Below are 55,321 nucleotides of genomic sequence, written 5' to 3' on the forward strand. Positions count from 1 at the left end.
CCCGGCGGCTCCTAATCGGCGCCCGGTCCGGAATTCGGCACGCCGAAAACCATCCCGTTCAGGGAACATGCAGTAGAGATTGCCGCCGGTGCGGCTCGAGTTGCTGCCCCAGAACCGTAAGGCCCGTGTGGCAACCCGGAGAACATTACTCATGGGCCCCACCCGTGTCAACCGCCCAGGTGTGGGCGCCCGTAGGGCCTCAGTCCAGGTCGGTGAGGCGGCCGTCGGCGTCCGGCTGGGCCGTCTCCACGCGGCGCAGCAGGCGCGTCAGCATCTCGCCCAGCCGACCCCGCTCCTCGCCGGAGAGGTCCTGGAGGAGCTCCTCCTCGAAGACCGAGGCCATGCGCATCGCCTCCAGCCATTTGGCACGGCCCGCCTCGGTGATGCCGACGATGACGCGCACCCGGTTGTTCTCGTCGCGCTCGCGGGTGACGAGACCCTCCGCGACCATGCGGTCGATGCGGTGGGTCATCGCGGCCGGGGTGAGGCCGAGCCGCTTGGCGAGGTCGCCGGGGCCCATGCGGTAGGGGTCGCCGGCCAGGACGAGTGCCTTGAGGACCTCGAACTCCGCGTTGCTCAGTCCGAGCTCTCCGGTCTGCCGCCCGTAAGCGACGTTCATGCGCCGGTTGAGGCGGCTGAGGGCGGAGACGACCTTCTCCACCTGGGGATCGAGGTCCTGGAACTCGCGCTGGTAGGCCGCGATCTGCTCGTCGAGGCTCGGCTCGCGGGTGCCGGGGGTGTCAGCCATGAGCCGCAGTATGGCACGACTGATTGGCACTAAAGCCCTTTGGTGTGTACTCTTTAGCTTCGAAGTTTACAGTTGAAGTCTTCAGGCTTGGACTGTCCGCCTTGTTCCTTCCCCTTCTCTCGACCTAGGTAGGTGAGTGTGACCACCGCGATGGGCGCAGCGCTGCGCCGGATCCAGCTGGGCAACGCGTTGAGCGCGTTCGGCAACGGCTTCACGGTTCCGTTCCTGTTCATTTATGTCTCTCAGGTGCGGAACCTCGGCGCGAGTACGGCAGGCATCGTGCTCGCGACCTTCGCCGTGGCCGCGCTGATCGTGCTGCCCTTCACCGGTCGGGTCATCGACCGGCGGGGCCCGCTGCCTGTCGCCATCGCCGGTACGGTCTCCGCCGCTATCGGCTCCATGGGGCTCGGCCTGGCCGACAGCCAGTCGCTCGTCGTTGCCGCGGCCGCCGCGCTCGGTGCGGGTATCGCGGTGATCCAGCCCTCGCTGGCCACGATGATCGTGTGGTGCTCGACGCCGGCCACGCGCTCGCGCGCCTTCGCGATGCAGTTCTTCCTGAACAACCTCGGTCTCGGTGTCGGCGGGCTGCTGGGCGGGCAGCTCGTGGACACGTCGGACGCGTCGAGCTTCGTGCGGCTGTTCGCGATCGAGTCCGTGATGTTCCTGGTGCTGGGCGCGGCCATCGCGACCGTGCGCCTGCCGAAGGTGCCCAAGGTCGAGGACGCCGTGCCGACGGACGAGTCGGCCAAGGGCGGCTGGCGATCCCTGGTCGCGGACCGGGCCATGGTGCAGCTGTGTGTGCTGGGCTTCGTGATGTTCTTCGCCTGCTACGGGCAGTTCGAGTCGGGGCTCGCGGCCTTCGCCGTCGAGGTGACCCGGATCTCGCCCGCGACGCTCGGTATCGCGCTCGCGGCGAACACGGCTGCCATCGTTCTGGCGCAGTTCGTGGTGCTGAAGCTGGTCGAGCGGCGGCGCCGGAGCCGGGTGATCGCGCTGGTCGGGCTGATATGGACCGTGGCGTGGGTCGCGGCGGGCGTCTCGGGGCTCGTGCCGGGGGCGCACGGTGTGGCGACCGCGCTGTTGATCTCGACGTACGCGCTCTTCGGCATCGGTGAGTCGATGCTGTCGCCGACGATGGCCCCGCTGGTGGCGGACCTGGCCCCGGCGCGGCTGGTCGGTCAGTACAACTCGGCCTTCGCCCTGGTGAAGCAGCTGGCGCTGGCGGTCGGCCCCGCGGTGGGCGGTCTGATGGCCGGTGGCGGGATGTACGTCGCGTACATCGTGATGCTGGTCGTGTGCTCGCTCGGCATCAGTGCGCTGGCGCTGCGGATGGGACGCCGGCTGACCCTCGCGCAGGAAGTCCCCCTGCGGGTGTCCGCTCCGCGTACCGAGGTCGTGGATGCGGCAGTGGTCGTCGGGGAGACCGATCGGATGCCCGTCTCTGTGTGACGCCTCACCCAGGCAAGCAGCCGCTGTGCATAAATTCGCGGCGCATATATATGGAAGAGCGCCTGTGGTCCGGAAACGTTTCCGGACCACAGGCGCTCTTGTCATGGGTGCCCTGCCGGGAGGGCGAATTCGCACCAGACGGCCTTGCCACCGCCCGGGGTGCGCCGGGAGCCCCAGGACGAGGCGATGGTCGCGATGATCGAGATGCCGCGCCCGGCCTCGTCGGCGGGCTCGGCGCGGCGGCGGCGCGGCAGGTGGTCGTCCCCGTCGGTGACCTCGATGATCAGCCGTCGGTCGGTGCGGCGCAGGCGCAGCCGCATGGGCGGGGTGCCGTGCTGGAGGGAATTGGCGACGAGCTCGCTGGCGGCCAGGACGCCCAGGTCGCGCAGCTCGGTCGGGAAGCGCCAGCTGACCAGGACGCCGGAGGCGAAGGCACGCGCGCGTGGTGCCGCTTCGACGCCGCCGAGCAGTTCGAGGGCGGCGTTGTGGAAGAGCTCGGCGTCGTGGCCGGTGCGGGCGGGGTGCTGGAGGACGAGCATGGCGACGTCGTCGTCGTGCTCGTCGGTCACGCCGAGGGCGCGCATCAGCCGGTCGCACATCACCTGGGGTGAGCCGGTGGCTCCGGCGAAGGCACGCTCCAGGGCCTCGACGCCTTCGTAGATGTCCTCGTTGCGCCGCTCGACGAGGCCGTCCGTATAGAGGACGGCGCTGGCGCCGGGGCCCAGCGGCACCGTGCCGGAGGTGTGCACCCAGCCGCCGGTGCCGAGCGGGGGCCCGGTGGGCTCGGCCGCGCGGCGGACCGTGCCGTCGGGGTCACGCACGAGGATGGGGAGGTGGCCCGCCGAGGCGTAGACGAGGCGGCCCTCGTTGGGGTCGTGGACGGCGTAGACGCAGGTGGCGATCTGTGTCGCGTCGATCTCGGTGGCGAGGCCGTCGAGCAGCTGGAGCACTTCGTGCGGTGGCAGGTCGAGGCGGGCGTAGGCCCGGACGGCCGTGCGGAGCTGGCCCATGACGGCCGCCGCGCGCACGCCGCGGCCCATGACGTCGCCGATGACGAGCGCCGTACGGCCGGCGCCGAGGGTGATGACGTCGTACCAGTCGCCGCCGACCGCGGTGTCCTTGCCGCCGGGCTGATAGGTCGCGGCGACGCGCAGGTCGTCGGGCTGTTCGAGCTCCTGCGGGAGGAGGCTGCGCTGGAGGGTGACCGCGGCTTCGCGCTGTCGGCGCTCGCTCGCGCGCAGCCGCTCGGCCGCCTCGACCTGGTCCGTGACATCGGCGGCGAAGACGAGCACTCCGGGCTGGGTGGCGTCGTGGGGGCCGACCTCGATCGGGGAGCAGGTGAAGGTGTAGTACCCGTGGCGCGCGTCGGTCTCCGTGGCCGTCGGCGTGTCGGCGCCGGTGCCGGCGGGCCGCGCTTCGGCTGTGACACGGCGGGACTTGACCGTACGGGGCCGGCCGCTGCGCAGGACCTGGTCCATCAGCGGGAGCAGGCCGAGCTCGGTCAGTTCGGGGAGGGCCTCGCGGGCGGGCGTGCCGGGGGTGCGGGGGCCGAAGAGGGTGGCGTAGGCGTCGTTGACGTAGGCGAGGCGGTGGTCCGGGCCGTAGACGACGGCGGCGAGGGCGGGGACCTGGCCGAGGATGTCGTGGACGGAGAGACCCGCGAGGCTGGGGACGGGGTCGTCGGGGCCGGGCGGGGCGGACGGTGTGGCCTCGGCGCGGGCGGCCGGCACCGAGCCTGTGGCCGTCGCCGCGGGCACGGGCTGGGGCGCGGCGGCGCGGTCGGCGCGCTCCATGCGTTCGGCGCGTGCGGCGGCCCGGCGTTGCGTTCCTGGGAGTCGGGCGCTCCAGCGGGTGAAGTTCACGGACGGTTACCTCGCGGAGTCGTTCCGGGCCAGCTCGGCGACGTGTCGTGGCTGAGCCGCGCGCCCGGCGCGGGGCCGCGGTTGGCGGTACGGGGGCCTGTCCCCGGGGGAATGCTGCAAACGTCCGAATCCTCGCCGTCGTTACTCTTCGCAGATACGAGCCCACCCATGGTCACACGACCAGTGTGGCCGACGGGACTGACATTCGTCAGACGTCGGCCACCTGTCGGGGAGTTCCCGGCTCCGCCGGGGCGTCGGAAACGGTCTCAACTCGCTTCCGGGTGGCGGCCGGTGTCCGCTGCGAGTTCGAACTCGGCACGCGGGTTCTCCAGCGAGCCGAGCGAGACGATCTCACGCTTGAAGAGACCCGTAAGGGTCCATTCGGCGAGCACGCGCGCCTTCCTGTTGAAGGTCGGGATCCTGCTGAGGTGGTAGGCGCGGTGCATGAACCACGCGGGGTAGCCCTTGAGCTTCTGGCCGTACACCTGCGCGACGCCCTTGTGCAGGCCGAGCGAGGCGACGGAGCCGACGTACTTGTGGGCGTAGTCCTTCAGCGGCTGGTCGCGCAGGGAGGCGAGGACATTCCCGGCGAGCACCTTGGCCTGGCGGACGGCGTGCTGGGCGTTGGGGGCGCACTCCTTGCCGGGCTCCTCGGCCGTGACGTCGGGGACGGCCGCCGCGTCGCCCGCGGCCCACGCGTGTTCGACGCCCGCCACGGTGAGGGCGGCGGTGCACTTGAGGCGGCCGCGTTCGTCGAGCGGGAGGTCCGTGGAGGCGAGGATCGGGTGCGGCTTGACGCCGGCGGTCCAGACGACCGTCCGGGTGGGGAAGCGGGAGCCGTCGCTGAGGACGGCGATCCGGTCCACGCAGGAGTCCAGACGGGTGTCGAGCCGTACGTCGATGTTGCGGCCGCGCAGCTCGCGGAGTGCGTAGCGGCCCATCTCCTCGCCGACCTCGGGGAGGATGCGGCCGGAGGCCTCGACGAGGATGAACTTCAGGTCGTCGGGACGCAGGTTGTGGTAATAGCGGGCGGCGTAGCGGGCCATGTCCTCCAGCTCGGCGAGCGCTTCCACGCCCGCGTAGCCGCCGCCGACGAAGACGAAGGTGAGGGCGGCGTCGCGGACGTCGGGGTCGCGGGTGGAGGAGGCGATGTCCATCTGTTCGAGCACGTGGTTGCGGAGGCCGATGGCCTCCTCGACCGTCTTGAAGCCGATGCCGTGCTCGGCCAGGCCCGGGACCGGGAGGGTGCGGGAGATGGAGCCGGGCGCGAGGACCAGCTCGTCGTAGTGCACCTCGATGGCGCCGGTGGCGTCCTGACGGGTGGCCAGGGTGCTGACGGTCGCGGTCCGCTTGGAGTGGTCGATGGAGGTGGCCTCGCCGATGACGACCTGGCACTTGGGCAGGATGCGACGCAGTGGGACCACGACATGGCGGGGCGAGATGGAGCCGGCCGCGGCCTCGGGGAGGAAGGGCTGGTAGGTCATGTACGGCTCGGGGTCGATCACGATCACGTGCGCCTCGTCCCGCTTGAGCTTTCGCTGGAGCCGGAGAGCTGTGTACATCCCGACGTAGCCACCGCCGACGATCAGAATGCGCGCCGGTTCCTTCACCAGGGCCCCTCCTCGCGATGTCGCCCGGCCCGAGGGGTCCGCGGCCGGGGTGCCGGGTCGTCCCGGCAGGGCACAGCTTCTTCCCATGACGCATCGTCGAAGAGCGTTTGTCCACAGGGCCCCATGAAATGTACGACTGTCGGCGGAGCTGATCCCTCCATGGCCGGGGCCCGTGTCCGGGGAATAAAGGGGCAGGTCAGGGCGAGTGTCGTGGGGTTGTGGGGTGGTGCGGAAACAGGGCGGGTGGGACTCGTACTCCAATCGGGGGCGGCCTGTGCGGAACTACCCCTTCTTTCTTGACCTGGGCTCAACTATGTTCGTACTTCGTCGGGGTGTCAGAGACGTGCTCCGACAGTCAGGGCGGGGAGTCTCCGGGGGGAGACGTCATAACCGGGGGATCACATATGCACATTCAGGGCTCTCATTGGTCGACCGCTGTCGCGTCCGCTGACGCCAACGGCGGCCGGAGCACTCCGCTGCGCGTGGACGCGCAGCGCAACCTCGAACATGTCCTGCGGGCGGCTCGCGAGGTCTTCGGCGAGCTGGGGTACGGGGCGCCGATGGAGGACGTGGCGCGCCGGGCCCGGGTCGGTGTCGGGACGGTCTACCGCCGCTTCCCGAGCAAGGACGTACTGGTACGGCGCATAGCCGAGGAGGAGACGGCCCGGCTGACCGAGCAGGCGCGGACCGCGCTGGGCCAGGAGGACGAGCCGTGGTCGGCCCTCTCCCGGTTCCTGCGCACGTCGGTGGCCTCGGGCGCGGGGCGGCTGCTGCCGCCGCAGGTGCTGCGCGTCGGCGTCGTGGACGGCGAGGAGCAGGTCGAGGCCCGCGTGCCGCAGCAGCGGCAGCCGGGGGCCACCGGGGGCCAGCTGCATGAACTGCGGCTGGTCGAGCAGCGGTCGGCGCCGGTCGTCGAGCGTGAGGACTCGGGCGCTGCGGCGCTGCTGGAGGTCGTCGGGCGGCTGGTGGACCGGGCGCGGGCCGCGGGTCAGCTGCGCGCCGATGTGACGGTGGCCGATGTGCTGCTGGTGATAGCGACGGCCGCGCCCTCGCTGCCGGACGCGGTGCAGCAGGCGGCCGCTTCCTCGCGGCTCCTGGACATCCTCCTGGAGGGGCTCCGGTCCCGGCCGTCGGAGTGATGCCCGCCTGGTCGGCGCGCGGCCGGCGGGTGAGCGTTTTCGTGACGGGCGCGCCCAATGCTCATTGGGCGCGTTCGGAAAATCCTTCCCCGTTCGGGTGGTGGCCACTGCTCCAGGTGTTCCAGGGCGCCCCGGATGAGTGGTTGATGCGTCTGTCGCGGTGGTGACGGCCGACACTGTGCCACGCTTCTACGGTGTTCGGGTGCGCTGGCGTGTACAGGAGCCGCCGCTATGGGCGTTGACGGCCGGGATGAACCACGCGGGAGTGAGGAAGCGGGCTCGCCGCTCTCTCGCCGGATGTCCGGTCGCGGCTCCCCTGACAGCCCGAGCGTGCCTCAGCAGCGTGAGGGCGGTCAGGGCGCCCACACCGATTCCTCGTCGCAGGCGGCGCGGTCCGGCTCGCTGGCCGGGCGGGCGCGGCCGTCGCACGCGCGGCGGTCCGGGTCCCGGGCGTCGCGGGCGCGATCGACCGGCACAGCGCCGGCCGATGCTCAGCCCTCCGGCCTATGGGGTTCCGGGGCGCCCGGACCGGGTGTCCCGGAAGCTCGCGGCGTGGGCTCGGACGCCTCTCTCGGCGAGCGGATCGCCGACGGGGAGCCGATCGAGGAGCCGGTCGCCGACGTGCCGCCGTCCGACATCGAGCTGGTCGCCCGGATGCGGTCCGGCGAGAGCGTGGCGTACGAGGAGCTCTATCGCCGGCACGCGGCGGCGGTGCGGCGGTACGCCCGTAGTTGCTGCCGGGACGACCACACCGCCGAGGACCTCACCAACGAGGTCTTCGCGAGCACCCTGCAGGCCGTGCGGGGCGGCGCGGGGCCCAACTCTGCGGTGCGGGCGTATCTGCTGACGACGGTGCGGCGGGTCGCTGCGGCATGGGCGAGGACCACGCGCCGGGAGCAGCTGATCGAGGACTTCGCGGTCTTCGCCGCGTCTGCGGGGCGGGGGTCCCTGGCGTCGGACGACGACACGCTCGATCTGGGCGCGGACGTGCTGGCGATGCGGGAGGCCGAGCAGTCGCTGGCCGTGCAGGCGTTCCGCAGCCTGCCGGAGCGGTGGCAGACGGTGCTGTGGCACACCACCGTCGAGGACGAGTCGCCCAGCGAGGTCGCGCCGCTGCTCGGGTTGACGGCCAATGCCACGGCGGTGCTCGCGCACCGGGCGCGTGAGGGGCTGAAGCAGGCGTATCTGCAAGCGCATGTGAGTACGTCGCTGACGTCCGGCGGGGCGTGCGCGCGCTATGCGGACCGGCTCGGCGCGTACGCCCGGGGCGGGCTGCGGATGCGGGCCGAGCGGGGGCTGCGCAAGCATCTGGAGGACTGCGCCCGGTGCCGCACGGCGGCGCTGGAGGTCGCCGACGTCAACGCCCGGCTGCGGGCGCTGCTTCCGGTGGCGGTGATCGGGTGGTTCGCCGCCGGGTTCTCCGTCAAGGTGGCCGCGGGGCTGGCCGCCGGGGCGGCCGGTGCCGGTACGGCGGCGGGCGCGGGGGTCGCGGCCGCGGCGGGCTCCGGCGGGAGCGGAAGTGCGGGCGGAGGGGCGGGGAGCGCCGCGGCCGGTGAGGGGCTGGGGGCTCCGGCGAAGGTCGGGATCGCGGCGGGCGCGGTGATCGTGGCCGGTGCCGTTACGGCGTACGCCCTGATGGGCGCTTCCCCCGCGCATCATCACGCGCCGCGGGCCAAGGCTCCGGCCGGGCCAGTGGCCACCGTTCCGCCGGTCGCGCCGGAGCCGGAGCCCGTACGCACGCCGCCGCCCTCCGCCCCCACGTCCGCGACTCCCGTGGTTTCTGCGGCTCCCGTGACTTCTGTGAAGCACACGGCCCCGCCACCGACACCCGAACCGGTGCCGCCGCCCCGGCCCTCGCCACGTCCGACGCCTTCCGCGCCGGAATCCCCCACGCCCTCCCCCGACCCCACGCCGCCACCGGCCCCGCCCGTCACCGAATTCCCGCTCAGCGAGCTGGCGTACGGCGGGGTCGGGGACGGCACGGAACCGGAGGTGCGGCTGTTCGGGAGCAGCTGGCTGTGGCAGCGGTACGGGCTGCGGGCCGGCGGGGTGGAGTATCGCGACGGGGTGAGCATGCGCGCGTCGTCGTCCGTGACCGTCGACCTGAATCGGTCGTGCACGGCGTTCGACGCGCTGGTGGGGGTCGACGACTTGACGCTCGGCTTCGGGGCGGCGCGGTTCTCCGTCTACGGCGACGGCGCGCGGTTGTGGGAGTCGGATGTGGTGCGGGCGGGCGAGGCGGCGGTGCCTGTGCATGTGCCGTTGTCCGGCTACCGGACAGTCCGGCTGGAGGTCGCGCCGGTGGGGGTCATGGATTCGGTGACGGTGGCCGATTGGGCGCGGGCGCGGGTCGCTTGCCGCTAGGGGGTGGCGGGGGTTTTTCCCACCGCCCGCCCTTTCCCTCACCTGGGGTGCGTGCCCCGGGCTCCCGGCTACGGCCCGATTCGCGCCTGCGGCGTGCTTTGTTCCCCTACCCCGCCCCTTCCCGAAACTGGGGCTCCGCCCCAGACCCCGATGTGCGGGCCAGTTGGCCGCCTGCGGCGGGGGCGGCCTGCGGCCGCGTCCTCAAACGCCGGCCGGGCTAAAAGAAAAGAACGCCGCACCCCGAAACCGCACGGAACTCACCTCACAGACTAGGTCGCGGAACCACTCCGGCGACCGCCTGTTGGCGAGGGGCCGCGGCGCCCGTCCAGCAGGTGCCGCGGCGGGCCAGCAGGCGGCGTAGCCAGACCTCGGTGGAGACGAGTTCCGCTAGGCCGTCGAGTGGCAGGGCCCGGCCGTCCGCCGCCGCGTGCAGGGCGGCTCGTACGACCCTGGCCTCGACGAGGCCGGCGTCGGCGAGCAGGGGTGCGTCGAAGAGGTCCAGCAGCTGTCCCGCGGACGCGCGGAGGCCGGCGCGTGCGGCCGCCGCGTGCGAGGCGTGCGAGGTGGCGCCCCAGCCCGGGGGGAGTTCGCGGACGCCGGAGCCCGCCAGGACGGCGCGCAGCACGGACGCGCGCGCCCCCGGCTGCACCCGGAGCGCCTCGGGGAGGGCCCGGCAGGCGCGTACGACCTGGTTGTCGAGGAAGGGGGCGTGGAGGCGCTGGCTGCGGACCTCGGCGGCCTGCTCGAAGATGCGGTGGTCCGCCGCGTGGCGGGCGAGGGCGGCGGCGGCGCGCCGTTCGCCGGGGCGCTGGAGGAGTCCTCTGGGGCGGACGGCGGCGGCCTGGAGGCGAACCGATACTTCGGCGAGGGCCTCGCCCGTGAGCCAGCGCGCGGCGGGGCCGGGTCTGCACCAGGTGAGGGCGGCGAGCGAGGCGTCGACCGCACCGCCGGGCCCGGGCGGCGGCGTGTCCACGGGGTCGCTCAGCGCCGGGAAGTCGAGCGCCAGGAGCTGCCCTGCGGCTGCTTCCAGGCCCTCCCGGTAGGACGTACGGGCCAGTCGGCGCGCGGCGCGGTAGACGGTGAAGGGGACGAACAGGGACTGCTTGGCCGGCCCGTCGGCGCGCGCGAGGGCGGAGACGGGCCGCATCAGATGGCGGCGCCGGCGGTCCATCAACAGGTCGGCCAGGCGCGCCGGATGGGCGTCCAGGACCTGGCGGGCGCCGTACCCGACGAGGTGGTCGGCGCTGCCCGCGGACAGCCACCGGCGGTGCCGTCCGGCGGTGACGAGGGAGGGCCCGGGTTCGTCGGTGAGCGGGCCGCCGCCCAGATCGGCGTACGGGAGGGCCTCCTCGCCCCCGGCGACGACGACGTGACGCAGCCGGGGGTCGGCGGCGAGGGCGCGGGCGCGGTCGAGTTCGGCCTCGTGGGCCCGGCTGCCGCCCGCGGCGAGGTCGTTGAAGGTGACGGCGAGGAGGCGTTCGCCCGCGCCGTTGCCGGAGTGCATGCCGGCGACGCCCGGGAGACCGGCGGCGAGCAGCGCGAGGGTGGCGGAGGCGCTGCCTCCGGAGAGGTCGGCGCCGATGCCGGGCGCCGGTCCGCCGCGTGCGGCGCGGCGCTGCGCGGGCCCCATGCCGGGCACGGGGCCGGGGTCGAGGTGACCGTAGCCGCCCTCCGGCGCGTGGCGGGGTGCCGCGAGCCGGGCCCGTACGGCTTCGACCAGGGCGTCCCGTACGCCCTCGACGGCTTCCTCCACGGCGAGTTGGGGCGCGGCGACGGCGAGCGAGGCGGTGGGTTCGTAGCCCGTGATCTCGCGGGCGCCGTCGCGCAGCACCAGCGCGTGTCCGGGCGGCACGCGCCGTACGCCCATATAGGGCGTGCCGTCGCCGATGGCCTCCGGGGAGTCGGGGCAGGCGAGCAGGGCGGCGAGGTGGCCGACGTCGAGCTGGGCCTCGATGAGGTCGGCGAGGGGCAGCGCGGCGGTGGCGTAGGCGGTGCCCCCGGCCCAGGAGGTGTGGAAGACGGGCCGGGCACCGGCCAGGTCGCCCGCGACGGTGATGCGCCGGCCCACCTGGGCGACGGCGGTGTAGCTGCCGGACCAGGCCGTCAGGTGGCGCAGGGCGCCGCCGCGGGCCGCGATCAGCCCGGTCCGCAGCTCGCCGTCGGTGGCGCCGCAGCGGCCGAACACGGCGAGCCGGGTGACGGCGTCGGCCTGGACGACGCGGACCTCGTCCGGGCGCCAGTCGCCGACGGCCCACAGGGGCGCGGGGTCGCCCCACAGCAGCTGGGCGCCGACCGGGTGGACGGTGGGGGCGTCGAGGTGGTCCGGGCCGCTGTCGTCGTAGTCCGGCGCGGCGCGCGGACCGGTCCCTGAGGCGGTGCTGCTCCACCCCACCAACCAGCGCATTGCCGCCTCCACAGGCTGTGGACAACCAACGGGTGCCGTCTTCGTGCACAGCGGGCCGACGACGACAACGAAGAAGGCGACACACCGGTCACGCCTGCGGGCCTCAACTCGCCTTGCGGCAGCGTGAGGTGTCGGGTCGTCATGCCCATTGCAGTGACCATGCTGTCACGACTGGGGGCAGAGGAACCCGACGTGTACGCGCGTGGCGCGTTGCGGGGAGATGACGGCAGCGTGGCCCGGCGATCCGGGCGGCGAGAACCGGCCAATCTCCGGGCGCCCGCGGGAAGGGGCGCGTTCGCGTAATGCTTCGACCGGCAAGTGCCGGACGCCCGGCCGGAGTTCGCGGGACGCTCCGGTGGACATGCGCATGTCCGGGAGGCGTTCGACCGCCTCCCGGACCGCTCCGCCGCCCGCGGGGAATGAGGCGGCGGCTCCCCCAGCCCACTGGATCCAGTGCAGCGGGCCAACCCACGCGCCTTCCATGGAAGCGCTCCCCGGATGGCCCGGACAGAGCGCACAGTGGGCGCACAGCCACACACAACCGGAGCACGTGCCCCTCGATGCACGCGCGCACGGACCTGAATCCCGCCATCCGGGACAGCACCTCTTAACGGTCGGGATGCGGGGAACTACGCTGGGTTTACGAATGCCTCGTGCCTATGCCGGGGCGGGCGTCGCTGTTGCCGAGGGGTGCGCATGTCCAGGGAGCCACGCGGGCCGAACGAGAAGCTCGGCACTGTCCTCGTCCTCGCCGGTATCAGCAACGCCGGTCTCGCGCGAAGGGTCAACGACCTCGGTGCGCAGCGCGGATTGACACTTCGCTACGACAAGACGTCCGTGGCCCGCTGGGTCTCCAAGGGCATGGTCCCGCAGGGTGCGGCCCCCCATCTGATCGCCGCGGCGATCGCCGGGAAGCTCGGCCGGCCGGTGCCGCTGCACGAGATCGGCCTCGCCGACGCCGACCCCGCGCCCGAGGTGGGGCTCGCCTTTCCGCGCGATGTCGGCCAGGCGGTGCGCTCCGCGACGGAGCTCTACCGGCTGGATTTCGCCGGTCGCCGCGGGGGCGGCGGCATCTGGCAGAGCCTGGCCGGATCCTTCTCCGTCAGCGCCTATGCCACGCCCGCGTCACGATGGCTGATAACCCCCGCCGACGGCTCGGTCGCCCGCGAGGCCCACCAGGCGGCCCGGGAGACCGAGAACGGCGGCTCCGAGGGCGGTCCGGTGCAGCGCGTGGGCCACAGCGACGTGACCAAGCTGCGGGAGGCGGCGGACGACGCCCGGCGATGGGACTCCAAATACGGCGGGGGCGACTGGCGTTCGTCGATGGTCCCCGAGTGCCTGCGGGTCGACGCGGCGCCCCTGCTGCTCGGTTCGTACACCGACGAGGTCGGCCGGTCGCTGTTCGGCGCCACGGCCGAACTGACCCGGCTCGCCGGGTGGATGGCCTTCGACACCGGCCAGCAGGAGGCCGCGCAGCGCTACTACATCCAGGCGCTGCGGCTGGCCCGCGCGGCCGCCGACGTGCCGCTCGGCGGCTATGTGCTGGCCTCGATGAGCCTCCAGGCGACCTACCGCGGCTTCGCCGACGAGGGCGTGGACCTCGCGCAGGCCGCGCTGGAGCGCAATCGCGGCCTGGCCACCGCCCGCACGATGAGCTTCTTCCGCCTCGTCGAGGCACGGGCCCAGGCCAAGGCCGGCGACGCTCCCGCCTGCGGCGCCGCGCTCAAGGCCGCCGAGGGCTGGCTGGAGCGGGCGCGCACGGGCGACCCCGACCCCTCCTGGCTGGACTTCTACACCCAGGAGCGGTTCGCGGCCGACGCCGCCGAGTGCTACCGCGACCTGCGGATGCCACGGCAGGTGCAGCGCTTCACGGAGCAGGCGCTGTCGCGTCCGACGGAGGAGTTCGTCCGGTCGCACGGCCTGCGGCTGGTGGTGTCGGCGGTCGCCGAGCTGGAGTCGGGCAATCTGGACGCGGCGTGCGCGGCAGGCACGCGCGCGGTGGAGGTCGCGGGGCGGATCTCCTCGGCGCGCACGACGGAGTACGTACGTGATCTGCTGCACCGCCTGGAGCCGTACGGGGACGAGCCGCGGGTGGTCGAGCTCCGGGAGCGGGCGCGGCCGCTGCTGGTGGCGCATGGGTGAGCCGCGGGCGTAGATAGCGAAAGGAGGGCGCCGGAAGCGGACCCTCCACTTCCCTTCCGGACTTCTGTCCTTTCCGCCCAACTCGGCACGTTTTCCCCACCTGTGATCATCTCGGCCGGGTCCCCGGGCTGACCTCGGGTTTCGACCCGTTGTCAGTGGCGCAGGTCATGATGGGGGCGTGGGTGAGGCGCTGAAGGTTGCCGGGTGCTCGGTCGCGGGTGTCCGGTCGGCGCGGGGAGGTGACGTGGTGAGGGCGTACGACTGCGATGTGCTGGTGGTCGGGGGCGGGATCGTGGGCCTGTCGACGGCGTATGCGATCACGCGCGCCGCACCGGGCACGCGCGTCATGGTGCTGGAGAAGGAACCGGGGCCCGCGCTCCATCAGACCGGGCACAACAGCGGCGTGATCCACAGCGGGATCTACTACCGCCCCGGCTCGCTCAAGGCGCGGTTCGCGGTGCGGGGCGCGGCGGAGATGGTGAAGTTCTGCGCGGAGTACGACCTGCCGTGCGAGGTCACCGGCAAGCTGATCGTCGCCACGGAGCGCGCGGAGCTGCCCCGGCTGCACGCCCTGGTCCAGCGCGGCCGGGAGAACGGCATCCCGGTGCGGGAGCTGGGCCCCGCCCAGATCACGGAGTACGAGCCGCATGTGCGGGGCCTGGGCGCCATCCACGTCGGCACGACGGGCGTCTGCGACTACGGCGCGGTGGCCCGCCGCCTGGCCGGCCTCGCGGAGGACGCCGGCGCCCGCGTGCGGTACGGCGCCCGCGTCGAGGCCATCGGGCGGCGGGGCCCGGCGGTCGCGGTCCGTACGGCGCTGGGCGAGGTGCTGCGCGCCCGCGCGCTGGTCAACTGCGCCGGGCTGCACAGCGACGCGGTCGCCCGGCTGGCGGGCGACGACCCGGGCATGCGGATCATCCCCTTCCGCGGGGAGTTCTGGGAGCTGGCCCCGGCCCGCGCCGGCCTGGTGCGCGGCCTCGTCTATCCGGTGCCGGACCCGGCGTTCCCCTTCCTGGGCGTCCATCTCACCCGGGGCATCGACGGCGGCGTCCACGTCGGACCGAACGCGGTGCCCGCCCTCGCCCGCGAGGGCTACGGCCGCGCGACCGTACGGCCCGGCGAGCTGGCCGCGACCGTCGCGTACCCCGGCTCCTGGCACCTGGCCCGCCGCCACTGGCGCTACGGCGCGGGCGAGGTGCGCCGCTCCCTCTCCAAGCGCGCCTTCACCGAAGCGGTGCGCCGCCTGCTCCCCGACGTGACCGCGGACGACCTGATACCGGCCCCCGCGGGCGTACGGGCCCAGGCGATCCTGCGGGACGGCACGCTGGTCGACGACTTCCTCATCACGGAGTCACCCGGCATGATCCACGTCCTGAACGCCCCGTCCCCGGCGGCGACGGCGTCTCTCCCGATCGGGAGAGAGGTGGCACGGAGGGTATTGGCGGGGTTGGGGTGAGGGTCGTGGGGCCCGGGGTACGCATCCAGCCCGTCGGGCGCTTTTCCGGGTTCGCGTTCAGCCCGTCCGGCGCTTGAGGACAACGCGGCGAAGCCGTGTTGCGTGGTCGGGGGGCGAAGCCCCGGTTTCGGGGTACGCAAATCCAGCCCGTCCGGCGCTTGAGGACGCGGCCGCAGGCCGCTCCCGCCGCAGGCGGCGAACCGACCCGCACATCGGGGTCTGGGGCAGTGCCCCAGTTTCGGGAAGGGGCGGGGTAGGGGAACAAGCCCGCCGCAGGCGCAACGTACCCGCACCCCAAGCCCCACTCCGTGGCCCGGGACCACCCCGGGGCCACGCCCGTGGCCCGGGACCACCCCAGGGCCACGCCCGTACTATGGAAGAACTGTGTCTGAGAACTTCGCCCAAACCCCAGCCCCCACCGGGAACCCCGCCCCCACCGCGGAGCGGCCCGCGGCGGCCGCCAAGCGCGAGCCGAAGTTCCCGGCCGGACCCGCCGCGGATCCGGCCGGCTCGCACCACGAGCGCCGGATCCGTTCCTTCCAGCCGCGCCGCAGCCGCGTCACCACCGGCCAGGGCGAGGCCCTGCGCCGCCTGTGGCCGAAGTGGGGCCTGGACATCGACGGCCTGAGCCGCCTCGACCTGGGCGAGCTGTTCGGCGACCCGGAGCTGCCCGTCGTCCTGGAGATCGGCTTCGGCATGGGCGAGGCCACGGCGCAGATGGCGGCCGCCGACCCCGGCACCGGCATCCTGGCCTGTGACGTGCACACCCCCGGCCAGGGCAATCTGCTCGCCCTCGCCGAGCGGAACGGCCTGAGCAACGTCCGCGTCGCCAACGGCGACGCGATCATCCTGCTCCGCGAGATGCTCGCCCCCGACTCCCTCGCGGGCCTGCGCGTCTATTTCCCGGACCCGTGGCCCAAGAAGCGGCACCACAAGCGCCGGCTGATCCAGCCGGAGTTCCTGGCGCTGGCGGCCACCCGGCTCGCGCCCGGCGCCGTGCTGCACTGCGCGACGGACTGGGAGCCGTACGCCGAGCAGATGCTCGAGGTGCTCTCCGCCGCCCCGGACTTCGAGAACACCCAGCCCGACGGCGGCTACGCACCCCGTCCGGACTTCCGCCCGCTGACGCGGTTCGAGGGCCAGGGACTGGACAAGGGGCACGTGGTGCACGACCTGATGTTCCGGCGGCGCGCGGTCTGATCCGCCGGCGGAGGTCCCGGCGGTGACGCGTCTCATGGCCGCCGGGCCGTAACCGTGGTCAGAACCGCCGGTTACCCGCACCGGCCCTTCGTTAGGGTCATCAAGTGCATGAGTCCCCGTCCCACCAGCAGCCGATCGCCGGGCCCGCGCCCGCCCACGGCCAGCAGCCGAGCTTCACCGCGATGCCGTCGCCGGAGGGCTGGCGCTACAAGCCGCGCCGCGCCCTGTGGGACAACAAGGCGGTGCGCGCGGGCGCGCTGATCCTGCTGCTGGCCCTCAGCGGCCTGGTCATCCTCGCGCTCGTCCGCGAACAGACCGGCACCGAGGGCTTCCTGGTGGGCCTGGGCCTCGCGGTGCTGCCCGTACCGCTGCTCATAGCGGCGTTCCGGTGGCTGGACCGGGTCGAGCCGAAGCCCTGGCGGAACCTCGTCTTCGCCTTCGCCTGGGGCGCCTGCGCGGCCACCCTCGTGGCGATCATGGCCAACGGTTACGCCACGAAGTGGCTGCTGAACACCGTCGACGTCGCGCAGCGGGCCGACGCCGACAAGTGGGGTGCCACCTTCGTCGCCCCCGTGGTCGAGGAGAGCGCCAAGGCGGCCGCCGTGCTGCTGCTGTTCCTCTTCCGCCGCCGCGACTTCAACGGCATCGTCGACGGCGTGGTCTTCGCCGGCGTCACGGCCACCGGCTTCGCCTTCACCGAGAACATCCTCTACCTCGGCAACGCCTTCGCCTCCGACCAGAGCTTCGGCTACTCGGGCCTGCAGTCGACGACGGCCGCGACGTTCTTCATCCGCGTGCTGATGTCACCGTTCGCGCACCCGCTCTTCACCTCGATGACCGGCCTCGGCTTCGGCATAGCGGCGACGTTCGGCCCGCGGCGCCGCGTGGCCCGGGTCCTCGTACCGATCGCCGCGCTGCTGACCGCGATGGTCCTGCACGCCTGCTGGAACGGTTCGGCGTCCCTGTCGCCCCTCGGCTTCCTCGCGGTCTACAGCCTCTTCATGGTGCCGGTCTTCGGCGCGCTGACCTGGCTGACGATCTGGTCCCGCCAGAACGAACTCCGTACGATCCGCGCCCACCTCCCCGCCTACCAGGCCGCCGGCTGGCTCACCCCGCCCGAGCCGCTGGCCCTCTCCAACATGCGAGCCCGCGGCATAGCCCGCGACCTCGCCCGCCGCACGGGCGGCCCGACGGCGGCGCGCACGGTCGCGGAGTACATCTCCTTCGCGACGTCCCTCGCCTTCCTCCGCCAGCGCGCCTACAACGGCGCGGCGGACGCCGACTTCACATCGCGCGAGCAGGAACTCCTCCACCACTTGTGGCAGCGGAGGAACATCGCCCAGCCGGTGCTGGCCCAGGCGTCGGCGGCGGTACCGCGGGCGTTTGCGGCGCCGGGGCAGTGGGGGTGGGGGGCGCCGCGTTGACGGGGTGAGCGCCAGCTGGGTGAACGGCACTACCCTCTAAACCGTGCCCGATGACACCGAGTGGACAGCCCCCGAGGGCTCCTGGGCCTCATCTGCTGCCCGCCGTCGCAATATGCAGGCGATCCGGAGCCGGGATACGAAACCTGAGCAGCTGATCCGGCGGCTGGTCCATGCCCAGGGCCTGCGCTACCGCGTGGCCGCGAAGCCCCTTCCGGACCTGCGCCGCACGGCAGACCTCGTCTTCCGCCCGGCCAAGGTCGCCGTCTTCATCGACGGCTGCTACTGGCACGGCTGCCCGGAGCACTACGTGGCACCCCGGACGAACCCCGGCTACTGGTCAGACAAGGTCGCCCGCAACATGGCACGCGACCGGGACACGGACGCGCGCCTCATCGAAGCGGGCTGGGTCGTGCTCCGCTTCTGGGAGCACGAGCCCTCAGACGCGTGCAGCCTCACGATTGTCGACACGGTCCGCAGCCGACGTGCTGAGCTTGGCCTCTCGCCGGGCGGTCGGCAGTAGCTCCTGGCCGTCGCGCGCGTTGTCCTCTGCGGAAACCGCCTGTGTGTCGGAACGAAGGACTGCCGCGATGGCCCGGCCCACGGCTTCCGCGACCGGCGGGGGGAAGGCGTTGCCTACCTGGCGGTAGCGGGCGGTCTTGCCTCCCTCGAACTTCCAGTGACGCGGGAAGCCTTGGATGATCGCGGCCTGTTCCACGGTGAGCATCGGGCCGTTCTCCCTGAACAGGTCACGATCCGGATCGGGCGTCTCAGGGTCGTTCGCGACACCCCATCCGTCGACACCAAGAGCCGCCCACGCCTTCTTAGCCCGACTGGGCCCGAGGTCAGCACCGCCGTGCTTCTTGGAGCCGCCGACGATGGTGGGAGCTTCGGTGGCACGCTCCGTCGCCTTCGCCAGCCACTTCTCGAAGGCGGCCTCGCCCTTGGTCCCATGCGGCTCGAACCGTTCCCGCATGGTTTCCTCAAGGGCCTCCGCGACAGTCACGACCTTCTCGCTGCCGACGGGCCACTGGAAGGTGGCTCCCTGAAGGAACTCCTTCTGAATCATGACGAGGATGGCCCGCGGACGAAGCTGAGGAACTCCGTAGGAGCACGCCTCGATCAGCTCCCAGCCACAGAACTGGTAGCCGTAGCCTTCCAGCTCCGACACGATCCCGTCCCGGTACGACTTGAACTTTTCATCAAGGATCCCGCGGACGTTCTCGATCATCACAGCCTTGGGTCGCAGCTGACCGACCAGCTCGAGCATCGTCGGGAAGAGATCGCGCTCGTCCTCCGCCCCAAGTTGCTTACCAGCCACCGAGAACGGCGGGCAGGGGACGCCTCCGGCCAAGAGGTCCAGGTCTCCCGGCTCAAGAGCAAACTTCGCGAGCTGTTTGTGCGTAAAAGGGTCGACGTCCTTCACATCGGCTTCGACGACCTCGCACTCGGCCCAGTCAGCGTGGTTCCTTACGTTGTGCCGCAGCGTCGCACACGCGTGCTTGTCGATCTCCAGGAGGGCGAGGTGCCGGAACCCGGCGTTGTGCAGGCCGAGCGCCTGCCCACCGGCCCCGGCACAGATCTCGATCGAGGTCAGCGAACGGCTGGAACCCACGGCTTCTCCTGATTCGATGCAAAGCAGACGTTCAAGTGTCGCAGAGACCGCGCGGGCCACTGTCGACCCGCAGCCCCACACGGCCGTCTGTCTGAATCAGGAAGTGTCGCAGCCCCCTCTGACATTTACCTAGTCATAGGGGGCTGCGGGCGGGTCTCAGCTCTGCAGCAGGTCATAGAGCTGGCGCTTCATCGCCTCACGATGAGCCGCCGGGAGCTGCCGGTACATCCCCCAGACCTTCTCTGTCGGCGTGGCCGGCCGGGCATCGTGGACCATCCAGGCGAGCAGGGCCTTGCGTTCCCTGTTCGGCAGGTCCAGGACCCTGTCCCAGACCTGTCCTTCGGTCATCTGGACTCCGGTGAGGTGGCGCACAGTCTCATTGCAACGCGCGCACTCCGTGATCAAATCCTCCGGATTCGCAGTGCTGCCGTCCTTATGCGGTACGACATGGCCCAGAGTCAGCCGCGCCCGCGACCCCGGCTCATCCGGATACGGCTCACCAGCCGCGACACCGCAGCGTCGGCACATGTGTCCGTCCCGCTCGTAAACAACCCGCCGGGTCTTCGCACTGATCTGACGCAGTCCCGCAGCCCGGTGCTCCTTGTCCCAGATCGGCAGCCCCATCTGCTCCAGGTAGAGCTCATCGGCCTTCAGGCTCGGCTTATCCCGGTAGTTCTTGATCACCCACCCCGCCGGCCTGAGGTCACGCATCCGGCGGTCCACCTGCTCCGTCCCCTTGATCGCCTCGCGCAACTGCTGCTTCGAGAACTTCCCGCCCTCTCCCACCTCATCCCGCAGCCACAGCGCCACACGGATGCGCGCCCCCAAGGTCTCGTCCCGCCAGTCGAGCTCTGGCTCAAGCGTCATCGCCACCCCATTCGCAAAGACGTACTATCGATCACTCGATCGCAGGGAAGAACCTACCTTGCCGAATGCGCCGCGGCAAGTAGCGGCAAGCTATAGGTTGTGACCCCAACCACCTGCCGCATGGCGGCAACCAGGAAGGCTCAACCCCTCGCATCGATCGAGGTCTGCGCTGGCGCGGGCGGACTCGCCCTCGGCCTTGAAAACGCGGGCTTCTCGCACTCCGCACTCCTGGAGATCGACCCCGACGCGTGCCGCACTCTGCGCACGAACCGGCCCCAGTGGCCTGTAGTGCAAGGAGACCTCCGTGACTACAGGCCCACTCTTGGGCACCCGCATATCGATCTGCTCTCTGGTGGCGTCCCTTGTCCGCCGTTCTCTATCGGCGGCAGACAGCTGGGAACGGCGGACGAGCGGAACCTCTTCCCCTCCATGCTGGACCTGGTCGCGGAGACAACCCCCAGAGCCGTGTTGATCGAGAACGTCAAAGGGCTTACGCAAGCGAGGTTTTCTGACTACCGCCAGCAGATCCTCGAACGCCTGGAAGCCCTCGGATACTCCGCTGCCTGGAAACTGCTCTACGCCTGCGACTACGGCGTCTCCCAACTCCGCCCCCGCGCCCTACTCGTGGCCATGCGGCCCGCCGCCTTCAGCCACTTCACTTGGCCGGTACCCGTCACCTCACAGGCTACTGCGCCAACGGTAGGACAAGTCCTCTACGAGTCTATGGCGGCGCGGAGTTGGGAACTTGCCGAGACGTGGGCGAAGACCGCCGACCGCATCGCGCCGACCCTGTGCGGTGGTTCACGCAAACATGGCGGCCCCGACCTGGGTCCCACTCGGGCTCGCGCGGCTTGGAGACAGTTGGGAGTGAACGGGGCCGGCGTCGCCGACGACGTACCCGGACCCGGTGCTCCCCTGCCAGTGAAACTCACCGTGCCACAGATGGCTCTGCTTCAAGGGTTCCCCGCGAGCTGGCAGTTCACAGGACGCAAAACATCGGCATACCGCCAGGTGGGCAACGCCTTTCCACCACCAGTCGCGGAAGCGGTCGGACGGGCCATTGTCACGGCGCTTCTCGCGAGCAGGAAAGCTCTATCCGATTAGCGCCCGGACGAGCAGCTGGCCCTGCGGTACGACTGCAGGCCCACCGGGAGGGCATGGCCATTCATCCCCTCCCGGCACGGCCTCATCCATTGAGGTTGCGACAGCACCTGCGGGCTGCTTCGAGCGCGTTAATAGCAGCCTTCGGGCCATCCTCTGACCAGGGTTCAAAGGGCCGCAGCGTGCAGAAGGACAACATGCGCTTGCGCTCCTTCCTGCGAGCAGGATCGATCTCCCAGCCATGAGCTCTGAGCTCACGGAGGCGCCTCGTCGGGTCGCCGCAGCTCTCCTCACGCGCTACCAGAATGATCAAGTCGACGAACACCTCCTGCCCGGGCTTCGCCTAAAGCAACTCGCCGACTCGAAGGTCCACTTCATCCTGGTTAATCGCAGCCTTCAGCGCCGCCGCGTCAACCGTGTGCTCGGCGAACATGGCCTGCGCGCGCCTCCACGAGGTACGGGGCTACGCCCACGCTCGTCGCCCGTCGCTCACTGAGTCGGCACGCGGCGAGCGCGGCACCGTAGCCCGACCCCCTACTGACTTCCAGCAAGGTGTCGTCCTCGCCGAGCCGCGTGTGCGACAGCAGGTCACCACCCCTGCCACCGTTGCCAGTGCTCCGGGTATGTTCGGAAGTAGCCTGCCGGAATCGCGGCCGGCCCAGACACGGGGGAGTTGGGACAGGATGGGCACGGCGTGGCTGGTGCTGGCCGTCGGCGAAGACTTGTCGCGGGGAGGCAACGACGGGTATGACGACAACCCGTCGGAGCACTACAGCTGGGACAGCCGGGTGCCGCACAGCGGCGACCTCAAGCCCGGCGATGTGATCGCGCTCTGGGACAAGAGAGCTCTGCTGGGCCTGTCCGTGATCGAGCGGATCGACATCGCCCAGGCGGTGAAGAACACCTACACCTGCCCGCACTGCAATAAAGCGGACTTCAAGCCCCGGGTACGCAAAAAGCCCCGCTACTTGTGCAAGTGCGGGAAGGAGTTCGAGGACTCAGTGGCCCGCCGCACCTCCGTGACCGCATACCGCTCTAGCCACGCGGCAGCGTGGGTCGACATGCCGGGCATACTCGACGGCAGGACACTGCGGCAGCTGTGCGACTCACCGGGGTCCCAGCTGAGCATGCGCCCGATGCACTGGGAGGTACTGCGCGAGGCCATCGCCAGGACAGGCGCACCTACCACGGTGCAGATCGCCGACACCGCGCATCGGGCCATCCACGGCGGCCACCGCCAGGCAGTCGTGCGCGCCCGGGTAGGACAGGCTGCTTTCCGGCGGCAGCTCCTGGAAACGCTGGGTGAGGTATGCGCTTTCACCGGGCCAGCACCCGCAGCTGCGCTGGAGGCAGCCCATCTGTACAGCTACGCGACAAGCGGAGAGCACCACAGCGAGGGCGGCCTGCTGCTGCGGCGGGACATCCACCGCCTGTTCGATCTCGGCCTCATAGCCGTCAACCCTGCAACTCTGACGGCTGACGTTGCCGGTCGACTCAGGCCATTCCCCGTGTACGCCGCTCTGCACGGTTCATCCCTGACCGTACCCCTGAAAGCGCGTCACAGGACGTGGCTCGAGGCCCACTGGGCTTTTCATCGGACCGGCGAACCGGGCGCGGCAGGGGCCGCCCAGGCCGGGGACGCCGGTCTTGGCGGGGCTTAGGAGCACCGATGGAAACGGACACCAAGAGACAGCACTCCCCGGAGCGGTCCCGCTCCCTGCGCCAATCCGGCGCCCGCTCACGCAGTACGTAAAAGAGTGGCCATGGTCGGGGCCTGCTACCGCCCGCTCCCAGAAGACAGCGCTGAGGGAACCCCGCGGTGTTGGCAGCCGCCCCGAACCGTCCACTGCCTCTGCGTTTTCCGTCGGCTGAGGCAGCGATCGGTCTAGGCACCGAGGTGCTGATAGATCGCTCCGGCCAGCGCTCGGCTGAGGCCGACGGGAACGGCGTTTCCGATCTGTCTCGCGATTTGGATCTTGGATCCACACCACAGATAGTCGTCAGGGAACCCCTGAATCAGGGCAGCCTCGTAGTGAGTGATGGGACGGTTCTCCACTGGGTGCAGGTAGCGGCCCTTCTCCGGTTTGAAGAACTCGGTGCGGATCGTCACTGACGGTCGGTCCGCGTGGAGTCGCCCCATCACGTCACCAGAACCGCTGTTGTGCCTGTCCCAGCTCTCTGTGGACAGGTAGACGCACTCACCGTTGATCTGGGCCCACTTCCCTCGGAGGTCCTTACGGTTGCCGCCTGGAGGAATAGCCGCATACCGGGCCATAGACAGAGGTACCGGGGTACGGCCTACATGAAGTTCGTCGGTCCGGAAGGCTCCAGGAACGTCATGTCCAAGCGGGGCGCACGTGCGTTCCGGCATAGCCTCGACGGTCCTCCCCAACTGCGCGGAACGCTGGAATATTGACCGGACCGACTTCCACGGCGGCAGAGAGCCGAAGAGCTGGTCCGGAAAGGTCACCCCGAGCTTGGCGTGGGTGGGCTGCGGGTGCTCCAGGGGCGGGAGGTCCCGGCGGGTGCCGATGACGAGTGCTCTGCGCCGTGCCTGAGGGACACCGTAGTCAGCTGCATTCAGGATCTTGGCGGTGAGCGCGTAGTCACGCAAAGCGCCGTCCCGAGCTGCCGCTACTAGTTGACTGAACTGGGACGAACGCAGGAAACGGTCCACGTTCTCCATCACGAAGACCTTGGGCTGGACATCCACAACGATACGCATGTAGTCCTGCCACAGCTTGTTACGGGGATCGTCAGGATCCTCGGGACCGAGACCCGAGAAGCCCTGGCAAGGCGGCCCACCCGTGATCACGTCAACGCTACCCGCGGACACTGGCGGCGCAAAGTCTTGAATATCGAGAGGGAGAACATCAGCGTCTGGGTGGTTCACGGCGAAGGTTGCAGCAGCGGCCTTGTCCCACTCAACCGCTGCGACAGTCCTGAAAACAGGAGCTCGCGCCCCTTCTGGAGCGTAGGAACGGAACCCCGCCGAGAAGCCCCCGCAGCCGGCAAAGAGGTCTAGCACCTGCAGTTGCTCACCCTGTCGGCCTGCATGATCACCTATTGTCATGCGTGGATCTTATGCAGCGTCACTGACACTGCCCCAGGCATCGTCCCCAGCTGTCGGCAGGCTAATGCCGTCGACGGCAACTGCGCCCCACAGTGCCGCCAGCAGTCACGTAGACGGTGCAGACGTCGGCATCACCGACCGCCGGTGGCCGATGCAACGGAGACAAATTCTCCACCATTCAGCGGTAGTTGATGGTGCTGTTGGCGCAAGCGGGCAGGCCGCGGGTGGTGATGTTCTGAGTGATGCGGGAGGGCCGCTGCGGCGGCCGGTACGTACGACACCACCGCGCTGGAGGCCACCGATCGGACGGTTCTCATCGAGAACGCTCTCGTCTGCGTGTCCGACCTGGTCACCAACGTCGTGCAGCACGCCCGGGTCGACGTTCTCTCCGTGGAGGTCGCCGTACGCGGGGAGCGGGTCGTCGTGTCCGTGGTTGATGGTGATCACGCCCGGCAGCCGCGGCGGCGGGTCGCTCGGGGTGGGCAGGAGGACGGGCGGGGGCTCGCGCTCGTGCGGTGTCTTTCGGCGGCGTCCGGGGTGACCTTGGTGTGGGATCAGCTGAACGTCGTCGGGAAGTGCGTCTGGTTCGAGCCGCTCGCCCAGACGGGCCCGTAGCCGCCGCCCCGTGCCCCCCGGCGTAGCCTCGGGAAGGAAGGGATTTCTGATGCGTGCGGAGGTTGTGCAGATGGCTGGGATTCCGACATCCGTCGTGGCTGCCGGTGGGCTCGTCGGTGGGTACGGCGTGGCGCGGTGGACCAAGAAACGGCCGCTCGGTGGGGTGGCGCTGGCCGCCGCCGGGGCCGTGGCCGCTCGGCAGTGGGCGGGGAAGGCGGGGGCCGGGAAGGCTGCCGCGCTGACCGGGCTGTACGTCACCGCGTTCGCCGGGTCGCACCCGCTGGCGAAGAAGGTCGGCGCGTGGCCGTCCGTCTTCGCCGTCGCGGGTGGTGTCGCCCTCGCCTCGTGGGTCGTGGAGAGCCGCGCCTGAGCGCCTGAGCACCTCAAGGGATCACCGGGCACCCGCCCGGTGCGAAGGCCGACGGTCCCGCCCGGTACGAGGGGCGGACGGTCCCGCTCCGTGACCGGATCGACGGGCGGCACCTCTCCCAGAGCGAGAGCCGCCCGTCCCGTGTGAGGGGCCGGACCACCCGGCCCCTCACCCGGCCCCTCACCCGCCTACGCCGACGCCTCCGTCAGAAGCGAAAGCTCCGCCTCCGTGAGCTTCAGTTCCGCCGCCGCCAGCAGCGGCGGGAGCTGTTCGACCGTGCGGGCGCTCGCCAGTGGGGCGACGACCGTGGGGCGGGAGGCCAGCCACGCCAGGGCCACCGTGGCGAGTTCGGCGTCGTGGGCCGCGGCGACCTGGTCGAGGGCGGCCAGTACGCGGGGGCCGCGCTCGGTTTCCAGGTACTTGCCGGCGCGGTCGATGCGGGCGCTGTCCACCGCCGTGCCCGGGCGGTACTTGCCGGTGAGGAAGCCCGACGCCAGCGCCCAGTACGGGACGGCGGCCAGGCCGTGCCGCTCCGCCACGTCCGCGAGCGGGCCCTCGTACGTGTCGCGGGAGACCAGGTTGTAGTGCGGCTGGATCGCCGCGTACTTGGCCAGGCCCGCGGAATCGGAGAATTCCAGGGCCTCCGCCAGGCGCTCGGCCGTGATGTTGGAGGCCGCGATCTCGCGGACCTTGCCCTCCTTCACCAGTGCGTCGAGCGCGGTGATGAATTCCTCCACCGGCAGCGACGGGTCGTCGTAGTGCGTGTAATAGAGGTCGATGTAATCGGTGCGCAGGCGGCGCAGGGAATCCTCGACGCCTGACTTGATGACGGCCGCGGACAGACCGCGCGGCTCGGGGACACCCGCGCCGACCTTGGTGGCCAGGACGATGTCGGCACGGTTGCCGCGGGCGGCGAACCAATTGCCGATGACGGTCTCGGATTCGCCGCCCTTGTTGCCGGGCACCCACGCGGAGTAGACGTCGGCGGTGTCGATGTGATTGCCGCCGGCCTCCGCGTAGGCGTCGAGGACGGCGAAGGACTGCGCCTCGTCGGCCGTCCACCCGAACACGTTGCCACCGAGGGCCAGCGGGTGGACGGACAGCTTGCCGATCTTCTTGTGAATGTCAGCCATGCGTCTCTCCAACGTCCTTACGGTGCGGGGTATTCCGCTATTTCCCGGCCGCGGGGCTACTTCGCGGCCGCGGGAAGTGGCTCCGCCCGCTTGGTGGACAGCGGTGCCGCGATCGATTCGAGGGAACGCCCCTCCGCCGGTACGGCGAGGAAGGCCGCGACCAGTCCGGCGGCGCACATCAGTGACGCACCGATCTGGAAGGCCAGCACCGTGTCACCGACGACGCCACTGCTCGTCAGGTCGGAGAAGATCAGCGGGCCGGTGATGCCGCCGGCCGCCGTGCCCAGCGCGTAGAAGAAGGCGATGGCCATCGCACGGGTCTCCATCGGGAAGACCTCCGACACCGTGAGATACGCGCTGCTCGCGCCCGCCGAGGCGAAGAAGAGGACGACGGCCCAGCAGGCGGTGAGGGTGTCGGCGCTCAGCCGCCCGGCGCCGAAGAGCCAGGCCGTGCCGAAGAGGAGCAGGCCCGACAGCAGATAGGTCGAGGAAATCATGACGCGCCGGCCGACGGTGTCGAAGAGCTTGCCGAGCAGCAGCGGGCCGCAGAAGTTGCCCGCCGCGATGACCGCGAAGAAATAGCCGGTACGGGAAGTGGAGACCCCGAAGAAGGTCGTGAGAATGGCGCCGAAGCCGAAGGTGATCGCGTTGTAGAGAAACGCCTGGCCGATGAAGAGCGCGAGGCCGAGCACGGCCCGCCTACGGTACTCGCCGAAGACCGTACGGCCGATTTCCCGGAAGGTGATCGCGGACCGCTGGTGAATGACGATCTCACCCTCGGCGGGCGGCAGTTCGCGCCCCTTCTCCGCCGCGACGCGTTCCTCGATCGAGGTCACCAGCTCTTCGGCCTCGTCCCCCTTGCCGTGGATGAACAGCCAGCGCGGGCTTTCCGGCACGTGCCGCCGTACGAGCAGGATGACCAGGCCCAGGACCACCCCCAGGGCGAACGTCAGCCGCCACCCCACGTCGACCGGGAAGATGCTCGTGTCGAGCATCAGGATCGACAGCAGCGAACCGCCGACCGCGCCGATCCAGAAACTGCCGTTGATGATGAGGTCGACCCGGCCGCGATAGGCGGCGGGGATCAGTTCGTCGATGGCGGAATTGATGGCCGCGTACTCGCCTCCGATGCCGAATCCGGTCAGGAAGCGGAAGGTGAAGAACCACCAGGAGGAGAACGACAGGGCGGTCAGTGCCGTCGCGGCCAGATAGACGGCGAGGGTGACGATGAACAGCTTCTTGCGGCCGAACCGGTCGGTGAGACGGCCGAAGAAGAGCGCGCCGGAACACGCCCCCGCCACATAGAGGGCCGCGGCCAGGCCGGTGATCTCGCCCGAGGTGACCGGCAGGCCGCTGCCCCGCTCGGCGAGGCGGCCGGCGATGTTGCCGACGACCGTGACCTCCAGGCCGTCCAGGATCCAGACGGTGCCGAGGCCGATCACCACCATCCAGTGCCAGCGGGACCAGGGGAGGCGGTCCAGACGGGCCGGTACGGAGGTGGTGATCGTGGCTGTCACGGCATCCGAGTGCCCCTGTCCGCGACAGGTATGCGCGGCGGACGCGCGACACCGTACGGGGACGGGCCCGGGGCTACGGCTCCAGGCCCCGCTCGCGCAGCCAGGGCAGCGGGTCGACCGGGGCCCCGCCGTCCGGGCGGATCTCCAGGTGGAGGTGCGGGCCGGTGACATTGCCGGTGGCGCCCACGCGGCCGATCACGTCACCGCTGTTCACCTTGCCCGACGTGACCACCATCGACGACAGGTGGCAGAACCACACCTCCGTGCCGTCGTCCAGCTTCAGCACGATGCGGTAGCCGTACGCGCCCGCCCACCCGGCGTGGGTGATCGTGCCGCTGCCGATCGCCTTGACCGGCGTGCCGGTCGGGGCCGCGAAGTCCTCGCCGGTGTGGTTCGCGGACCACATGTTGCCCGCCTGACCGAAGCCGGCGGTCAGGGTGTACGAGCCGACGGGGAGGGTGTACGCGCCGGGGCTGTGCGCGGCGGGCGTACGGGGGCCGGTGTCGGTGGGGTCGGCAGCGGCGTCCTCCGCGGCCGCCGGACGGGCCTCGGTCCGCGCCGCCTTCGCCTGCTCGGCCTCGGCGGCCTTCGCCGCCCTCTCCGCCTCGGCCGCTCTTCCGGCCTCGGCCGCCCGCGCCGCCTTCTTCGCCGCCGCCTCGGCCGCCTCGCGCTGGGCGGCCTCGCGCGCCTGGTCGTCGGCGCCGTTCTGCTGGTGCTCGGCCTGCTGGAGGATGCGGGCGCGCAGGGCTTCGCCCGCGTTCGTGGCTCCCTGAGCGGCTTCCTCGGTGCTCAGGCCGGCCTGGGTGAGCGGCTGCTCGGCAGCGGGCGCGGCGGGCGCGGCCTCCTCCTCGTGCGCCTGGCCGCCACCGAGGAGGGACCCGGCCAGGTCGGGTACCGATATCGGTGCCGCCGGACGGTCCTGCGCGCTCGCCATGCCGCCCGCGCCGACCGCCGCGATGACGCCGACGCCGAGGACGGCGCCGCTGCGGGCCATCGTGCCGCCGCGCTGCTTGGCGACGCGGTGCCGGCCGCCGCTCCCGCCACGGGCCGGGGTGGCGGCGGGGTCGGTCACGGCAGGCTCGGTCACGGCCCAGTGGGGAACGGTCGGTTGAGAGCCCGTCGGCTGAGGCACCGTCCGCTGAGGAGCGACGGCGAAGCCCGGTGCCGGAGGAGCGATCGCGGGCTCGTCGGCCGTGCCCGGCGGAGGCGTCGCCATATGGGCGGTCATATACGCGGGCACGATCGGAAGTTCAGGTGCGTAGGGCTCGTACGACCCGTGCAGAGTGGGGTCGAGGACAGGCTCGTTGGACGCCACGGGGGCGCACTCCTTTCCTTCCTTCTCGCCTACCGGGTTAGCTGTCGGGTTCGGAGCAGGAAGGTCTCCTACGAGCCGGGTGCGGCCCGATTCACCCCAGGGCGAGTGGTTCCCCGGTTCCCAGATGGTGCTGGTGTATCAGCTCTTGCTGTGCCCGCGGGATTCGGCGAAGGCGCACGGCGCCGCCTCTTGCGACGGTGATGAGGACCGCACGTCGTTATCGAACGTTAATAGACAGACCGTGCAGTTTCCAAGCCGAAAGGCTGAATCGGTCGGCTCCTTGGTCAGGACTTGGCGAGGAGGCCGACTTCTTAATGTGGTCCTTATTCCGAGGGAATGCGGAACGATCAAGATCCACTACTGGGGGTGGGGGGCGGATTTGGGCTCAGCGGCGGGGATGTTCTCCCACCCCGCCGCTTCCTGGCTGTGTCTTGGGGCTCCGCGTGGGGGCTCCGCCTTGGCCCCCTGGCTGCGGGTGGGTGGGCGCCTGCGGCGGGCTTTTTCCCCTACCCCGCCCCTTCCCGAAACTGGGGCTCCGCCCCAGACCCCGACCTGCACGCCCGATGCCGCCTGCGGCGGGGGCGGCCTGCGGCCGCGTCCTCAAACTCCCCCAGCTACCTCCCCCAGACTCCGTCCGGGGGTGCCCCCAGAGGTGCCCCCAACGGGCTGAAAAACAAAAGCATGGCGTGCCCCGAAGCGTGATGTCACCCTCCGGTGGGAGGGGGTGGGGTCGGAGGGTGGGGTTCTGGAACGCGGTGCGACTTCACGGCAATACGAGGCACGGCGCCCGCACCGCGTTCCAGGTCCTCAGCCCGGAGGCCCCACTCCCGGCACCCACCACAACCCAAGCCCGGCCGGCGATTGAGGCCACCCGCCGCAGGCGCAACGCACCCGCACCCAGAACCGCCCCCGCACCCAGCGGAAAGCGCACCCACCACAACCCAGCCCGGCCGGCGATTGAGGCCACGCCCGCAAGGGCGTCCAAACCCGACCGTCAGACCTTGGGCCCGCGCCGCGAGCCCCCGCCCCCGCCGCCCCGGCGAACCGCATTGCCCGGCCGCGTCCCACCAGACCGGCGCGAGCCGCCGCCCTGACCCTGACCCGTGCCGGTGCCGAAGCCGCGGTAGCCGCCACCACCATTGCCGGCGTTCGGCTCCGTACGCGTACGGCCGCGAGCACCCGAGCCCGAACCGCGCGAGCGGGACGGCTTCTTCGCGCCTGCCTGCCCCTGCGGCTGCGCGGCGACCGGAGGCGCTATGACCACCGCGACACCACTGGGCTCACGCGCCCCGGTGATCCGCTCCAGCTCGGGGTCGCGGGGGTGCGTCTTGAGGACGTTGGGGGTGATCTTCGCCGTGGCCATCATGCGGGTCATCTCGCGCCGCTGCTCGGGCAGGACGAGGGTGACGACCGTGCCGGACTCGCCCGCGCGGGCCGTGCGGCCGCCGCGGTGCAGGTAGTCCTTGTGGTCCATCGGCGGGTCGATGTTCACGACGAGGTCGAGGCCGTCGATGTGGATGCCGCGGGCGGCGACGTTGGTGGCGACCAGCGCGGTGACCTGGTCCGTACGGAAGAGCTCCAGCGTGCGGTTGCGCTGCGGCTGGCTCTTGCCGCCGTGCAGCGCCCCGGCGCGCACGCCCTCGGAGAGCAGCTTCTTCACCAGGCGGTCGGCGCCGCGCTTGGTGTCGACGAACATGATCACGCGGCCTTCGCGGGCGGCGATCCGGGTGACCGCTTCCTTCTTGTCCGCGTCGGTCACGAAGAGCAGGTGGTGCTCCATCGTGGAGACCGCGCCGACCGAGGCGTCGACGGAGTGCGTCACCGGGTCGGAGAGGAAGCGGCGCACGAGGCGGTCGACGTTGCGGTCCAGGGTCGCGGAGAACAGCATGCGCTGGCCGTCCGGGTCGACCTGGTCGAGCAGCTTGGTGACCTGCGGCAGGAAGCCCATGTCGGCCATCTGGTCGGCCTCGTCCAGGACCGTGATCCGCACGTCGCCGAGCTTGCAGTCGCCGCGCTGGATCAGATCGGCGAGCCGGCCGGGGGTGGCGACCAGGACCTCGGCGCCGCGCGCCAGGCTCTGCGCCTGCCGGCCGATGGACATGCCGCCGACGACGGTGGCGATCCGCAGGTTGACCGCGGTGGCGTACGGGCTGAGGGAGTCGGTGACCTGCTGCGCCAGCTCGCGGGTGGGGACGAGCACGAGGGCGAGCGGGCGGCCCGGCTCGGCGCGGCGGCCGGTCGTGCGGGCGAGCAGCGCCAGACCGAAGGCCAGCGTCTTGCCGGAGCCCGTACGGCCGCGGCCGAGGACGTCACGGCCGCTCAGCGAGTTGGGAAGGGTGGCGGCCTGGATCGGGAACGGCTCGGTGACGCCTTCGCGGGTCAGCGTGGCGAGCAGGCCGTTTGGCATGTCCAGGTCGGCGAAGGAGGCCACCGGCGGCAGGGCCGGGGTGGTGGAGACCGGAGTCTCGAACTCCCCCTGGACGGGAGCCGCGGGACGGCGGCGGGGCGCCTGGCCGCCGCGGGCGGACTGGCCGCCGCCACCGCGCTGGCGGGGCGGACGGGCGGAGCCGCCGTCGGAGGAGGAAGAACGGGCGGAGCGAGTCATACGGGGACCTTCCCTCAATGGGGTGGCACGCCCGGAAGATAAGACTTCGCTTCGCGGGACCGTCCTCGGACGGACGGGCGGCGGAAAAGCCTGGGCGCGCTTGGTGCGGGGGCAGCAATGGGGCCCGCACCCAGTGGTGCGGGCCCCATTACGTGGTGCTTCATGCGGTGCCCGGCGAGGACGTCGGACTCATGGCGCGAGGGCCGTAAGTCCCGTCACCCGGACCGGGTGGGCATGTGAATCGTCAGGCAGCGACGATGTTCTCGGCCTGCAGGCCCTTCTGGCCCTGCGTGACGTCGAAGGAAACCTTCTGGCCCTCGAGCAGCTCACGGAAGCCGGAGGAGGCGATGTTCGAGTAGTGGGCGAAGACGTCCGGGCCGCCGCCGTCCTGCTCGATGAAGCCGAAGCCCTTTTCCGAGTTGAACCACTTCACGGTGCCAGTAGCCATGTCTATCTCCTTGTGAATGGGATGGGCCCCACACCGGAATAGACCGGCAAAAACAAAAATGCGCCTTCGGCTACATAACCGTCAGGCGCACACGAGTTCATGGGTACCACAACTGCAACTTCCGTCGACCATAGCACACGGGGGCGGCCCCCGTAACCCCCGTCTTTCCCGCCCGCCGTCCGCCGACCCCAGGATCCGGCCCCCGGCCGCCCCGGCTACAGCTCGACGCCCTGGGCGCGGGCGTGCCGGTCCGCCGCCACTTCGGCCTCCGCCTCGTCGAGATAGACCTCGCAGACGAGCCTGCCGTCCGCCGTCATGTTGTGCTCCAGCTCCCACAGGCTCAGCTCGCCGCCGCCTTCCAGCAGGAAGGCGTGCTCGTAGAAGCGGCACCAGGTGGCGTCCCGGCCGGTGCCCCGCCGGCGCGGCTTGGTGATCAGCGCGATGTGGTGGCCGAGCGCCTCCTGGAGGAGCTCGCGCACGACCTCGCCGGGCCCGTCCTCGTTCTCCGCGCGGCGCAGCAGCCGCCGGGCGTGGTCGGGCGAGGCGTCGGAGACGTACTCCCGGCGGGGCTGGGTGGGGCCCATGGCCAGCAGCAGCTCCTCCGCCAGCCAGGCCGGCAGCTCCTCGGCCTCGCTGCCGGGACCGATGCCGCCGCCGATCCGCTCGTGGACCCGGCGCTCGGCCTGGTCGAGGGCGTCCTCGTGGGCGTACAGCTCGTAGAGGAACCGCTCGTCGGGGCCGGTGTCGTGCTCCAGCTCGTAGAGCAGCAGGCTGCTGCCGTCGGTGAGCAGGAAGATGTGCCGGTAGGTGTTGCACCGCAGCGGCCGCGCGTCGTCGTTGCGCTGGCGGTACGAGCGGAGCTCGGCCTGGTGCATCAGGGCGGTGCGCAGCCGGGTGAGCACGGCCTCGTCGATCTCGAAGCCGTTCTGTGCCCGGTCCAGCAGCCGCTCCACGTGCTCGGCGGGGGTGAGCTCGGCGCTCACGCCCTGGCCGCGCCCCTCGCGCCCCCTGGCTTCCGCGTGCTCCGTGCCCTTGCCGCCGCTCCCGCTCCCGCTCTCACCCGCTCGCGAGTTCTCCATGCCGCTCGACCTCCCGACCTCGGCCACACCCCACCCCGCGCACTTACCGTAGCGGCGCGAACACGGCATCGGGGCCGGGTTCGGGCGAACTGGTCGGGTCACCCGACCGGACCCCACACCGGGCGCACCGCGGACTACGCGCCTGGCGTCCCCGGCATGGACACCCCTTCCGCGCTCGCCGTGATCACCGGGGCCGGTTCCGGTGCCGGTCCGTTGGTGCCCGGCTGTTCGCACAGGGCAGCCACCCGCCGCTGCTCCTGGGCAGACGGCTCGAACGGCTGGACGCACCGGGCCTGCCGCGGGCGCCGTGCCTGGCGGTGGACGTCACCGGCCGTGCCGCGCTCACCCCGGCGGTCCGGGAGGCGGAGGACGCGTACGGGCCCACGGACGTCCTCGTCAACAGCGCCCGGGTGATGCTCACCGGCGATCCGGTGACGCAGAGCCCGGACGGGTGGGACCGGATGACCGCCGGAGTGAGGGCCGCGTACCGGGCCCAGGAGGCCGCTCCGGAAGGCGGGCTCATCGCGGAGGACGTCGCCGAGGCCATTCGATATGCGTGCCGCCGACCGCGGAATGTCCGCATCCGCGAGATCGCGCCGGCGGACACCGGCCGGACGGTCTGAGCCCACGTCAGCCACGCCCGCCGCAGGAACGCCCGGGAACACCCGGGAACGCCGAAACCCCCGCCGACCAGGTCGGCGAGGGTTTCGATACCAGTGGCACTGGTAGGCCGTGTGGGACTCGAACCCACAACCAATGGATTAAAAGTCCACTGCTCTGCCAATTGAGCTAACGGCCCGCACCCGCAGCATAGCCCGGCCGACCGCGTTATCCCGAGTCGTTATGGCCGACTCATCGGCCGGGGCCGTGAACGCGGCGGGGCCCGTACGCCACCGAAGTGCCGTACGGGCCCCAATTCACCTGCGGTGATCAGCCGTTGCGCTTCCAGCGCGGCTTGTCGTCGCGGCGGCCGAAGGAGGAACCGGCGCTGCCACCGCGGTGGTCGTCACGACGGCCGGCGGGACGGTCGCCGCCGGAGCGGTAACCACCGGTGGAGGGGCGGTCGTCGCGGCGGTCGCGGTTGAACGGGCGGTCGCCGCCACCGGAGCGGTAGCCGCCGGTCGCGGGGCGGTCGTCACGACGGAAGCCACCGCCGGAGGACGGACGGTCGTCGCGGCGGAAGCCACCACCGGAGCGGTCGTCACGACGGTCGTCACGGCGGAAGCCACCGGAGGGACGGTCGTCACGACGGTCGCCGCCGGAGCGGAAGCCACCGGACGGGCGGTCGTCGCGACGGAAGCCGCCACCCGAGGACGGACGGTCGTCACGGCGGAAACCGCCACCGGAGGACGGACGGTCGTCGCGACGGAAACCACCGGAGGGACGGTCGTCACGGCGGAAGCCACCGGACGGACGGTCATCGCGGCGGTCGTCCCGACGGAAACCACCGGAGGGACGGTCGTCACGGCGGAAACCGCCACCGGAACGGTCGTCACGACGGTCATCGCGGCGGAAGCCACCCGACGGGCGGTCGTCGCGACGGAAGCCGCCGGAGCGGTCGTCGCGGCGGTCGTCACGGCGGAAGCCACCGGAGCGGTCGTCACGACGGTCGTCGCGGCGCTCGAAGTTGCCACGGTCGTCGCGGCGGTCGTTCGCCGGGGCGGTCTGGGCGGGGACGGCGGCCACTGCGGCCTCCTCCTCGGCCTTGACCTCCGCGGCGGCGGCCTCGGCAGCGGCGGCCACGGCCGCCTCCGGGTCCTCGCCGCGCTCGCGGGCGGCGCGCGCCAGGAGACGGTCGGCCTCCTCGCGGAACTCGGTGGCGCGGCGCTGGACGCGCTCCAGCTGGCGGGTGAGGTCCTGGACCTCGCGCTCGGCCTGCTTGGCGGCGTTGGCGGCCGAGTCGGCCTGGACCTCGGTCAGCGAACGGGCGCCGGTGATCTTGGCGACGTCCTCGTCGAAGGCGCCGGCACCGCCGACGATGTGGCGCGAGGCGTCGACGCCCGCGTCCTCCATCAGGCGGAAGATCTGCTTGCGCTGGTGCGGCAGGGCCAGGGAGACGACCGTGCCGGACTGGCCGGCGCGGGCCGTACGGCCGGAGCGGTGCAGGTAGTCCTTGTGGTCACCGGCCGGGTCGACGTTCAGGACCAGGTCGATGCCGTCGACGTGGATGCCGCGGGCGGCGACGTCGGTGGCGACGAGGACGTTGACGTAACCGCCCTTGAAGTCCTCCAGCACCCGGGTGCGCGCGCCCTGCGTCATGCCGCCGTGCAGCGCGTCGGCGCGGACACCGGCGTCGAGCAGCTGCTCGGCGACGCGGTCGGCGCCCAGCTGGGTGCGGACGAAGATGATGGTGCGGCCCTTGCGGGCGGCGATGGCGGCGGTGACCGGCGCCTTGTCCTTCGGCTTCACGACGAGGACGTGGTGGGTCATGGTGGTGACGGCGCCCTGGGCGGCGTCGACCTCGTGCGTCACCGGGTTGACCAGGTAGCGCTTGACGAGGGTGTCGATCTCGTTCTCCAGCGTGGCGGAGAACAGCAGGCGCTGGCCGCCGGCCGGGACCTGGTCGAGGATCTCGGTGACCTCGGGCAGGAAGCCCATGTCGGCCATCTGGTCGGCCTCGTCGAGGACGGCGACCTGGACCTTGTCGAGCTGGGCGGCACCGCGGTTGAGGATGTCGCGCAGGCGGCCCGGGGTGGCGACGAGGATGTCGACGCCACGCTCCAGGGCGTAGATCTGGTTGCCCATCGACGTACCGCCGCAGACGACCTTCATCTTGAGGCCGAGCACGTCGCCGTACGGCTGGAGGGCGTCCGCGACCTGCATCGCGAGCTCGCGGGTCGGGGTGAGGATCAGGCCGCGGGGGCGCTTCTTCTCGGTGTGGCCGCCGGCCAGCGTGGACAGCAGCGGCAGACCGAAGGAGAGGGTCTTGCCGGAGCCCGTGCGGCCACGGCCGAGGATGTCCTTGCCGGCCAGGGCGTCCGGGATGGTCGCGGCCTGGATCGGGAACGGGGTGGTGACACCGTTCTGCGCCAGCTTGCGGACGATCGCCTCGTCGAGGCCGAGGTCACCGAAGGTGATCGTCGGCTCGGCCGGCTCGGCGGCCTCCTCGACGACGGTCTCGGCGACGGTCTCGGCGACGGCCTCGGTGGCGTCGAGCTCCTCGGTGACGACGATCTCGTCGCCCTCGGGCATGACGGTGTTCTCAGTGGAAATAGACATGCGAAATGCGAAACCTTCCGGAGTTTCGGCACGCGCCCAAGCTCCGTGTCGGCTTCACAAATGACCGCCTCGATGCGGTCAGCCACGGCAAGGTAAGGAACGCGCCACACGGCGCGCTTCTGTCAGGCGCCGGGCAAATGGGATCAAACGATCTACCACCATACGCACCCACCACCCCCCTGCGCAAGCCGCCCCCCGAATGGCCTAGGCCACAGGTCCGGCCTGCGGCCCCGGCTGGGGTGCGGGCGGGGGCGAGGAGGCAGGCGGCGAGCTCGCCGGGGACTGGGGTACGGAGCTGCTCGGCGGCTGCGGGGAGGTCTGCGTGGGCGGGGGCGTCCTGCCCTGCGTGGGACCCGTGCCCGACCCCTGTCCGGCCGGCGGCTTGGGCTTGCCACCCGGCTTGCCCGGCTTGGCGGGCGGCGGCGACTCCTCGGCCTGACCGTCGGAGGGCGAGGAGGACGGCGCACCGGCGGACGCGCCCTTGGCCGAGGGACTGCCGCTCGCGCCCCGCGCCGCCTTCGCGTCCGCGCGGCCGGGCCGGCTGCCCGGCATCCGCACCCCGCCGTCCGGCTCCGGCCGCGCGTCGCGCTGCTTGCCCGTGCCCGACGACGCGGCGGGCTGCTCCGGGTCGCTCACGCTCATGCACCCCCCGAGGGCCAGGGCGGCGACGGCCACGGCCGCGATCCGGGTGGCGGCTGTCTGAGCGGGGGAGGGAGGCATGGAGGGGACCGCCTTAGGAGTGCGTGGGACAGGCGCCCTGCCCAACTGGCCCCGCCCCGCGCAGGACACGCGCGGCGCGCCGCCACCCGCCCACTCCCGTCCCGGGCGCACCGCCGGGCACACCACCGGTCCCCCAGGGCTCACCCGTAACCCAGCGCGTGCAGCCGGGCGTCGTCGATGCCGAAGTGGTGGGCCACCTCGTGAACCACCGTCACTTCCGTCTCGTGCACGGCCTCTTCCCGGGTGGCGCACATCCGGAGGGTCGGGCCGCGGTAGACGGTGATGCGGTCGGGCAGGACGCCCGCGTACCACTCGCCGCGCTCGGTCAGCGGCGTCCCCTCGTAGAGGCCGAGCAGCCCCGGGTCCTCAGCCGGGGGCTCGTCCTCCACGAACACCGCGACGTTGTCCATCAGCCGCGTCAGCTCCTGCGGGATCCGGTCCAGGGCCTCGGCGACCAGTTCCTCGAACTCCTCGCGCGTCATCTCCAGCACGCTCGCCATTGTCCGCCACGGACGCGCTTCGCGCCGTGGTCCGGGAGCCGTGCCGGGAGGGCCGTGAGAGGCGCCGCGAGAGACGGTCGGCAAACCGTTTTGGCGTTACCTCCTTCCATCCCATATGCTTCTCACGTCCCCGAGGCGCTGCGAAGCGCCCAGGTGGGCCATCAGCCCTCATCGTCTAGTGGCCCAGGACGCCGCCCTTTCAAGGCGGTAGCACGGGTTCGAATCCCGTTGGGGGCACGCTTGATCATGTGCGAGACTAGTGCTCGCACATAGCAAGGTCCTGTGGAGCAGTTTGGAGTGCTCGCCACCCTGTCAAGGTGGAGGCCGCGGGTTCAAATCCCGTCAGGACCGCTGCGATTCCTCGTGGATCGCGTGGCTGGGTAGCTCAGTTGGTACGAGCGTCCGCCTGAAAAGCGGAAGGTCGCCGGTTCGACCCCGGCCCCAGCCACGGTGAGCCCCCCATCTTCGGATGGGGGGCTCAGTGTTTTTTCCGGGCTCGCCGGCTTCGGCCGTCTACCCCGCCCCTTCCCGCGGCGTCTGATGCGCGGCTCCGCCGCGGCCGGGGCTCCGCCCCGTACCCGTGCTCGGGTGCGGGCACGGGGGTTTCGTTCCCCAGTCCCGCCCCTTCCCGAAACTGGGGCTTCGCCCCAGACCCCGCAACACGCTTCGGGCGTGTCCTCAAACGCCGGACGGGCTGGATGGTGCGGACCGTAACCAGCAAATTCAGCCCGTCCGGCGTTTGAGGACACGCCCGAAGGGCGTTCTCCGCCGCAGGCGGCAACGGACCCGCAGCCGGGGGCCTGGGGCACGCGCCCCAGTTTCGGGAAGGGGCGGGATTGGGGAACAAGCCCGCCGCAGGCGCAGCGGTGGTGCGGCCACAGGGACGGCCCGCAGACGACAGACAAAGCGCACCCCACACCCCCGCCCCCACAAGCGGCAGCGAAATGGTTAGCCGCTTCGCGGCGGCGGTGGGATCCTGGGGGTCGTATGTCTACGCAGCCTGCCTCCGCCACCGCCGACCTCGCCGCGCGCCTGTCCGAGCTCTCCCTGCGCGACGCGCAGCGGCTCGGTCGCAGGCTGGAAGGCGCCCGCCGGATCCGTAAGCCCGAGGCCCGCTCGGCCGTGCACGCCGAGATCGCGGCCGAGATCGAGCAAGCCGAAGGACGCATCGCGCGCCGGCGCGCCGCCGTGCCCGCGGTCACCTACCCCGAGCAGCTTCCGGTCAGCCAGAAGAAGGACGACATCCTCGAGGCGATCCGCGACCACCAGGTCGTGATCGTCGCGGGCGAGACCGGTTCCGGCAAGACCACGCAGATCCCCAAGATCTGTCTGGAGCTCGGCCGCGGCGTCCGGGGTCTCATCGGCCACACCCAGCCGCGCCGCATCGCCGCCCGCACGGTCGCGGAGCGGGTCGCCGAGGAGCTGCGCACGCCACTGGGCGAGGCGGTCGGCTGGAAGGTCCGCTTCACCGACCAGGTCAGCGGCGACACCCTCGTCAAGCTGATGACGGACGGCATCCTGCTCGCCGAGATCCAGACGGACCGCGAGCTGCGCCAGTACGACACGATCATCATCGACGAGGCGCACGAGCGCAGCCTCAACATCGACTTCATCCTCGGCTACCTCGCGCAGCTGCTGCCGCGCCGCCCCGACCTCAAGGTCGTCATCACCTCGGCGACCATCGACCCGGAGCGCTTCTCCCGGCACTTCGGCGACGCGCCGATCATCGAGGTCAGCGGCCGCACGTATCCGGTGGAGGTGCGCTATCGCCCGCTGCTGGAGGAAGAGTCCACCGACGCCGACCGCGATCAGATCACCGCGATCTGCGACGCGGTGGACGAGCTCCAGCGGGAGGGCGACGGGGACATACTCGTCTTCCTCTCCGGCGAGCGGGAGATCCGCGACACGGCGGACGCGCTGGAGAAGAAGAAGCTGAGGTTCACGGAGATCCTCCCGCTGTACGCACGGCTGTCGCACGCGGAGCAGCACCGGGTCTTCCAGCGCCACACGGGCCGCCGTATCGTCCTCGCGACGAACGTCGCCGAGACGTCACTGACCGTGCCGGGCATCCGCTATGTGATCGACCCCGGGTTCGCCCGCATCTCCCGCTACAGCCACCGCACGAAGGTCCAGCGGCTGCCGATCGAGCCGGTCTCGCAGGCCAGCGCCAATCAGCGCAAGGGCCGCTGCGGCCGTACGAGCGACGGCATCTGCATCCGGCTGTATTCGGAGGACGACTTCCTCTCCCGGCCGGAGTTCACGGACGCCGAGATCCTCCGTACGAACCTGGCCTCCGTGATCCTCCAGATGACCGCCGCCGGGCTCGGGGACATCGAGCGGTTCCCCTTCATCGACCCGCCGGACCGCCGCAACATCAAGGACGGCGTCGACCTGCTCCACGAGCTGGGGGCGCTCGATCCCAAGGAGAAGGACCACAAGAAGCGGCTGACCCCGCTCGGCCGCAAGCTCTCGCAGCTGCCGGTGGACCCGCGGCTGGCCCGCATGGTGCTGGAGGCCGACCGCAACGGCTGTGTCCGCGAGGTCATGGTGATCGCGGCCGCGCTGTCGATCCAGGACCCGCGGGAGCGGCCCTCGGAGAAGCAGCAGCAGGCCGATCAGCAGCACGCGCGGTTCAAGGACGAGACGAGCGACTTCCTCGCCTTCCTCAATCTGTGGCGCTATGTGCGCGAGCAGCAGAAGGCCCTGTCGTCGTCGGCCTTCCGGCGCATGTGCAAGTCGGAGTTCCTGAACTATCTGCGGATACGCGAATGGCAGGACATCTATTCGCAGCTGCGGACGGTCGCCAAGCAGATGGGCGTCCACCTCGCGGAGGAGGACGCGCCGGAGGACCGCGTACACCAGTCGCTGCTGGCCGGCCTGCTGTCGCACATCGGCCTCAAGGACACCGAGAAGAACGAATACCTCGGTGCCCGCAGCGCCAAATTCGCGATCTTCCCGGGCTCGGCGCTCTTCAAGAAGCAGCCACGCTGGATCATGTCCGCGGAGCTGGTGGAGACCTCGCGGCTGTGGGCGCGGGTCAACGCCAAGGTCGAGCCGGAGTGGATCGAGCCGCTCGCCGAGCACCTGGTGAAGCGCAATTACAGCGAGCCGCACTGGGAGCAGAAGCAGGCCGCCGTCATGGCGTACGAGCGGGTGACGCTGTACGGTGTGCCGATCGTGGCGCAGCGGAAGGTCAATTACGGGCGCATCGACCCGGAGACAAGCCGCGAGCTCTTCATCCGCAATGCCCTGGTGGAGGGCGACTGGCGCACGCACCACCAGTTCTTCCACGACAACCGCAAGCTGCTCGGCGAGGTCGAGGAGCTGGAGCACCGTGCCCGCCGCCGCGACATCCTGGTGGACGACGAGACGCTCTTCGACTTCTACGACCAGCGGCTGCCCGAACACGTCGTCTCGGGCGCGCATTTCGACTCCTGGTGGAAGCACAAGCGCCGGGACGAGCCGGAGTTGCTCAATTTCGAGCACTCCATGCTCATCAACGAGAACGCCGAGACCGTCACCAAGGACGACTATCCGGATTCCTGGCGGCAGGGCCGGCTGAAGTTCAGGGTGACCTATCAGTTCGAGCCGGGCGCGGACGCGGACGGCGTGACCGTCCACATCCCGCTCCAGGTGCTCAACCAGGTCTCGGCCGAGGGCTTCGACTGGCAGATCCCGGGGCTGCGCGAGGACCTGGTCACCGAGCTGATCCGCTCGCTGCCCAAGCCGATCCGGCGGAACTACGTCCCGGCGCCGAACTACGCCAAGGCGTTCCTGGACCGCGCGGTGCCCCTCCAGGAGCCGCTGACGGCCACGCTGACGCGCGAGCTCCAGCGGATGGTGGGCGTGCGGATGGAAGAGGCGGACTTCGACCTCGCCAAGGTCCCGGACCACCTGAAGATCACCTTCCGGATCGTCGACGAGCGCAAGCGGAAGATCGCGGAGGACAAGGACCTGGAGGCGCTGCGGATCCGGCTCAAGCCGAAGACGCAGGCCGCGATCACCAAGGCGTTCGAGAAGGCCGCCGAGGCCCCGGGCGAGGGCGGCGCGGCGCGCGCCCCGGAGCAGCGCTCGGGGATCACCCGGTGGACCGTGGGGACGCTCCAGCGCACCTTCGAGACGCGGCGGGCGGGGCAGCCGGTCAAGGCGTACCCCGCGCTGGTGGACGAGGGCAGCTCGGTCGCGGTGCGGCTCTTCGACACCGAGGCGGAGCAGCAGGAGGCCATGTGGCGGGGCACCCGCCGCCTCATCCTGCTCAATCTCCCCTCCAATCCGGCGAAGTTCGCCCAGGACAAGCTCAGCAACCAGCAGAAGCTCGCCCTGTCGCGGAATCCGCACGGCTCCATCCCGGCCCTCTTCGACGACTGTGTGGCAGGCGCCGCGGACAAGCTGATCGCGCTGCGCGGCGGCCCGGCCTGGGACGAGGAGTCCTTCCGGAAGCTCTTCGACGCGGTGCGGGCCGACATCGTCGACGCGACGCTGGACACCATCCGCAAGGTGCAGGAGGTGCTGGCCGCCTGGCAGGCGTGCGAGCGGCGGCTGAAGGCGACGACCTCGCTCGTGCTCGTGCCGTCCCTCACGGACGTCAAGGAGCAGCTGGCGGCGCTGATCAAGCCGGGCTTCGTGACGGAGCACGGCGTGCGCAGACTTCCGGACCTGCTGCGCTATCTGGTGGCCGTCGACCGCCGGCTGACGCAGATGCCCACCAACGCGGAGCGGGACCGCGCGCGGATGGCGAAGGTCAAGGACATGCAGGACGAGTACGCCTGGCTGCTGGAGCAGTTCCCCAAGGGGAGGCCGGTGCCGCGGGAGGCGCGGGAGGTGCGCTGGATGATCGAGGAGCTGCGGGTCAGCTATTTCGCCCACGCGCTCGGCACGGCGTACCCGGTCTCGGACAAGCGGATCGTGAAGGCCATCGATCAGCTGGCTCCCTAGCGCGCGCTCCCTGGCGCGTGTCTCTCCGGTGGAGCGCGGAAGAGGGTCCGGGAGCGGTCCCGGCCCGTCTTCCGCGCTCCGCCGGAGACCGGGTTCGACCACACCCCCTGACCTGCTGTAGAGTCTGTCTCGCAGCACCGCGAGAGCGGGAAAGCACAAGGTCCTGTGGAGCAGTTTGGAGTGCTCGCCACCCTGTCAAGGTGGAGGCCGCGGGTTCAAATCCCGTCAGGACCGCAGTAGAGTCGGAGCCCGCATCCTCACCGGATGCGGGCTCCGCTGCTTGTGCGGCGGCCCTCGCACCAGGTCAACTCCCTCCGGCGCCACGCCGGTCGAAGCCCGGATCCCCGCCCTCACGGATCCGGGCGTTTTACATCCGACTTCGCATCCGACCTTGACTGGGACACGTGCCAGGGGTACCCAGGCAGTGGAGGTGCTGCGCTCCATGACGACGACCACCCGGACCGAGCCGAAGCGGACCGAGAGCATCCGGCATGAGACGAGGGCGCTGCTGCGCGCCCATCTGGCGGCCGCCTCGGGATATCGCCACCTGACCCGGCACTGCGCGGTGTGCCACCGCCTCCTGCGGCTCGCCCAGGAGGCGGCCGGGACGGCCCGGGCGGACGCCGCGGCCGGCCAGGACATAGGTCCCGCCGACGAGTGACCAACGACGGCCGCACGAGCGGCAGTCGGATGCGAGGCTTGAGGCAGCACCGGGACCTCCGGCCCATTACCGCAGCAGCACGGTGAGTGACAAGCACGTTGCACTGTGACGGGAGTCACCGAAAGACTTTCCGTAGTGACGGAACTTACCCCTCACCTACAACGGGTCAATTTAATATGTGCAATTGCACCTCACCCGAAAGGGTCCGGCGGGCAACCGGAGTCCGCCCCGTGCCGCGCCCGGGGAGTGCGGGAGGCCGGGCGTGGACCGCTCCGCGACCGCCCGGGGCCGCACACAAAAAGATCGCGCTGGACCCGGCGGAGTCCAGCGCGATCGACGACGCGCCCAAGTCGGTGGGCGAGGAACCTGTTGGGGCAGGCCCCCCTGTCGTGTGAAGCTCTGTGGTGCGTTGTGGGCGTCAGACCGGGTTGGGGGCCCCGGAAAACGCCCGGCAGTGCGCTATACGGTTGTTCAGGCCTCGCTGCGCTGCTGCGGAATGCCCGCCAGCAGTGCGCGGACCTCCGCTTCGCGGTAGCGGCGGTGTCCTCCGAGCGTGCGGATGGACGTGAGCTTGCCTGCCTTGGCCCAGCGGGTCACGGTCTTCGGGTCCACGCGGAACATCGTGGCAACCTCAGCCGGGGTCAGCAGCGGCTCGGCATCAGGGGTGCGAGCGGTCATGAGCGGCCTCCTCGGGAGAACCGGACTTGGAGTCGGTTCTTTCCTCTAAATTCTGCACCTTGACCCGCGTTGCCCGAAATGGCGGACGCGGGCCGAGTCGGTTATAGGACGAACGGCTTGTCCTCGGCACTACAACTACACCATCTGTCCAGCCACGTCGGCCAAACCGATGGAATTGCCCTCTCAGGTGTTCAACCTCGACGGAAGCCGATGGACCATGCCATAGCGGACAGTCACGCCACCGTGACGATCAGTCACAGCGGGATCAGGGGTCATCAGACCCGCCAAGGAGTGCAATACCGATCTATCCGCCCTTAGTTGGACGGAAGGAGCCCTTCCCGGACTCCTTGTCCTATTTTGCCACGAGGGTGGGCGATGGGCGCAAGACCTGACGTAAGTGCGTTAGGTCACGGTTGCGGCAATGGCCCGGATCGGGACCTAGGTCCCCCGCACCCGCCTCAGGAGCCCCGGGCTTCCCTCAAACCCCGGTATGGGACTTCAGTTCGCATACTGACGGTTCCGCACGGCGCTCCAACGCTCCGTCAGCCGTTCGTACGCCTCGCCCGCCCGGGCCCCGTCCCCGTCGCGCAGCGCCGCCAGCCCCTCCGCGGTGTCGCCGGCCGAGTGGTCCGCCGCGAGGTCGGCCTCGGGCACCATGTGCACCAGCCCGCCGTAGTCCAGCTCCACCAGGGACCGCGGGTGGAACTCCTCCAGCCAGCGCCCCACGTCGACCAGGCCGTCGATCAGCGGGCCCTCGTCGATCGCGTCCTTCAGCGTGCGCAGGCCCCGCGCCACCCGCCGTCTGGCCTCGACCATGGGCGTGCGGTAGCGCAGGACGAGCCCGTCCCGGCCCGGCTCGCAGCCCTTGCCGTACTCCCGCTCCTCGTCGGCGAAGAGGACGAACCAGCGCAGCGGCACCTGCCAGGTCGCGGTGCGGATCCACGGCCGGGCGTCGGGGTTGCGCTCCAGCCAGCGCTCGTAGTCCGCCTCGGCCTGGCGGCGCACCACCGGCGGCAGCGCCGCGTCCAGGACCGGCGCGGGCAGGCTCTCGGTCAGCTCCCCCAGCGCCAGCCAGCCGCGCAGCCGGGTGCGCCAGGGGCAGACGCACAGGACGCCGTCCTGGAGGGCCACGAACGCGTCACCGCTCTCGTGCACCGGCACCGGCACGGGAGGCGTGGGCAGCAGATCGGCGAGCGACCTGCGGAGTTCGTCCTGGATGCCCGGGAGCGACTCGCGGCGGGCGTAGCGCGCCCAGTGACTGCGTTCCGGTTCCGGGAAGGCGCCCAGGGGCTCGTAGACCCGCAGATACGCCGCGTACGGGACGGTCACCGACGACGCCAACCCCACACCCGCTCCCTCGAACCGCCCGGACTCCCCGGGGAGTTGCCCAGCCCTCCCCCTTGCTGTCCAGATCGTCCCATGGCGTCGCACCCCGGGAGAGTGATCCTCGGCACCGGACCCGTCGCGCGGCCCCTCAGGTCTTACCCTCGTCCCAACCGGCCCTCCACCACCCCCGGAGGGCGACCTTCGCGACATATGGAGTCACCACCGTGACTGACGTACGTCCCACCGATGAAGTTGACGGCGTGCTGCACACCTTGTTCCGATCGGACCAGGGCGGCCACGAGCAAGTCGTGCTCTGCCAGGACCGCGAGAGCGGCCTCAAGGCCGTGATCGCCCTGCACTCCACCGCCCTGGGCCCGGCCCTCGGCGGCACCCGCTTCTATCCGTACGCCTCCGACGAGGCGGCCGTGCGGGACGCGCTCAACCTCGCCCGCGGCATGTCGTACAAGAACGCACTGGCCGGGCTCGACCACGGCGGCGGCAAGGCCGTGATCATAGGTGACCCCGAAACAGTGAAGAGCGAGCAATTGCTGCTCGCCTACGGTCGGTTCGTGGCATCCCTGGGCGGCCGCTATGTCACCGCGTGCGATGTCGGCACGTACGTGCAGGACATGGACGTCGTCGCCCGCGAGTGCCGCTGGACCACCGGCCGCTCCCCCGAGAACGGCGGCGCGGGCGACTCCTCCGTGCTCACCGCCTTCGGTGTCTTCCAGGGCATGCGCGCCGCCGCGCAGACCCAGTGGGGCGAGCCGACGCTGCGCGGCCGCCGGGTCGGCGTCGCCGGGGTCGGCAAGGTGGGGCACCACCTGGTCGAGCACCTGATCGAGGACGGCGCGGAGGTCGTCGTCACCGACGTGCGTGCCGAGGCCGTCGAGCGGATCATCGCCCGGCACCCGCAGGTCACCTCCGTCGCCACGGCCGACGTGCTGGTCCGCAGCCCCCTCGACGTCTACGCCCCCTGCGCGCTCGGAGGCGCGCTCGACGACGCGACCGTGGCCGCCCTGACCGCCACCGTGGTCTGCGGCGCGGCCAACAACCAGCTCGCCCACCCGGGCGTCGAGAAGGATCTCGCCGACCGCGGCATCCTCTACGCCCCCGACTACGTGGTGAACGCCGGCGGCGTGATCCAGGTGGCCGACGAGCTGCACGGCTTCGACTTCGACCGGGCGAAGGCCAAGGCGACCGAGATCTTCGCCACGACGCTGGCCATATTCGAGCGCGCCAAGTCGGACGGCATCCCGCCGGCCGCCGCGGCCGACCGGCTCGCCGAGCAGCGCATGGCGGAGGCCCGCGGCGCCGCGCCTGTCGGCACCCGCTGACTACCGGCCGGTAGCCACGGGCCGTCGTGGCCCGTGGCCCGGCCGTACGCTCGGTGCCCGCACGGCGGTCGGAGGGTTGCCACAGGGGTCGCGCCGGACGGGCCGAGGGAGAGATCCCTCACCACCCATCGGCGGGTCGGCGCACAAGACACGTTAAAATCGCAGCTGACCAGCGGGGACGGGGCTCCCCACGGGTTGTGCGACGTGGCACGTCATGCGGGCGACGTACCGTATGGCCGCGGAAGCAGGTACCGTTGAAGCCCTACAGGCCGGACACCTCACCGAGGGTCCGCTCTGACTCATGAACGTGAACGCGTGTCAAGACTCTGGGGCCGTCGAGCCCCGTCACTGAGGGGGTCGAGCCATGGGGCGCGGCCGGGCCAAGGCCAAGCAGACAAAGGTCGCCCGCCAGCTGAAGTACAACAGCGGCGGGACCGATCTCTCACGTCTGGCCAATGAGCTGGGCGCATCGCCGACGACGAAGCAGCCGCCGAACAGCGAGCCGCTCGACAAGGACGATGAGCTGGACGACGATCCGTACGCTCAGTATGCGGAGCGTTACAACCACGAGGACGAGGACGAGCAATCGCCCGACCACTCCTCGACATATCGTCGCCGCGCTTGACGCCGTAACTCCCACCGACCCGGTCCGGGGCCTGCCCTCGGACCGGGTTCTGTGCTGCCCGGCGCCGGTTTCCGTGACCCCGCGCGGGCAGGGACCCACCGGCCCCGGAGCGCTCCGCCGCCCCGGGACCCGCGGGTCCGTGCATGTCAGCTGCCGACCGCATCTAATCCGAATACGTACCGGTCAGAGCCACGGCCTCGGCGTGGTCGCCGCGCTCGGTGATCTCACCCGCGACCCAGGACTCCACGCCCCGGTCGGCGAAGGTGGCGAGCGCGACCTCCACGGACTCCTGCGGCACGACCGCGATCATGCCGACGCCCATGTTGAGCGTCTTCTCCAGCTCCAGGCGCTCCACCCCGCCCAGCCGGCCGACCAGGTCGAAGACCGCGCCGGGCGCCCAGGTCGAGCGGTCGACGGTGGCGTGCAGCCCGGCCGGGATCACCCGGGCCAGGTTGTTGGCGAGCCCGCCGCCGGTGATGTGCGAGAAGGCGTGCACCTCGGCCGTGCGGGTGAGCGCGAGGCAGTCGAGCGAATAGATCTTGGTCGGCTCCAGCAGCTCCTCGCCGAGGGTGCGGCCGAACTCCGGAACCTCGCGGTCCAGCTCCCAGCCCGCCCGGTCGAACAGCACATGGCGGACCAGCGAGTACCCGTTCGAGTGAAGTCCGGACGAGGCCATCGCGATGACGGCGTCACCCGTACGGATGCGATCCGCGCCCAGCACCCGGTCGGCCTCGACCACGCCGGTGCCCGCGCCGGCCACGTCGAAGTCGTCCGCACCGAGCAGCCCGGGGTGCTCGGCGGTCTCGCCGCCGACCAGCGCGCAGCCCGCGAGGACGCAGCCCTCCGCGATGCCCTTGACGATCGCGGCGACCCGCTCCGGGTGGACCTTGCCGACGCAGATGTAGTCGGTCATGAACAGCGGCTCGGCGCCGCAGACCACGAGGTCGTCCACGACCATGCCGACCAGGTCGTGGCCGATGGTGTCGTAGACCCCCATCCGGCGGGCGATGTCGACCTTCGTGCCGACGCCGTCGGTCGCGGAGGCGAGCAGCGGGCGCTCGTACCGCTTCAGCGCACTGGCGTCGAAGAGCCCGGCGAAGCCGCCGAGGCCGCCGACGACCTCCGGGCGGGTGGCCTTCTTCACCCACTTCTTCATGAGCTCGACGGCGAGATCGCCGGCTTCGATGTCGACGCCCGCGCTTGCGTAGCTGGCACCAGTGGTCTCAGACATGACGTTGAGATCTTTCGTGTCGTTCGGTACTACGGGGGCGTTACGGGCGACGGAGGGCGTCGGCGGCGTCCGTGCCACCGGCCAGCTCGGTCTCCAGGAGCTGCTTGCCGAGAAGCTCGGGGTCGGGCAGCGGCATGGGGTACTCGCCGTCGAAGCAGGCGCGGCAGAGGTCCGGCTTGGCGATGGTGGTCGCCTCGATCATGCCGTCGAGGGAGATGTACGCGAGGGAGTCCGCGCCCAGCGACTTGCCGATCTCCTCGACCGTCATGCCGTTGGCGATCAGCTCGGCGCGGGTCGCGAAGTCGATGCCGAAGAAGCAGGGCCACTTCACCGGCGGCGAGGAGATCCGCACGTGCACCTCGGCGGCGCCCGCCTCGCGGAGCATCCGCACCAGGGCGCGCTGGGTGTTGCCGCGGACGATCGAGTCGTCGACGACCACCAGGCGCTTGCCCCGGATGACCTCCTTGAGGGGGTTGAGCTTGAGCCGGATGCCGAGCTGGCGGATGGTCTGGCTCGGCTGGATGAAGGTCCGGCCGACGTAGGAGTTCTTCACCAGGCCGGTGCCGTACGGAATGCCGCTGGCCTCGGCGTAACCGACGGCGGCCGGCGTGCCGGACTCCGGGGTCGGTATCACCAGGTCGGCCTCGACCGGGGCCTCGGCGGCGAGCCTGCGGCCCATCTCCACGCGGGAGAGGTAGACGTTGCGGCCCGCGATGTCGGTGTCGGGGCGCGCGAGATAGACGTACTCGAAGACGCAGCCCTTGGGCTTCGCCTCCGCGAAGCGCGAGCTCCGCAGGCCGTTCTCGTCGATGGCGATCAGCTCGCCGGGCTCCACCTCGCGCACGAACGTGGCGCCGCAGATGTCGAGGGCCGCCGTCTCGGAGGCCACCACCCAGCCGCGCTCCAGGCGGCCGAGGACCAGCGGGCGGATGCCCTGCGGGTCGCGGGCGGCGTAGAGGGTGTGCTCGTTCATGAAGACGAGACAGAAGGCGCCCTGGACGTCGGGGAGGACCTTGGCGGCCGCTTCCTCGATCGTCAGCGGCTTGCCGTCCGCGTCGGTCTGGCCCGCGAGCAGGGCCGTGACCAGGTCGGTGTCGTTGGTCGCGGCGACCTGGGTGGCCCGGCCGTTCTCCTTGGGGAGGGCTGCGACCATCTCGGCGAGCTGGGCGGTGTTGACCAGATTGCCGTTGTGACCGAGCGCGATCGAGCCGTTGGCGGTCGCCCGGAACGTCGGCTGCGCGTTCTCCCACACCGAGGCTCCGGTGGTGGAGTAGCGGGCGTGACCGACCGCGATATGGCCCTGTAGGGAGCCGAGGGAGGTCTCGTCGAAGACCTGGGAGACAAGTCCCATGTCCTTGAAGACGAGGATCTGGGAGCCGTTGCTCACTGCGATGCCCGCGGACTCCTGTCCACGGTGCTGCAGGGCATACAACCCGAAATAGGTGAGCTTGGCGACCTCTTCACCCGGAGCCCAGACACCGAAGACGCCGCAAGCGTCCTGGGGGCCCTTCTCGCCGGGGAGCAGGTCGTGGTTGAGTCGTCCATCACCACGAGGCACACCTCGAGTCTATGGCAGGTGCGAGGTTCATCCGAACCGGGGATGACCAGGGATGGCTCACACCACGGACAGCCACCCGGCGCGTACAGCGCATCACCTTTTCCGCTCAGGTGAGTTACCGGCCGGGCACGCTCGGATGAGCACTCATGTGAGCAGCGGCAATTGGGCGGAGAGATCGGCGCGTTCACCGCTCGCGGAGACCGTGGCGGCGTCGAGGGCGGTGGTCCAGTCCGTACGGCCGGTGGCGAGCCGGATCCAGGTGAGGGGGTCGGTCTCGACGACGTTGGGCGGGGTGCCGCGGGTGTGCCGGGGGCCTTCCACGCACTGCACGACCGCGAACGGCGGTACGCGCACCTCCACGGAGCCCCCGGGCGCCTTGAGGGCCAGGGCGTCCGCGAGCAGGCGGGTGACCGCGGCCAGGGCCTGCCGGTCGTAAGGAATCGCGATGCCCAGCGCGGCGGCCAGGTCGTCGCTGTGCACGACGAGTTCGACGCACCGGGTGACCAGCAGGTCGTCCAGGCGCATGGCGCCGGGGCGGGCGGGCAGGAGGCGCTCCGCGGGCATGCCGGAGGTCAGTTCGGCGAAACGGTCCGCCACGTGGGCGAGGAGCGCCACGGGGTCCTCGGAGGCGGCCACTTCGCGCACGGAGGCGTCGACCCGCGCCGCGTGGGCGGCCGTGGCGAACGGCCACTCGGCCAACGTGATCTCCCGCGCCGGGGGCGCGGGTTGCGCGAGCCCGTCGCCGACGGAGCGGACGCCCAGGGCGATATGGGTGACCAGCTCCCGTACGGTCCAGTCGCCGAGCCGCGTGGGCAGCGCGAACTGACCGTCGTCGAGGGCCTCGACGACGGCACGTACGTGATCGATCTGCGCGAGGACGGCCGTGCGCGTCCTGGCGAAGTCGTAGGTCCGGGCACGCTTGCGCTGAGCGGGGGGCATGGGGGGATTTTTCCCCTGCCCACCGCTTTCCCACAACCGGGCTCACCCGGACCGGGGTCCGCGGTCGCCGGGCGGGCCGGAGGCCCGTCCCGCCCGGCGGCCGTCGGCTAGGCCAGCAGCGCCGGGATGGTCGCCTCGTGCGCCGCGCGCAGCTCGGCGAGCGGGAGCTCGAAGTGACCCTGGATGTCGATCACTTCACCGTCCACCACGCCGATGCGGGTGGCCGGGAGGCCACGCGCGCCGCACATGTCGCCGAAGCGGAGCTCCTCGCTGCGCGGGACGGCGACGACCGCGCGGCCCGCCGACTCCGAGAACAGGAACACGAAGGGGTCCAGTCCGTCGGGGACGACGATCCGCGCGCCCTTGCCACCGCGCAGGCACGACTCGGCGAGGGCCTGGATCAGACCGCCGTCGGAGAGGTCGTGCGCCGCGTCGACCATGCCGTCGCGCGAGGCGGCGATCAGGATCTCGGCGAGCAGCCGCTCGCGCTCCAGGTCAACGGCCGGCGGCAGCCCGCCGAGGTGGTCGTGCACGACCTGCGACCAGGCCGAACCGCCCAGCTCCTCCTTGGTGTCACCCAGGAGGTAGAGCAGGTGGCCCTCCTGGGAGAACGCCATCGGCGTACGGCGCTCGACGTCGTCGATCACGCCGAGCACCGCGACCACGGGGGTCGGGTGGATGGCCGTCTCGCCCGTCTGGTTGTAGAGCGAGACGTTGCCGCCGGTGACGGGCGTGCCCAGGGTCAGGCAGCCGTCCGCCAGGCCACGGGTGGCCTCGGCGAACTGCCACATGGCGGCCGGGTCCTCGGGCGAGCCGAAGTTCAGGCAGTCCGAGATCGCGAGCGGGCGGGCACCGGTGGCGGCGACGTTGCGGTACGCCTCGGCGAGCGCCAGCTGCGCGCCCGTGTACGGGTCGAGCTTGGCGTAGCGGCCGTTGCCGTCGGTCGCGACCGCGACACCGAGGCCGGTGTCCGCGTCGATGCGGACCATGCCCGAGTCCTCGGGCTGCGCCAGCACCGTGTTGCCCTGCACGAAGCGGTCGTACTGATCGGTGATCCAGGACTTCGAGGCCTGGTTCGGGGAGGAGACGACCTTGAGGACCTGCTCGCGCAGCTCGTCGGCGGTCGCCGGGCGGGCCAGCTTGTTCGCGTCGTCGGCCTGGAGGGCGTCCTGCCACTTTGGCCGGGCGTAGGGCCGCTCGTAGACCGGGCCCTCGTGCGCCACCGTGCGCGGCGGCACGTCGACGATCTGCTCGCCGTGCCAGAAGATCTCCAGCCGCTCGCCGTCGGTCACTTCACCGATGACGGTGGCGATGACGTCCCACTTCTCGCAGATCTCCATGAAGCGGGCGACCTTGCCGGGCTCCACGACGGCGCACATGCGCTCCTGCGACTCGCTCATGAGGATCTCCTCGGGCGAGAGGGAGGAGTCGCGCAGCGGCACGGTGTCCAGCTCGACGCGCATGCCGCCCGAGCCGGCGCTGGCCAGCTCGCTGGTGGCGCAGGACAGACCGGCGCCGCCGAGGTCCTGGATGCCGTCGACCAGGTGCTCGCGGAAGATCTCCAGGGTGCACTCGATGAGGAGCTTCTCCTGGAAGGGGTCGCCGACCTGGACGGCGGGGCGCTTGGCGGGCTTGCCCGCGGCGTCGAACGTCTCGGAGGCCAGCACGGACACGCCGCCGATGCCGTCGCCACCGGTGCGGGCGCCGTAGAGGATGACCTTGTTGCCCGCGCCGGACGCCTTGGCCAGGTGGATGTCCTCGTGCTTCATCACGCCCACGCAGAGGGCGTTGACCAGCGGGTTGCCCTGGTAGCAGGCGTCGAAGACGACCTCGCCGCCGATGTTCGGCAGGCCCAGGCAGTTGCCGTAGCCGCCGATGCCCGCGACGACGCCCGGCAGGACGCGCTTGGTGTCGGGGTGGTCGGCGGCACCGAAGCGCAGCGGGTCCATGACGGCGACCGGACGGGCGCCCATCGCGAGGATGTCGCGCACGATGCCGCCGATGCCGGTGGCCGCGCCCTGGTAGGGCTCGATGTACGAGGGGTGGTTGTGCGACTCGACCTTGAAGGTGACCGCGTAGCCCTGGCCGACGTCGACGACACCGGCGTTCTCGCCGATGCCGACGAGCATGGCGTCGCTCTCGGGAGCCTTCTCGCCGAACTGCCTCAGGTGGACCTTGCTGCTCTTGTAGGAGCAGTGCTCGGACCACATCACGCTGTACATCGCCAGCTCGGCGCCGGTGGGCCGGCGGCCGAGGATCTCGCGGATGCGGGCGTACTCGTCCGGCTTGAGACCCAGCTCGGCCCACGGCTGTGCGGCCTCGGGGGTCTCACCGGCGTGCTTGACGGTGTCGAGAGTCATGCGTTGACCAGCTTCTTCAAGATCGAAGTGAAGAACCCGAGCCCGTCCGTGCGGCCGGTGCCGACGAGCGGCTCCACCGCGTGCTCCGGGTGCGGCATGAGGCCGACGACATTGCCCGCGGCGTTGGTGATGCCGGCGATGTCGCGGAGCGAGCCGTTGGGGTTGACGTCGAGGTAGCGGAAGGCGACCCGGCCCTCCGCCTCCAGCTCGTCGAGGGTGCGCTCGTCGGCCACGTAGCGGCCGTCGATGTTCTTCAGCGGGACGGAGATCTCCTGGCCCGCCTCGTAGTCGGACGTCCAGGCGGTGTCCGCGTTCTCCACCCGCAGCTTCTGGTCGCGGCAGATGAAGTGCAGGTGGTTGTTGCGCAGCATCGCGCCGGGCAGCAGGTGGGACTCGGTGAGGACCTGGAAGCCGTTGCAGATGCCGAGGACCGGCAGGCCCTCCCGGGCGCCCTCGACGACCTTCTCCATGACGGGCGAGAAGCGGGAAATGGCACCCGCGCGCAGATAGTCGCCGTAGGAGAAGCCGCCGGGCAGGATCACGGCATCGACCTGTTTGAGGTCTTTGTCGCGATGCCACAGCGATACGGGTTCGAGCCCGGCGATACGGACGGCGCGCTGGGTGTCGCGGTCGTCCAGAGTGCCGGGGAAGGTGATGACTCCTACACGAGCAGTCATCGGGCTTCTCCGTCGACCTTCACGGTGAAGTCCTCGATCACGGTGTTGGCGAGAAACGTTTCCGCCATCTCGTGGATGCGGGCGAGGGCGGCATCGTCGACCGGACCCTCCACCTCGAGTTCAAAGCGCTTGCCCTGACGGACGTCGACGATCCCCGCAAAACCCAGGCGTGGCAGCGCGCGCTGCACCGCCTGCCCCTGCGGGTCGAGGATCTCCGGCTTGAGCATGACGTCGACTACGACGCGTGCCACTGGCACTCCCGGTGTGTGGTGCGTGAGCTGAAGCGGTGGTGCCAGAGTACAGTCCCAAAAAATCTACGCGCATAGATATGGCGGCCGTCCTGTCACGTTTACGCATCGACACAGGAAGAATCCGGGGAAAATCGCGGAAAAAATGTACGGTCCTGATTGCCGGGGCCACGCCGACCGAATTAAGTGGGCTTCCATTTTCAATGGCCTTCGTTGTACAAATGAATAATCATTGATCCGGAACAACCGGAACCCTCGCGTCACCGCAGAACGACGGGGTGACGCCCGCTGAAAGGACCGATATTCGTGGCACAGCGCGTAGTGGTCACGCTCTCCGATGACATCGACGGCGGGGAAGCCGCGGAGACGGTCTCCTTCGGCCTCGACGGCAAGTCGTACGAGATCGACCTCAACACTGCCAATGCGAAGAAACTGCGCGTCGCCCTCGCGCGGTACGTGGAGGCCGGCCGCAAGCAGTCCCGCTCCGGGAAGGTCTACCGCCGCACCTCCGTGGCGCCCGACCCCTCCGCGGTGCGCGCCTGGGCCCGCTCGCACGGCATGGACGTACCGCCGCGCGGCCGCATCCCCAAGCGGGTCTACGAGGCCTTCAACGCCGCCGACTGACCGAGTTGCCAAGCACCCCTGTTGATCAGCTAGAGTCTGGATCACGCCGAGGGGAACGGACGGGAAACCGCCGGGACTTCGGGGTCATGCGGGTGTAGCTCAGTAGTAGAGCGCCCCCTTTCCAAGGGGGAGGCGCAGTGTGCGATTCCT

At 70.9% G+C, this 55,321-nt stretch carries 43 protein-coding genes, 5 tRNA genes and 1 riboswitch; of the genes, 22 read left to right on the forward strand and 26 right to left on the reverse strand.

What is annotated here, in order from left to right; translation table 11 throughout:
• Positions 1-199: 199 nt before the first annotated feature.
• Positions 200-748: a MarR family transcriptional regulator gene (locus ACFY1P_RS24180; protein ID WP_361535718.1), complete on the reverse strand. Its 549-nt coding sequence runs from the start codon at positions 746-748 to the stop codon at positions 200-202.
• 138 nt (positions 749-886) lie between these two features.
• On the opposite strand from ACFY1P_RS24180, the gene ACFY1P_RS24185 reads away from it, so the two are divergent.
• Positions 887-2,197 (forward strand): MFS transporter, encoded by a 1,311-nt coding sequence (locus tag ACFY1P_RS24185; protein ID WP_390751912.1) that lies wholly within the window; start codon positions 887-889, stop codon positions 2,195-2,197.
• A 101-nt stretch (positions 2,198-2,298) separates the two neighbouring features.
• Here the strand turns inward: ACFY1P_RS24185 and ACFY1P_RS24190 are convergent, their stop codons facing one another.
• Together ACFY1P_RS24190 and ACFY1P_RS24195 are read right to left on the reverse strand one after the other, a co-directional pair.
• A complete protein-coding gene (locus tag ACFY1P_RS24190) occupies positions 2,299-4,059 on the reverse strand; it encodes a SpoIIE family protein phosphatase (protein WP_361527443.1) in 1,761 nt (586 codons plus the stop codon).
• Positions 4,060-4,325: 266 nt separating this feature from the next.
• Complete coding sequence (locus ACFY1P_RS24195) at positions 4,326-5,621, reverse strand: NAD(P)/FAD-dependent oxidoreductase (RefSeq protein ID WP_390751913.1); 1,296 nt, start codon at positions 5,619-5,621, stop codon at positions 4,326-4,328.
• Positions 5,622-6,073: 452 nt separating this feature from the next.
• Between ACFY1P_RS24195 and ACFY1P_RS24200 the strand changes: the two genes are divergently transcribed.
• Positions 6,074-6,808 carry a helix-turn-helix domain-containing protein gene (locus ACFY1P_RS24200; RefSeq protein WP_361527439.1) on the forward strand — a complete coding sequence of 245 codons (735 nt, stop codon included), beginning with the start codon at positions 6,074-6,076 and terminating at the stop codon, positions 6,806-6,808.
• Between the two features lie 353 nt (positions 6,809-7,161).
• Here ACFY1P_RS24200 and ACFY1P_RS24205 read toward each other — a convergent pair whose 3' ends face one another.
• The gene (locus ACFY1P_RS24205; protein WP_390751862.1) at positions 7,162-7,284 is read right to left on the reverse strand and encodes a hypothetical protein; all 123 of its coding nucleotides are present in this window, start codon (positions 7,282-7,284) and stop codon (positions 7,162-7,164) included.
• Between the two features lie 76 nt (positions 7,285-7,360).
• On the opposite strand from ACFY1P_RS24205, the gene ACFY1P_RS24210 reads away from it, so the two are divergent.
• Positions 7,361-9,172, forward strand: a complete 1,812-nt coding sequence (locus ACFY1P_RS24210; RefSeq protein ID WP_390751863.1) for a sigma-70 family RNA polymerase sigma factor — start codon at positions 7,361-7,363, stop codon at positions 9,170-9,172.
• Positions 9,173-9,434: 262 nt separating this feature from the next.
• Here ACFY1P_RS24210 and ACFY1P_RS24215 read toward each other — a convergent pair whose 3' ends face one another.
• Entirely contained in the window at positions 9,435-11,576 is a 2,142-nt protein-coding gene (locus ACFY1P_RS24215) for an asparagine synthase-related protein (RefSeq protein WP_390751864.1), read from the reverse strand.
• Positions 11,577-12,272: 696 nt separating this feature from the next.
• Here ACFY1P_RS24215 and ACFY1P_RS24220 point away from each other — a divergent pair.
• The 5 genes from ACFY1P_RS24220 to ACFY1P_RS24240 all read left to right on the forward strand — a co-directional run bounded on the left by ACFY1P_RS24220 (position 12,273) and on the right by ACFY1P_RS24240 (position 18,318).
• Positions 12,273-13,718: an MFS transporter gene (locus ACFY1P_RS24220; protein ID WP_361527435.1), complete on the forward strand. Its 1,446-nt coding sequence runs from the start codon at positions 12,273-12,275 to the stop codon at positions 13,716-13,718.
• Positions 13,719-13,965: 247 nt separating this feature from the next.
• Positions 13,966-15,174, forward strand: coding sequence for an L-2-hydroxyglutarate oxidase (lhgO, locus tag ACFY1P_RS24225; RefSeq protein ID WP_361527449.1), 1,209 nt, complete (start codon positions 13,966-13,968; stop codon positions 15,172-15,174).
• A gap of 384 nt (positions 15,175-15,558) precedes the next feature.
• Positions 15,559-16,374, forward strand: coding sequence for a tRNA (guanosine(46)-N7)-methyltransferase TrmB (gene trmB / locus ACFY1P_RS24230; protein ID WP_390751865.1), 816 nt, complete (start codon positions 15,559-15,561; stop codon positions 16,372-16,374).
• A gap of 182 nt (positions 16,375-16,556) precedes the next feature.
• Positions 16,557-17,798: a PrsW family intramembrane metalloprotease gene (locus tag ACFY1P_RS24235; RefSeq protein ID WP_361527447.1), complete on the forward strand. Its 1,242-nt coding sequence runs from the start codon at positions 16,557-16,559 to the stop codon at positions 17,796-17,798.
• A gap of 43 nt (positions 17,799-17,841) precedes the next feature.
• Entirely contained in the window at positions 17,842-18,318 is a 477-nt protein-coding gene (locus tag ACFY1P_RS24240) for a very short patch repair endonuclease (protein WP_361527431.1), read from the forward strand.
• On the opposite strand, the gene ACFY1P_RS24245 is transcribed toward ACFY1P_RS24240, so the two are convergent.
• Together ACFY1P_RS24245 and ACFY1P_RS24250 are read right to left on the reverse strand one after the other, a co-directional pair.
• Positions 18,235-19,410: a DNA (cytosine-5-)-methyltransferase gene (locus tag ACFY1P_RS24245; protein ID WP_361527430.1), complete on the reverse strand. Its 1,176-nt coding sequence runs from the start codon at positions 19,408-19,410 to the stop codon at positions 18,235-18,237. The two genes, ACFY1P_RS24240 and ACFY1P_RS24245, sit on opposite strands and share 84 nt — an antisense overlap.
• A 156-nt stretch (positions 19,411-19,566) precedes the next feature.
• Positions 19,567-20,277, reverse strand: coding sequence for an HNH endonuclease signature motif containing protein (locus ACFY1P_RS24250; protein ID WP_361527428.1), 711 nt, complete (start codon positions 20,275-20,277; stop codon positions 19,567-19,569).
• Between the two features lie 120 nt (positions 20,278-20,397).
• Between ACFY1P_RS24250 and ACFY1P_RS24255 the strand changes: the two genes are divergently transcribed.
• A complete protein-coding gene (locus tag ACFY1P_RS24255; protein WP_361527426.1) occupies positions 20,398-21,381 on the forward strand; it encodes a DNA (cytosine-5-)-methyltransferase in 984 nt (327 codons plus the stop codon).
• Positions 21,382-22,061: 680 nt separating this feature from the next.
• Positions 22,062-23,039: an HNH endonuclease gene (locus tag ACFY1P_RS24260; RefSeq protein ID WP_390751866.1), complete on the forward strand. Its 978-nt coding sequence runs from the start codon at positions 22,062-22,064 to the stop codon at positions 23,037-23,039.
• Positions 23,040-23,263: 224 nt separating this feature from the next.
• On the opposite strand, the gene ACFY1P_RS24265 is transcribed toward ACFY1P_RS24260, so the two are convergent.
• On the reverse strand, positions 23,264-24,451 hold the full coding sequence (locus ACFY1P_RS24265; protein WP_361527422.1) for a DNA cytosine methyltransferase: 1,188 nt from the start codon (positions 24,449-24,451) through the stop codon (positions 23,264-23,266).
• A 315-nt stretch (positions 24,452-24,766) separates the two neighbouring features.
• Here ACFY1P_RS24265 and ACFY1P_RS24270 point away from each other — a divergent pair, with 315 nt between their 5' ends.
• Together ACFY1P_RS24270 and ACFY1P_RS24275 are read left to right on the forward strand one after the other, a co-directional pair.
• The gene (locus tag ACFY1P_RS24270) at positions 24,767-25,066 is read left to right on the forward strand and encodes an ATP-binding protein (protein ID WP_390751914.1); all 300 of its coding nucleotides are present in this window, start codon (positions 24,767-24,769) and stop codon (positions 25,064-25,066) included.
• A 70-nt stretch (positions 25,067-25,136) separates the two neighbouring features.
• Positions 25,137-25,436, forward strand: coding sequence for a hypothetical protein (locus ACFY1P_RS24275; RefSeq protein WP_361527420.1), 300 nt, complete (start codon positions 25,137-25,139; stop codon positions 25,434-25,436).
• 188 nt (positions 25,437-25,624) lie between these two features.
• On the opposite strand, the gene ACFY1P_RS24280 is transcribed toward ACFY1P_RS24275, so the two are convergent.
• From ACFY1P_RS24280 to ACFY1P_RS24305, 6 genes are all read right to left on the reverse strand, one after another.
• Positions 25,625-26,569: an aldo/keto reductase gene (locus tag ACFY1P_RS24280; protein WP_390751867.1), complete on the reverse strand. Its 945-nt coding sequence runs from the start codon at positions 26,567-26,569 to the stop codon at positions 25,625-25,627.
• Between the two features lie 56 nt (positions 26,570-26,625).
• Positions 26,626-28,086: an MFS transporter gene (locus tag ACFY1P_RS24285; RefSeq protein ID WP_361527416.1), complete on the reverse strand. Its 1,461-nt coding sequence runs from the start codon at positions 28,084-28,086 to the stop codon at positions 26,626-26,628.
• A gap of 73 nt (positions 28,087-28,159) precedes the next feature.
• Positions 28,160-29,401: a peptidoglycan DD-metalloendopeptidase family protein gene (locus ACFY1P_RS24290; RefSeq protein ID WP_390751868.1), complete on the reverse strand. Its 1,242-nt coding sequence runs from the start codon at positions 29,399-29,401 to the stop codon at positions 28,160-28,162.
• An 11-nt stretch (positions 29,402-29,412) separates the two neighbouring features.
• Positions 29,413-29,547, reverse strand: a riboswitch (cyclic di-AMP (ydaO/yuaA leader).
• 848 nt (positions 29,548-30,395) lie between these two features.
• Entirely contained in the window at positions 30,396-32,006 is a 1,611-nt protein-coding gene (locus tag ACFY1P_RS24295; protein ID WP_361528453.1) for a DEAD/DEAH box helicase, read from the reverse strand.
• Between the two features lie 244 nt (positions 32,007-32,250).
• Positions 32,251-32,454, reverse strand: coding sequence for a cold-shock protein (locus tag ACFY1P_RS24300; RefSeq protein WP_116212685.1), 204 nt, complete (start codon positions 32,452-32,454; stop codon positions 32,251-32,253).
• Between the two features lie 215 nt (positions 32,455-32,669).
• On the reverse strand, positions 32,670-33,533 hold the full coding sequence (locus ACFY1P_RS24305; RefSeq protein ID WP_361528451.1) for a DUF6227 family protein: 864 nt from the start codon (positions 33,531-33,533) through the stop codon (positions 32,670-32,672).
• A 317-nt stretch (positions 33,534-33,850) separates the two neighbouring features.
• Here ACFY1P_RS24305 and ACFY1P_RS24310 point away from each other — a divergent pair, with 317 nt between their 5' ends.
• Complete coding sequence (locus tag ACFY1P_RS24310; protein WP_390751869.1) at positions 33,851-34,156, forward strand: hypothetical protein; 306 nt, start codon at positions 33,851-33,853, stop codon at positions 34,154-34,156.
• A 100-nt stretch (positions 34,157-34,256) separates the two neighbouring features.
• On the opposite strand, the gene ACFY1P_RS24315 is transcribed toward ACFY1P_RS24310, so the two are convergent.
• The 4 genes from ACFY1P_RS24315 to ACFY1P_RS24330 form a co-directional block, all read right to left on the reverse strand.
• Positions 34,257-34,332, reverse strand: a tRNA-Lys gene (locus ACFY1P_RS24315).
• A 131-nt stretch (positions 34,333-34,463) separates the two neighbouring features.
• Positions 34,464-36,752 (reverse strand): DEAD/DEAH box helicase, encoded by a 2,289-nt coding sequence (locus ACFY1P_RS24320; protein ID WP_390751870.1) that lies wholly within the window; start codon positions 36,750-36,752, stop codon positions 34,464-34,466.
• A 204-nt stretch (positions 36,753-36,956) separates the two neighbouring features.
• Entirely contained in the window at positions 36,957-37,472 is a 516-nt protein-coding gene (locus ACFY1P_RS24325) for a hypothetical protein (protein WP_390751871.1), read from the reverse strand.
• A gap of 140 nt (positions 37,473-37,612) precedes the next feature.
• Entirely contained in the window at positions 37,613-37,963 is a 351-nt protein-coding gene (locus ACFY1P_RS24330) for a metallopeptidase family protein (protein ID WP_361528424.1), read from the reverse strand.
• Between the two features lie 173 nt (positions 37,964-38,136).
• Here ACFY1P_RS24330 and ACFY1P_RS24335 point away from each other — a divergent pair.
• The 6 genes from ACFY1P_RS24335 (at position 38,137) to ACFY1P_RS24360 (ending at position 43,568) form a co-directional block, all read left to right on the forward strand.
• Positions 38,137-38,209 (forward strand) — tRNA-Glu (locus ACFY1P_RS24335).
• Positions 38,210-38,248: 39 nt separating this feature from the next.
• A tRNA-Asp gene (locus ACFY1P_RS24340) sits at positions 38,249-38,323 on the forward strand.
• A gap of 23 nt (positions 38,324-38,346) precedes the next feature.
• Positions 38,347-38,420 (forward strand) — tRNA-Phe (locus ACFY1P_RS24345).
• Between the two features lie 539 nt (positions 38,421-38,959).
• On the forward strand, positions 38,960-42,907 hold the full coding sequence (hrpA, locus tag ACFY1P_RS24350) for an ATP-dependent RNA helicase HrpA (RefSeq protein ID WP_390751872.1): 3,948 nt from the start codon (positions 38,960-38,962) through the stop codon (positions 42,905-42,907).
• Positions 42,908-43,066: 159 nt separating this feature from the next.
• Positions 43,067-43,141, forward strand: a tRNA-Asp gene (locus tag ACFY1P_RS24355).
• 208 nt (positions 43,142-43,349) lie between these two features.
• Positions 43,350-43,568, forward strand: a complete 219-nt coding sequence (locus tag ACFY1P_RS24360; RefSeq protein ID WP_361527862.1) for a DUF6274 family protein — start codon at positions 43,350-43,352, stop codon at positions 43,566-43,568.
• A gap of 471 nt (positions 43,569-44,039) precedes the next feature.
• On the opposite strand, the gene bldC is transcribed toward ACFY1P_RS24360, so the two are convergent.
• Positions 44,040-44,246 (reverse strand): developmental transcriptional regulator BldC, encoded by a 207-nt coding sequence (gene bldC / locus ACFY1P_RS24365; protein WP_003949541.1) that lies wholly within the window; start codon positions 44,244-44,246, stop codon positions 44,040-44,042.
• Positions 44,247-44,744: 498 nt separating this feature from the next.
• Positions 44,745-45,593 carry a hypothetical protein gene (locus tag ACFY1P_RS24370; protein WP_361527864.1) on the reverse strand — a complete coding sequence of 283 codons (849 nt, stop codon included), beginning with the start codon at positions 45,591-45,593 and terminating at the stop codon, positions 44,745-44,747.
• Between the two features lie 203 nt (positions 45,594-45,796).
• Between ACFY1P_RS24370 and ACFY1P_RS24375 the strand changes: the two genes are divergently transcribed.
• Together ACFY1P_RS24375 and ACFY1P_RS24380 are read left to right on the forward strand one after the other, a co-directional pair.
• Positions 45,797-46,909 (forward strand): Glu/Leu/Phe/Val dehydrogenase dimerization domain-containing protein, encoded by a 1,113-nt coding sequence (locus tag ACFY1P_RS24375; protein ID WP_361527866.1) that lies wholly within the window; start codon positions 45,797-45,799, stop codon positions 46,907-46,909.
• Positions 46,910-47,273: 364 nt separating this feature from the next.
• Positions 47,274-47,534: a DUF3073 domain-containing protein gene (locus ACFY1P_RS24380; protein ID WP_116212691.1), complete on the forward strand. Its 261-nt coding sequence runs from the start codon at positions 47,274-47,276 to the stop codon at positions 47,532-47,534.
• Positions 47,535-47,697: 163 nt separating this feature from the next.
• Here the strand turns inward: ACFY1P_RS24380 and purM are convergent, their stop codons facing one another.
• The 6 genes from purM to purS form a co-directional block, all read right to left on the reverse strand.
• A complete protein-coding gene (purM, locus tag ACFY1P_RS24385; RefSeq protein ID WP_361527869.1) occupies positions 47,698-48,765 on the reverse strand; it encodes a phosphoribosylformylglycinamidine cyclo-ligase in 1,068 nt (355 codons plus the stop codon).
• 40 nt (positions 48,766-48,805) lie between these two features.
• Entirely contained in the window at positions 48,806-50,323 is a 1,518-nt protein-coding gene (gene purF / locus ACFY1P_RS24390) for an amidophosphoribosyltransferase (protein ID WP_361527871.1), read from the reverse strand.
• A 144-nt stretch (positions 50,324-50,467) separates the two neighbouring features.
• Positions 50,468-51,262 carry a sterol carrier family protein gene (locus tag ACFY1P_RS24395; protein ID WP_361527873.1) on the reverse strand — a complete coding sequence of 265 codons (795 nt, stop codon included), beginning with the start codon at positions 51,260-51,262 and terminating at the stop codon, positions 50,468-50,470.
• Between the two features lie 107 nt (positions 51,263-51,369).
• Positions 51,370-53,622 carry a phosphoribosylformylglycinamidine synthase subunit PurL gene (purL, locus tag ACFY1P_RS24400; protein ID WP_390751873.1) on the reverse strand — a complete coding sequence of 751 codons (2,253 nt, stop codon included), beginning with the start codon at positions 53,620-53,622 and terminating at the stop codon, positions 51,370-51,372.
• Positions 53,619-54,299 (reverse strand): phosphoribosylformylglycinamidine synthase subunit PurQ, encoded by a 681-nt coding sequence (purQ, locus tag ACFY1P_RS24405; protein WP_361527877.1) that lies wholly within the window; start codon positions 54,297-54,299, stop codon positions 53,619-53,621. The genes purL and purQ overlap by 4 nt, the downstream gene beginning before the upstream one ends.
• Complete coding sequence (purS, locus tag ACFY1P_RS24410; RefSeq protein WP_361527879.1) at positions 54,296-54,550, reverse strand: phosphoribosylformylglycinamidine synthase subunit PurS; 255 nt, start codon at positions 54,548-54,550, stop codon at positions 54,296-54,298. The genes purQ and purS overlap by 4 nt, the downstream gene beginning before the upstream one ends.
• Before the next feature lie 303 nt (positions 54,551-54,853).
• On the opposite strand from purS, the gene ACFY1P_RS24415 reads away from it, so the two are divergent.
• On the forward strand, positions 54,854-55,171 hold the full coding sequence (locus ACFY1P_RS24415; protein ID WP_361527881.1) for an Lsr2 family protein: 318 nt from the start codon (positions 54,854-54,856) through the stop codon (positions 55,169-55,171).
• Positions 55,172-55,321 lie beyond the last annotated feature (150 nt).

Source organism: Streptomyces sp. NPDC001407 (assembly GCF_042895325.1).
Classification (GTDB): Bacteria; Actinomycetota; Actinomycetes; order Streptomycetales; family Streptomycetaceae; genus Streptomyces.

Coding starts and splice junctions, on each gene's coding strand:
- hrpA (WP_390751872.1), top strand. CDS start 38,960: ATGTCTACGCAGCCTGCCTCCGCCACCGCCGACCTCGCCGCGCGCCTG.
- ACFY1P_RS24200 (WP_361527439.1), top strand. CDS start 6,074: ATGCACATTCAGGGCTCTCATTGGTCGACCGCTGTCGCGTCCGCTGAC.
- ACFY1P_RS24360 (WP_361527862.1), top strand. CDS start 43,350: ATGACGACGACCACCCGGACCGAGCCGAAGCGGACCGAGAGCATCCGG.
- ACFY1P_RS24220 (WP_361527435.1), top strand. CDS start 12,273: ATGTCCAGGGAGCCACGCGGGCCGAACGAGAAGCTCGGCACTGTCCTC.
- ACFY1P_RS24305 (WP_361528451.1), bottom strand. CDS start 33,533: ATGGAGAACTCGCGAGCGGGTGAGAGCGGGAGCGGGAGCGGCGGCAAG.
- purM (WP_361527869.1), bottom strand. CDS start 48,765: ATGTCTGAGACCACTGGTGCCAGCTACGCAAGCGCGGGCGTCGACATC.
- ACFY1P_RS24195 (WP_390751913.1), bottom strand. CDS start 5,621: ATGTACACAGCTCTCCGGCTCCAGCGAAAGCTCAAGCGGGACGAGGCG.
- ACFY1P_RS24280 (WP_390751867.1), bottom strand. CDS start 26,569: ATGGCTGACATTCACAAGAAGATCGGCAAGCTGTCCGTCCACCCGCTG.
- bldC (WP_003949541.1), bottom strand. CDS start 44,246: ATGACCGCTCGCACCCCTGATGCCGAGCCGCTGCTGACCCCGGCTGAG.
- ACFY1P_RS24250 (WP_361527428.1), bottom strand. CDS start 20,277: ATGACGCTTGAGCCAGAGCTCGACTGGCGGGACGAGACCTTGGGGGCG.
- ACFY1P_RS24380 (WP_116212691.1), top strand. CDS start 47,274: ATGGGGCGCGGCCGGGCCAAGGCCAAGCAGACAAAGGTCGCCCGCCAG.
- ACFY1P_RS24260 (WP_390751866.1), top strand. CDS start 22,062: ATGGGCACGGCGTGGCTGGTGCTGGCCGTCGGCGAAGACTTGTCGCGG.
- ACFY1P_RS24275 (WP_361527420.1), top strand. CDS start 25,137: ATGGCTGGGATTCCGACATCCGTCGTGGCTGCCGGTGGGCTCGTCGGT.
- ACFY1P_RS24300 (WP_116212685.1), bottom strand. CDS start 32,454: ATGGCTACTGGCACCGTGAAGTGGTTCAACTCGGAAAAGGGCTTCGGC.
- ACFY1P_RS24180 (WP_361535718.1), bottom strand. CDS start 748: ATGGCTGACACCCCCGGCACCCGCGAGCCGAGCCTCGACGAGCAGATC.
- purQ (WP_361527877.1), bottom strand. CDS start 54,299: ATGACTGCTCGTGTAGGAGTCATCACCTTCCCCGGCACTCTGGACGAC.
- ACFY1P_RS24395 (WP_361527873.1), bottom strand. CDS start 51,262: ATGCCCCCCGCTCAGCGCAAGCGTGCCCGGACCTACGACTTCGCCAGG.
- purL (WP_390751873.1), bottom strand. CDS start 53,622: ATGACTCTCGACACCGTCAAGCACGCCGGTGAGACCCCCGAGGCCGCA.
- ACFY1P_RS24215 (WP_390751864.1), bottom strand. CDS start 11,576: ATGCGCTGGTTGGTGGGGTGGAGCAGCACCGCCTCAGGGACCGGTCCG.
- ACFY1P_RS24295 (WP_361528453.1), bottom strand. CDS start 32,006: ATGACTCGCTCCGCCCGTTCTTCCTCCTCCGACGGCGGCTCCGCCCGT.
- ACFY1P_RS24255 (WP_361527426.1), top strand. CDS start 20,398: ATGGCGGCAACCAGGAAGGCTCAACCCCTCGCATCGATCGAGGTCTGC.
- ACFY1P_RS24325 (WP_390751871.1), bottom strand. CDS start 37,472: ATGCCTCCCTCCCCCGCTCAGACAGCCGCCACCCGGATCGCGGCCGTG.
- ACFY1P_RS24235 (WP_361527447.1), top strand. CDS start 16,557: ATGCCGTCGCCGGAGGGCTGGCGCTACAAGCCGCGCCGCGCCCTGTGG.
- ACFY1P_RS24265 (WP_361527422.1), bottom strand. CDS start 24,451: ATGACAATAGGTGATCATGCAGGCCGACAGGGTGAGCAACTGCAGGTG.
- ACFY1P_RS24320 (WP_390751870.1), bottom strand. CDS start 36,752: ATGTCTATTTCCACTGAGAACACCGTCATGCCCGAGGGCGACGAGATC.